Source organism: Pseudomonas sp. YNh, from assembly GCF_037993085.1.
Classification (GTDB): domain Bacteria; phylum Pseudomonadota; class Gammaproteobacteria; order Pseudomonadales; family Pseudomonadaceae; genus Aquipseudomonas; species Aquipseudomonas putida.
On record NZ_JBBMRJ010000002.1, the window covers coordinates 400,263 to 450,935 of the forward strand.

The window sequence follows — 50,673 nt, forward strand, 5'->3', positions numbered from 1 at the left end:
TGGCTGGCGATCAATACCGTGGTGCCCAGGCGGTTGATGTCCTCGAACACGCCCATGATCTCTGCTGCCAGGCGCGGGTCGAGGTTACCGGTGGGTTCGTCGGCCAGCAGCAGGGCCGGCTGGTGCACGATGGCGCGGGCGATACCCACCCGCTGCTGCTGCCCGGTGGACAGGTCGGCCGGGAACAGTTCGCCCTTGTCGGACAGCGACACACGCTCCAGCGCCGAATCCACGCGCTTGGCGATCTCGGCCTTGGACAAGCCGAGAATCTGCAGTGGCAAGGCGATGTTGTTGAACACCGTGCGGTCGAACAACAGCTGGTGGTTCTGGAACACCACGCCGATCTGCCGACGCAGGAACGGGATCTGCGCGTTGCTGATCTGGCCCAGGTCCTGACCGGCCAGCATGAGCTTGCCGCTGGTCGGGCGTTCCATGGCCAGCAACAAGCGCAGCAAGGTGCTCTTGCCGGCGCCCGAATGGCCGGTGACGAACAGGAATTCGCCCCGGCGCGCCCGGAAACTCAGCTCATGCAAACCCACATGACCATTGGGATAGCGCTTGGCAACCTGTTCGAATCGGATCATGGTCAGTCTCGCTCGGCGAACAGAGCCTTGACGAACGGCTCGGCTTCGAAGGTACGCAGGTCGTCGATGCCTTCACCAACACCGATAAAGCGGATCGGGATGTTGAACTGCTTGGCCAAGGCGAAGATCACCCCGCCTTTGGCGGTGCCGTCCAGCTTGGTCAGGGCCAGGCCGGTCAGTTCGACGCTCTGGTTGAAGTACTTGGCCTGGCTGATGGCGTTCTGGCCGGTGCCGGCGTCGAGTACCAGCAGCACCTCGTGTGGCGCATCGGCGTCGAGCTTGCCGATCACCCGACGGACCTTCTTCAGCTCTTCCATCAAGTTGTCTTTGGTGTGCAGGCGGCCGGCAGTGTCGGCGATCAGCACGTCGGCGCCACGGGCCTTGGCGGCCTGCACGGCGTCGAAGATCACCGACGCGGAGTCGGCGCCGGTGTGCTGGGCGATCACCGGAATCTGGTTACGCTCGCCCCACACCTGCAGCTGCTCGACCGCGGCGGCACGGAAGGTGTCACCGGCAGCCAGCATGACTTTCTTGCCTTCCAGCTGCAGCTTTTTCGCCAGCTTGCCGATGGTGGTGGTCTTGCCGGCGCCGTTCACGCCAACCACCAGGATCACATAGGGTTTGTTCTGCGCCTGCACTTTCAGCGGTTGCTCGACCGGGCGCAACAGCGCGGCCAGCTCTTCCTGCAGCGACTTGTAAAGCGCGTCGGCGTCGGCCAGCTGCTTGCGGGCAACCTTCTGGGTCAGGTTCTGGACGATGGCCGAGGTGGCTTCCACACCGACGTCGGCGGTCAGCAGGCGCGTCTCGATTTCGTCGAGCAGGTCGTCGTCGATGACCTTCTTGCCGAGGAACAGGCTGGCCATGCCCTCGCCGATGCTGGCGCTGGTCTTCGAGAGGCCCTGCTTGAGGCGAGCGAAGAAGCCGGGTTTGGCTTGTTCGGTAACGGTTGCGACGGCAGACACAGGCTCGGGCTCTGGTTGCACAGGCTCTGCTGCCGGACGCTCGGGGATCGCTGGCGGGACTTTTGGCTCCAGGTCAGGGACGAGAGCGACGGGCTCCTCGGCAACGGGCAGTACCAGGTTGCTGACCGGGGGTTCGACGGCTTGAATGGCCGGGGCTGCTACTGGCGCAGGGGTTTCGAGCTGCGGGGCGGCAGGCTCCGCATTCGCGGGCACGCCCGCTCCCACAGGGGTGGGGGCAGGCTCAGGCGCTGGGGTAACCACTACTGGCGCAGGCGCAGGCTCAGGGACCGGCGCAGCCACCGGAGCAGGTGCAGGCTCAAAGACTGGCGCGACCACCGGGGCAGGTACAGGCTCAGGGGCCACTGCTGGCTCAGCAGCCAGAGGGGCCTCAGCTGCAGGTGCAGGTGCTTCAGCAACCACCGGCTCGACCGGAGCAGCTTCAGCGTGCTCGACGGCGGATGGCGGCGCTACAGGCTCTGCAGCCTGGGGCTCGGGGGCTTGTGGCTGTTCGGCGACAGGTTGCTGCGGCTTCTTGCGAAACCAGCTGAACAGGCCTTTCTTCTCGCCAGCCTCGGCCGGCGCTTTCTTGTCGTCGTTGGAACCAAACATGGAGGACGGCTATCTCAGGGTAGCGATGAGCCAGCAATGGCCCATCGGGAATTCTCTCTACGCAGAACAGACTATCTTGAAGCCTGCTGGTTCATGCGCAACGTTTTGTCTTAGTGTCCTGCGGGCCAGAACGGCGACAGGCATGGTCGCCAGGCAACCGGATCAGTATCCTAGCACCTCCTGGCCCGCCGACGCTAAACCCAGCGGGCCGCCGAACAGGTTAAACACCTTATGAATGCTCTAGCCCGCCGCGCCGCTGGCCTGTTGCTCGGCACGCTCTGCCTGCCGCTCGCGGCCTTCGCCGCCGATGTGCAACCCACCCACGAATTCATCCTCGACAATGGCCTGAAGGTGGTCGTGCGCGAAGACCATCGCGCCCCGGTGGTGGTCTCGCAGATCTGGTACAAGGTCGGCTCCAGCTATGAAACCCCAGGCCAGACCGGTTTGTCCCATGCGCTGGAACACATGATGTTCAAGGGCAGCGCCAAGGTCGGCCCCGGCGAAGCTTCGCGCATCCTGCGTGACCTGGGCGCCGAAGAAAACGCCTTCACCAGCGACGACTACACCGCCTATTACCAGGTACTGGCCCGCGACCGCCTGCCGGTCGCCCTGGAGCTGGAGGCCGACCGCCTGGCCAGCCTGCGCCTGCCGGCCGACGAGTTCAGCCGCGAAATCGAGGTAATCAAGGAAGAACGCCGCCTGCGCACCGACGATCAGCCCAACTCCAAGGCGTTCGAGCTGTTCCGCGCCATGGCCTACCCGGCCAGCGGCTACCACACGCCGACCATCGGATGGATGGCGGACCTGGAGCGCATGAAGGTCGAAGAACTGCGCCACTGGTACGAGTCCTGGTACGCCCCCAACAATGCCACCCTGGTGGTGGTCGGCGATGTCACCGCCGACGAGGTCAAGGGCCTGGCGCAGAAGTACTTCGGCAGCATTCCAAAGCGCGCCGTACCGCCGGCCAAACTGCCACTGGAGCTGGCCGAGCCTGGCCAGCGCCAGCTGACCCTGCACGTACGCACCCAGCTGCCCAGCCTGATCTATGGCTTCAACGTGCCCGGCCTGCCCACCGCCAAGGACCCGCGCACCGTGCATGCCCTGCGCCTGATCTCGGCACTGCTCGACGGCGGCTACAGCGCCCGTATGCCGGCACGCCTGGAGCGTGGCCAGGAGTTGGTGGCTGGCGCCTCGTCCAGCTACAACGCCTTCACCCGCGGCGACAGCCTGTTCCTGATCTCGGCCACGCCGAACGTGCAAAAGCAGAAAACCCTCGACGATGTGGAGAAAGGCATCTGGCAGTTGCTTGAAGAACTCAAGACCACCCCGCCCAGCGCCGAAGAGCTCGAACGCGTACGCGCCCAGGTCATTGCCGGCCTGGTCTACGACCGCGACTCCATCAGCAGCCAGGCCACCACCATCGGCCAGCTGGAAACCGTCGGCCTGTCCTGGAAACTGATCGACAGCGAGCTGGACGAGCTCAAGCGCGTCACCCCGCAGGACATCCAGGACGCCGCGCGCACCTACTTCACCCGCGAACGCCTGAGCGTTGCCCATGTACTGCCCGAGGAGTCCGCTCATGAGTGATCGTCGCGCACCGCGCCCAACCCTGCTGGCCACGGGCATCCGCGCCCTGGCGCTGGCGGCAGTGCTGGCCGCCCCGGCCATGGCCGACAACGCCGCCAAGGCGGACACCAGCGCCGCCCGCCCGGCCAACACCTTGCAGTCGCTGGCCGAGCTGGATGGCAAGGCACCCAGCCGGCGGCAGCTGAACATCCAGCACTGGAACACCGCTGAGGGCGCCCGTGTGCTGTTCGTGGAAGCCCGCGAACTGCCGATGTTCGACCTGCGCGTCACCTTTGCCGCCGGCAGCAGCCAGGACGCCGGAACCCCCGGCGTAGCGGCGCTGACCAACGCCATGCTCAACGAGGGTGTGGCCGGCAAGGACGTCACCGCCATCGCCGAAGGTTTCGAAGGCCTGGGCGCAGACTTTGGCAACGGCTCCTACCGTGACATGGCCGTGGCATCGCTGCGCAGCCTCAGCATCAAGGACAAGCGCGAACCTGCGCTCAAGCTGTTCACCGAAGTGGCCGGCAAGCCGACCTTCCCCGAGGACGCCCTCAAGCGCATCAAGAACCAGATGCTGGCCGGCTTCGAGTACGAGAAGCAGAACCCCGGCAAGATCGCTGGCAAGGCGCTGTTCGGCAACCTCTATGGCGACCACCCCTACGCCCACCCAAGCGATGGCACCGCAGAAACCATCAACGGCATTACCCTGGCACAACTGCGCGCCTTCCACGCCAAGGCTTATACCGGCGGCAACGCAGTAATCGCCCTGGTCGGCGACCTCAGCCGTGCCGAAGCCGAAGCCATTGCCGCCCAGGTTTCGGCGGGCCTGCCCAAGGGCCCGGCGCTTGCCGCGCCAGCCCAGCCCAGCGAAGCCAAGGCCGGCCTGACCCACATCGACTTCCCGTCCAAACAGACCCACCTCATGCTGGCTGAGCTTGGTATCGACCGCCAGGACCCGGATTGGCCAGCCTTGTCGCTGGGTAACCAGATCCTCGGTGGTGGCGCCTTCGGTACCCGGCTGATGAGCGAAGTGCGTGAAAAGCGTGGCCTGACCTACGGCGTGTACTCGGTGTTCAGCCCCATGCAGGTGCGCGGCCCGTTCATGATCAACCTGCAGACCCGTGCCGAGCTCAGTGAAGGCACGCTCAAGCTGGTACAGGATATTCTTGCCGACTACCTCAAGACAGGCCCCACCCAGCAAGAGCTGGACGATGCCAAGCGCGAACTGGCCGGCAGCTTCCCGCTGTCCAATGCCAGCAACGCCAGCATCGTCGGCCAGTTGGGCGCAATCGGCTTCTACAATCTGCCGCTGACCTGGCTGGAGGACTTCATGCAGCAGTCCCAGGCCCTCACCGTCGAGCAGGTCAAGGCGGCCATGAACAAACACCTGTCAGCCGATAAACTGGTGATCGTCACCGTAGGCCCGAAAGTGCCACAAAAACCGCTGCCAGCCCCCACTGACAAGCCCTCCGAGCAAGCGCTCGGGGTACCGGAGCACTAATGCCAAGATCCACCCCTCCCGCCCGCCCGCAATCGGGCCAAAGCAAGGGCCAGGGCCACCTGCGCATCATCGCCGGCGAGTGGCGTAGCCGCCGCCTGGCGGTACCGGAAGGCGAAGGCCTGCGGCCAACGCCTGACCGCGTGCGCGAAACCCTGTTCAACTGGCTGGCGCCGCACATCGAGGGTGCCCGCGTTCTGGATGCCTTCACCGGCAGCGGTGCCCTGGTGCTCGAAGCCCTGTCTCGCGGCGCCAAGGATGCCGTGGCACTGGACAGCAACCCGGCGGCGATCGGCAACCTGAAGAACAACCTCGAAATCCTGCGTTGCCCCCGCGGGCAAATCCTGCAAACCGATGCCCTGCGCTACTTGCAAGGCCCGGCCAAGCAACAGTTCGACGTGGTGTTCCTCGACCCGCCGTTCCACCAGGACCTGCTGGCCAACACCTGCAACCTGCTGGAGCAGAACCAGTGGCTAGGCGAACAGGCGCTGATCTACACCGAAAGCGAAGCGGCGCCCTCAACACTGCCGATGCCCGGCAACTGGCGGCTGCACCGCGAGAAGAAAACCGGCCAGGTGCATTACGCGCTCTGGCAGCGAGGATGCGCGTCGCCAGGCTGACACCGACAGATGTCGGCGCCGTCCTGCAGCGTCAGCTCGGTTTGAGCCAGGCGGTACGCGTCAGTGTCGGCCCACCTACCGCGCAACAACCACTGCCGGCCACCGACCAATAGCGCAGGTACTGTGGCGCTTTTTCATGGCAATCTAGGCAAGCACATCATGAGTTGCCCAGCATGCCCAGCCCAAGCGCCACCTTCCGTCCGGCCATCGGCCTGTCCAATCCCCACCTGCAGACGCTGTGGGGCCCCTTGTGGCGCAAGCTGCCTGAGCTGCAGCGCAACCGCGAGCGCCTGTGGCTGGCCGACGGCGATTTCATCGATCTCGACTGGCACGGCCCACATCAGGCACAGGCGCCACTGGTGCTCGTGCTACATGGGCTGACGGGCTCGTCCCATTCACCCTACGTCAAAGGCTTGCAGCAAGCGCTGCAAAACCGCGGCTGGGCCAGCGTGGCGGTGAACTGGCGTGGTTGCTCAGGCGAACCCAACCTGCTGCCGCGCAGCTACCATTCCGGCGCCAGCGAAGACCTGGCCGAAATTGTCAGCCACCTGCGTGCCCAGCGCCCGTTGGCGCCGCTGTATGCGGTGGGTTACTCACTGGGTGGCAATGTGCTGTTGAAATACCTGGGCGAGAGCGGCGTTGCCAGCCAGCTGGAGGCGGCAGTTGCCGTGTCGGTGCCCTTTCGCCTGGACCACTGTGCCGACCGTATCGGCCAGGGCTTTTCCAAGGTGTACCAGGCGCATTTCATGCGCGAGATGCTGGCGTATGTTCAGCTCAAGCAGCGGCACTTCCACGAGCAGGGCGAGCATGAACGGCTGGCGGCGCTGGAGCGCCTGGGGCAGCTGAGCAACCTGCGCACGTTCTGGGACTTCGACGGCAAAGTCACGGCACCCCTCAATGGCTTTCGCGATGTGCACGACTACTATCGCCGCTCATCGAGCCACTTCTTCCTCGGCCAGAACCGCACGCCGACGCTGATCATCCATTCCAGCGATGACCCGTTCGTGGCCGGCCAGAGCCTGCCTACGGCCCGTGAACTGGCACCCCAGACCCGCTTCGAACTGCACCGCCGCGGTGGCCATGTGGGGTTTGTCGATGGCAGCCTGCGCAACCCGGGGTACTACCTGGAGCGGCGGATTCCGCAGTGGCTGGTCGAAGGCCAGTAAGAGCCGCAGTTTTCATCGCCGGCAAGCCAGCTCCCACAGGGATCGCGCAAGCTTTGGAATGTGAGCAAGGCAATAGCTCCCACAGGTAGGGCACAGCCCTGATGGGCAGTGATGTACCTGTGGGAGCTGGCTTGCCGGCGATGAGGCCGGACCTGCTTACTCGCCGGTAGCTACGGCATGCTGCGGGTTGTTGATCCACTCGCTCCACGACCCGGCGTACAGCTTGCCCAGCGGGTACCCCGCCAGTGCCATCGCAAACAGGTTATGGCAAGCCGTCACCCCAGACCCGCAGTAAGACACCAACTGCTCCGGTGCCCGCCCGGCCAGCTTTTCGGCAAAGCGCTGCTTGAGTTGATCCACAGGCAAGAAGCGCCCATCAGCCCCCAGGTTGTCGGTAAACGCCGCGCACTGGGCCCCGGGAATATGCCCCGCCACCGGGTCGATCGGCTCTACTTCACCGCGAAAACGCGGCAAGGCACGCGCATCGATCAAGGTCAGGTCAGTGCTGGCCAGGCGCTTGCCCAAATGCTCGGCATCGATCAGCAGCTTGGCATCCGGCTCACCACTGAAGGTGCCTTCGCGTTTGGACGGTGAGTCCAGGCTCAACGGCAGGTGCGCCGCATGCCAAGCCTTCAGGCCACCATCGAGGATCGCCACGCCGTTGCGCTTGCCAAGCCAGGCCAGCAGCCACCAGGCTCGGGCGGCAAAGGCGCCAGGGCCGTCGTCGTACAGCACCACCTCGCTGTCGTTGTCCAGGCCCCACTCGCGCAGGCGCTCCACCAGCCGGTGCGCATCGGGCAGTGGATGGCGCCCGGTGCGCCCCTTGCTCACCGGCCCGCTGAGGTCGCGGTCCAGGTCGGCAAAATGCGCCCCGGCAATATGCCCCTGGGCATAGCTGCGTTGGCCATAGTCCACATCCTCGAGGGCAAAGCGACAGTCGAGGATCACCAACTTGGGCGAGCCCAGACGCTCGGCCAACTGCTGCGGGGTGATCAATTGCGCAAGGGGCATGACAATCTCCTGATCGATGGCACTAGGGCCCTGGGTCAATGTTCCAGAGCCTGGTTGAACGGTACATGGAATTCCTGGCACAGGGCGTCCACAGCACTGCGCGCACGGTCGGTGACGTAGCCGAGTTCCAGCACCAGTACCTGGTAGACGCCCCGCTTGAAGGCTTCTTCACCCAGGTGCGCGGAATGTTCACGCGTAGTGCTGAGGAAACGGACCCAGGACGTCAGCACGATCCAGGCATTGATGGTCAGCGATTCGATCTGCGCCGGCGCCATGGTCAGGATGCCCGCCTCGACAAAGCCGCGGTAGATCGCCTGGCCCTGGCGCAGGCAGCGCTCGGAAAAACGCCGGTAACGGGCGGCCAGCTCCGCGTCGCTGTCCAGCAGGTGCTCCAGGTCACGGTGCAGGAAGCGGTAGTTCCACATCGCCGCCAGCAAGGCCTTGAGGTAGAAGCGCTTGTCCTCCACGGTTGCCTGGCGGCCTTGCGGCGGGCGCAGGAAGCTGTCTACCAGTTCTTCATACTGGCTGAACAACAGGGCAATGATCGCCTGCTTGTTGGGGAAGTGGTAATACAGGTTGCCGGGCGAGATTTCCATGTGCGCGGCAATGTGGTTGGTACTGACGCTGCGTTCGCCCTGCTGGTTGAACAGCTCCAGGCTGTTCTGCACGATGCGCTCTCGGGTCTTCATGCGCGGGGCCATGCTCAGCTCCCAGTCTGCGGGCTTTCATCAAAGGGTCATCTTACGGCGTATTACAGGTGGAATGCACCGTTCGGCGGCGCGGAAAAATTCGCACCATCGTCCCGATTAGAGTATAGGCTCTAGACATTTCCTGCCCGGATCAAACGCCGCCATGAACGCGCCCAGTGCCTTGACCCCTGTGCAATCCGACCTCGACCTTGCTGCGATGTTCGCTGCCCAGCGCCAGGCCTTCGCCGGCAACCCCCTGCCGCCCGCGGCCCAGCGACTGCAATGGCTGAGAACCCTGCGCGAAGCCTTGCTGGCCAACCAGGCTGGGCTGATCGAGGCCATCAGCGAGGATTTTTCCGGGCGCAGCGCCGACGAGACCCTGCTGGCCGAGCTGCTGCCCTCGGTACAGGGCCTGCGCCACGCCGAAAGGCACCTGCATCGCTGGATGCGCGCCAGCCGGCGACGGGTCGGTCTGGCCTTCCAGCCGGCCAGCGCGCAGGTGCGTTATCAGCCGCTGGGGGTGGTGGGCATCATCGTGCCGTGGAACTACCCGCTGTTTCTCGCCATCGGCCCGCTGACCTGCGCCCTGGCCGCCGGCAACCGGGTCATGCTCAAGCTCAGCGAAGCCACGCCCGCCAGCGCCCAGGCCTTGAAACAACTCTTGGAGCAGGTGTTTCCCTCCGATCTGGTCAGCGTGGTGCTGGGTGAGGTAGCGGTGGGCCAGGCCTTCGCCCGCTTGCCCTTCGACCACCTGCTGTTCACCGGTGCCACCAGCGTGGGCCGACAGGTCATGCTGGCGGCGGCGCAGAACCTGACCCCGGTTACCCTGGAGCTGGGCGGCAAGTCACCGGCCATCGTGTCGGCCGACGTGCCACTGGACAGCGCTGCCGAGCGCATCGCCTTCGGCAAGACCCTCAACGCCGGGCAAACCTGCGTCGCCCCCGACTATGTGCTGGTGCCGCGCGAACGGCTGGCGGCCTTCAGCGACGCCTACCAGCGCGCCGTGCGCCGCCTGTACCCGCGCATTGCCGACAACCCCGACTACACCGCCATCATTAATCCCCGCCAGCTGCAGCGCTTGCAGCACCTGCTGGACGATGCCCACAGCAAAGGTGCGCAGGTGCTTGACCTGTACCCAGGCGAAACCCGCCAGGGCCGGCGCCTGCCACCGCACCTGCTGCTGGACGTGAACGACAGCATGCAGGTGATGCAGGACGAAATCTTCGGCCCGCTGCTACCGCTGGTGCCCTACGACAGCCTCGACCAGGCGCTGGCCTACATCAACCAGCGCCCGCGCCCGCTGGCGCTGTACTACTTCGGTTATGACCGGGCCGGCCAGGAGCATGTGCTGCGCCACACCCACTCCGGCGGGGTATGCCTGAACGACACCCTGCTGCATGTGGCCCAGGACGACCTGCCCTTCGGCGGCATCGGCCCTTCGGGCATGGGCCACTACCATGGCCACGACGGTTTTCTGACCTTCAGCAAGGCCAAGGCCGTACTTGCCAAGCAACGTTTCAACGCCGCACGGCTGATCTACCCGCCTTATGGCAAAGCCTTGCAGCGCTTGGTCTACAAGCTGTTCATCCGCTGAGCGCCGGCCTGTGCACCGCCGCGACCTGCTGCGTTTCAGCCTTGGCGCCAGCGCCTTTCTGGCGGGCGCCAGCCTGGTTGGCTGCAGCGCACAAACAGCGGCGACGGGCTATCAGGTACTGCGCGACGACGACCTGCCGCTGCTGCGGGCGCTGATCCCGGTGGTACTCGCCGGTACGCAGGCCTCCGAGCACTTGGTGCTGCACAGCCTCGACCGCAAGCTGGCAGCGCTGTCGCCGGAAATGCTCAAGCTCACCCGGCAATTGTTCGACGTGCTCAGCCTGCCACTCACCCGCGGCCCCCTGACCGGTGTATGGGGCGCCTGGGCACAGGCCAGCCCTGCGCAAGTCACGGCCTTCCTGCAGCGTTGGCAGGACAGTTCGCTGAACCTGCTGCGCATGGGCCACGCCTCGTTGCTGCAGTTGCTGCAGATGGCCTGGTACGAACGCCCCGAGTCCTGGGCCGCCTGCGGCTACCCCGGGCCACCAACAATCTGAAAACAACAAGAGCATCGCCAATGCCTGTCCCCGACCCGTTTCGCCAAGGCCTCGAACGCGGCTGGATCACCCATGACGCTTCGCGTCTGGCGCAGGACCTTGCCCTGGAGGCCGACGTTGCCGTGATCGGCAGCGGCGCCGGCGGTGCCACCAGCGCGCAGATGCTCAGCGCCGCAGGCTTCAAGGTGCTGCTGATCGAAGAAGGCCCGCTCAAGACCAGCAACGATTTCCACCTGCTGGAGAGCGAAGCCTACGCCAGCCTGTATCAGGAAGGCTTGGGGCGCATGAGCAAGGATGGCGCCATCACCATCCTGCAGGGCCGCGCCGTGGGCGGCACTACGCTGGTGAACTGGACCTCGAGCTTTCGCACCCCTCCCCAGACCCTGGTCCACTGGGCTTCAGCCCACGGCGTGACTGGGCTGGGTGAAGATGAGCTGCGGCCCTGGTTCGAACGCATGGAGCAGGAACTGGGCATTACCCCCTGGGCCCTGCCGCCGAATGCCAACAACGACGTGCTACGCCGGGGCTGTGAGCAGCTGGGCTACCGCTGGGCGGTGATCCCGCGCAACGTGCGTGGCTGCTGGAACCTGGGCTACTGCGGCATGGGCTGCCCGGTGAATGCCAAACAATCGATGCTGGTGACGCGCATTCCCGCCACCCTCGAACAAGGCGGCGAACTGCTGTACCTGGCCCGGGCCGAGCGCTTCACGCACAACGGCGAGCGCATCCAGGGCCTGACCTGCCAGGCCCTGGATGCCCAAGGCGTACATCCCACCGGCAGGCAGGTCAGCGTACGCGCACGCCATTACCTCTTGGCTGGCGGCGGCATCAACAGCCCGGCCCTGCTGTTGCGCTCCGCCGCGCCCGACCCACATGGCCGCCTGGGCAAACGCACGTTCCTGCACTTGGTGAACTTCAGCGCAGCGCGTTTCACAGACCGTATCGACCCCTACTACGGCGCCCCGCAGTCCATCTACAGCGACCACTTCCAGTGGCAAGGCGGCACAGATGGCCCAGTCGGCTACAAACTGGAAGTGCCACCGCTGCACCCTGCGCTGGCCAGCACCCTGCTGGGTGGGCACGGCCACGAAAATGCACGGCGCATGGCCGAGCTGCCGCACACCCATGTGATGCTCGCGCTGCTGCGCGACGGTTTCCACCCCGAGAGCCAGGGTGGCGCCGTGGAGCTGCGTGGCGACGGTTCACCGGTGCTCGATTACACGGTCACCGACTACCTGCGCGACGGCTTGCGTCGCGCCTACCGCAGCATGGCGCAGATCCAGTTCGCGGCCGGGGCCATGCAGGTGACCCCCGTGCACAGCGACGCCAGCGCTGCTTCCAGCCTGGAACAGGCGCTGGGCATGATCGACGCCTTGCGCCTGGAGCCCTTCAGGGCGCGCCTGGGCAGCGCTCATGTGATGGGTGGCTGTGCGTTGGGCGAAGACCCGCGTCAGGCCGTGTGCGACAGCCTGGGCCGCCATCACCAGCTGGAAAACCTGTCGGTGCACGACGGCTCGCTGTTCCCCACCAGCATCGGCGCCAACCCGCAACTGTCGGTGTATGCCATCAGCGCCAAGCTCACCGAAGCCCTGATTGGCCGCCTGGCACACAGCGCATGACAACGAATACGGCGCCTGTCTATAGTGCCATCAGCTGGCCGCATGACTTGGCCGGGCGCAATCGCTGCGCTACCATCCGACTCCCCAACGCACTCCAGCCAGGATGACGCGATGAACCGAGTGTTGTACCCGGGTACTTTCGACCCCATTACCAAAGGCCATGGAGACCTGGTCGAGCGCGCCTCGCGCTTGTTCGACCACGTGATCATCGCGGTGGCGGCCAGCCCGAAGAAAAACCCCCTGTTCCCCCTGGAGCAGCGGGTGGCGCTAGCCCGTGAGGTCACCAAGCACCTGCCGAATGTCGAAGTCATCGGCTTCTCCTCCCTGTTGGCGCATTTCGCCAAGGAACAGGGCGCCAACGTCTTCCTGCGTGGCCTGCGTGCGGTGTCCGACTTCGAGTACGAGTTCCAGCTGGCGAACATGAACCGGCAACTGGCCCCCGATGTCGAGAGCCTGTTCCTGACGCCTTCGGAACGTTATTCGTTCATTTCCTCGACTTTGGTCCGGGAAATCGCCGCTCTGGGCGGTGATATCAGCAAATTCGTCCATCCGGTGGTGGCCGACGCGCTGACTGAACGCTTCAAGAAATAAGCCCGATCGCCTGATTATCGCGCCCGCGTGCACTGCGGGCGCGAATGCGGCACAATTGTGCCCACTGCGTTGAACATGCCCGGGCCATGAGCCCCGGCCGGAGTCCCCATGTCCCTGATCATCACCGACGATTGCATCAACTGCGACGTCTGCGAACCCGAGTGCCCGAACGAGGCCATCTCCCAAGGCGAAGAGATCTACGTGATCGACCCTAACCTGTGCACCCAGTGCGTGGGCCACTACGACGAGCCGCAGTGCCAACAGGTCTGCCCGGTCGACTGCATCCCGCTGGATGAGGCACACCCGGAGTCCGAAGAACAGCTGATGGCCAAGTACCGCCGCATTACCGGCAAGGACTGATCACTGGTCACTGTGGGAGCGGGCATGCCCGCGAACACCGGCGCAGCCGGTGCCATCCATTGCGTCGCCTGCTTCGCGGGCTTGCCCGCTCCCACAGTGATCGCGCCAGCTTCAGGTCAGCGCTGGCAGCGCGGGCAATACACGCTCGCCCTTTGCCCCAGCTTCACCTCGCGTAACTCCGTGCCACACGCCTTGCACGGCTGCCCGCCTCGCCCGTAGACGAACAATTCCTGCTGGAAGTACCCCGGCTGCCCATCGCCACCGATGAAGTCGCGCAGGGTGGTACCACCGCGCTCGATCGCCGCCGCCAGCACCCGCTTGATCTCGATTGCCAGCTTCAGGTAGCGCGCCCGTGAAATCCCGCCCGCCTCGCGCCGTGGGTCGATGCCTGCGGCAAACAGCGCTTCGGTGGCGTAGATGTTGCCCACCCCCACCACCACCGCGTTGTCCATGATGAACGGCTTGACCGCCATCGACCGCCCACGGGACAGCTGGAACAGCCGCTCACCGTCAAACAGGTCCGTCAGCGGCTCAGGCCCGAGGCGCAGCAGCAGCTCGTGGTTCAGCGGGTCCAGGCTCCACAACATGGCACCAAAGCGGCGCGGGTCGGTGTAGCGCAGCATCAGCCCCGACTCCAGCTCGATGTCGACATGTTCATGCCTGGCCGCAGGCAAACCCAGCTCGACCAGCCGCAAGTTGCCCGACATGCCCAGGTGGCTGATCAGCGTACCGACCTCGGCATTGATCAACAGGTACTTGGCGCGCCGCTCGACACTGACAATGCGCTGCCCCGACAGGCGCACATCCAGGTCCTCCGGGATCGGCCAGCGCAAGCGCCGGTCGCGCACCACCACGCGGCTGACGCGCTGGCCTTCGAGGTGGGGCGCAATACCGCGCCGGGTGGTTTCTACTTCTGGCAATTCCGGCATGTGTCAGTGCCCGCTCAGCTCGCGAATGTTCTGCTTGAGGTTTTCGAAATCGTATTCCGACAAGCCTATGTAATCGAGCACCAGCGGGCCGACCACGTTCCATTCGTGGTCCACCGCCTGGTTGCCCAGCACCCGGTAGGACGCGCAGATGTGCTCGGCCATCTTCAGCACCGCCAGCAGGTTTTTCAGCTGGCTCTGGGTATTGCGCGCGCTCTCGTCACGGAACACGGCCAGGGCGTTGTGGTGGTTGGCGATGGCTGCCGTGAGGTGCTCGGGCAGGCGCCAGGACTTGGCGGTGAAATAGCCGACCACCGAATGGTTGGTGTTGAACACGCGGTTTTCGGTGTCGACCACGCGCGTTTCTTCGTCGGCCTGGGCATAGGCCTGCACCAGCACATCCATGTAGTCCGGGAAGCGCTTGAGCATCAGCGGCACCCCACAGTCATGGAACAGGCCCAGGGTGTAAGCCTCGTCTGCGGCCTGGACACCGGTGCGTTTGGCCAGGGTCAGGCAGGTCATCGCCACATCCTGGGCGGTATCCCAGAAGCGGTTGAGGGTAACGATGGTCTCGTCGCTCATCTCGCCCTTGATCGACTGGGCGTTGATCAGGTTGATGATCGAACGGCTGCCCAGCAAATTTACTGCGCGCTGGATCGAGCCGATCTTGTTGGACAGGCCGAAGTGCGGGGAGTTGACCAGCTTGAGCAAGGCGCCCGAGAGGCCCGGGTCCTGGGAAATCAGCTTGGCGATGGTTTCCAGGTCCGGGTCAGGCATGTACTGCTCGAACTGCAGGTCGACCATGATCTGCGGTTGCGGCGGAATGGTGATGCCTTGCAAGGCTTGCTGGATCTGTTCGGCGCTGAGTTCTTGGGACATACGTGCACACTCGTTTAGGACCGGCGATTTTAACCCTCTCTGCGCTCGCCGTGACAGGTGCAGCGCCTGGGAAATCGAGCGCCGCCCACGCGGCGCTCGATCTCCCAGGCGCTGCACCTCTAAAGGCGAAAGCACCGCAGACACGTTATACTCCCGCTCTTTTTTCCGGAGCGACGTCATGTCCCTGCCCAGCCTTCGCCTCAAAGCCAATGCCGACCGCCGCCTGCGCGCCGGCCACCTGTGGGTCTACAGCAACGAAGTCGACGTCACCGCGACCCCGCTGCAAGGCTTCCAGGCCGGCCAGCAGGCCGTTCTCGAGGCAGCCAACGGCAAGCCGCTGGGCATCGTCGCACTCAGCCCGAACAACCTGATCTGCGCCCGCCTGCTGTCGCGCGACATCAAGCTGCCGCTGGACAAGTCGCTGCTGGTACACCGCCTGAACGTCGCCCTGTCGCTGCGCGAGCGCCTGTTCGACAAGCCGTGCTATCGCCTGGTCTACGGCGATTCCGACCTGCTGCCGGGCCTGGTGGTCGACCGCTTCTTCGACATCCTCGTGGTGCAGCTGGCCTCGGCCACCATGGAAGCGCACAAGGACGATGTGATCGCTGCCCTGGTGCAGGTGCTCAAGCCTGGCGGCATCCTGTTCAAGAACGACTCCGCCGCGCGTGACGCCGAAGGCCTGCAGCGCTATGTCGAGACCGTCTACGGCGAAGTGCCCGACTGGGTGGCGCTGGAAGAGAACGGCGTCAAGTTCGAAGCCCCGGTGCGTGAAGGCCAGAAGACCGGCTGGTTCTACGACCACCGCATGAACCGCGCGCGCCTGGCGCCGTACGTGAAAGGCAAGCGTGTACTCGACCTGTTCAGCTACATCGGTGGCTGGGGCGTGCAGGCCGGCGCGTTCGGCGCCAGCGAAGTATTCTGCGTCGATGCCTCGGGCTTTGCCCTGGATGGCGTGGAGCGTAACGCTGCCCTGAACGGCATCAGCGAGAAGCTGACCTGCATCGAAGGCGACGTGTTCGAAGCCCTGCGCGAGCTCAAGGCTGCAGAAGAACGCTTCGACGTGATCATTGCCGACCCACCCGCCTTCATCAAGCGCAAGAAAGACCTGAAAAACGGCGAAGCGGCCTACCGCCGCCTGAACGAACAGGCCATGCGCATGCTGAACAAGGATGGCATCCTGGTCAGCGCCTCGTGCTCGATGCACCTGCCCGAGGACGATCTGAACAACATCCTGCTGACCAGCGCCCGCCACCTGGACCGCAACATGCAGCTGCTCGAGCGCGGCGGCCAGGGCCCGGACCACCCGGTACACCCGGCCATCGCCGAGACCCGCTACATCAAGAGCATCACCTGCCGCTTGCTGCCAAACAGCTGAAATCTGCTGCAAAGGGCCGCCTGGCGGCCCTTTCCTGCTGCAATCTCCCCGCCAACCATCCACATCTGCATTCCCTCACCGCGCCAGCGGTGTAGAATCGGCCTATTCATCGCCAGTCATCCCCGGCGGGTTTATGAGCTCTGGCCAAGCACGCGGCGATCCCGTGGTGTCTTCGGCCCCATCCGTGCCAGTGGCAACAGGCCTGCGGCACAAAGGACAAGAGAAGCTCACTCCCCTTTATGTGACCTGATTAAGCCGCCAGGAGTGTTTCATGCCTGATTATCGTTCCAAGACTTCCACCCATGGCCGCAACATGGCCGGCGCCCGTGCCCTGTGGCGCGCAACCGGGATGAAGGACGAAGATTTCAAGAAACCGATCATCGCCATCGCCAACTCGTTCACCCAGTTCGTCCCGGGCCATGTGCACCTGAAGGACCTGGGCCAGCTGGTTGCCCGCGAGATCGAGCGCGCCGGTGGCGTGGCCAAGGAATTCAACACCATCGCGGTCGATGACGGCATCGCCATGGGCCACGACGGCATGCTGTACTCGCTGCCAAGCCGCGAGATCATCGCCGACGCCGTGGAATACATGGTCAACGCCCACTGCGCCGACGCCATCGTGTGCATCTCCAACTGCGACAAGATCACCCCCGGCATGCTGATGGCCGCCCTGCGCCTGAACATCCCGGTGATCTTCGTTTCCGGCGGCCCGATGGAAGCCGGCAAGACCAAGCTGGCCAGCCACGGCCTGGACCTGGTCGACGCCATGGTCATCGCCGCCGATTCCACGGCTTCCGACGAAAAAGTCGCCGAATACGAGCGCAGCGCCTGCCCGACCTGCGGTTCGTGCTCCGGCATGTTCACCGCCAACTCGATGAACTGCCTGACCGAGGCCCTGGGCCTGGCCCTGCCGGGCAACGGCTCGACCCTGGCCACCCACGCCGACCGCGAGCAGCTGTTCCTCACCGCCGGCCGCACCATCGTCGAGCTGTGCAAGCGCTACTACGGCGACAACGATCAGTCGGTACTGCCGCGCAACATTGCCAACTTCAAGGCGTTCGAAAACGCCATGATGCTCGACATCGCCATGGGCGGCTCGACCAACACCATCCTGCACCTGCTGGCCGCAGCCCAGGAAGGCGAAGTCGCGTTCGACCTGCGTGACATCGACCGCCTGTCGCGCAAAGTGCCGCAGCTGTGCAAAGTGGCGCCGAACATCCAGAAGTACCACATGGAAGACGTGCACCGCGCCGGCGGCATCTTCAGCATCCTCGGTTCGCTGGCCCGTGGCGGCCTGCTGCACACCGACCTGCCGACCGTGCACAGCGCCAGCATGGAAGAAGCCATCGCCAAATGGGACATCACCCAGACCGATGACGAAGCCGTGCACACCTTCTTCAAAGCCGGCCCTGCCGGTATCCCGACCCAGACTGCGTTCAGCCAGTCGACCCGTTGGGAAACCCTCGACGACGACCGCGAAAACGGCTGCATCCGCAGCTTCGAGCACGCCTACTCGCAAGAAGGCGGCCTGGCCGTGCTGTACGGCAACATCGCCCTCGACGGTTGCGTGGTGAAAACCGCCGGTGTTGACGAATCGATCCACGTGTTCGAAGGCAATGCCAAGATCTTCGAGAGCCAGGACAGCGCCGTGCGCGGCATCCTCGCCGACGAAGTGAAGGCCGGCGACATCGTGATCATCCGCTACGAAGGCCCGAAAGGCGGCCCGGGCATGCAGGAAATGCTGTACCCGACCTCGTACCTGAAGTCCAAAGGCCTGGGCAAGGCTTGCGCCCTGCTCACCGACGGCCGCTTCTCGGGCGGTACCTCGGGCCTGTCGATCGGCCACGCCTCGCCGGAAGCGGCTGCCGGCGGCGCCATCGGCCTGGTGCGCGACGGCGACAAGGTATTGATCGACATCCCTAACCGTTCGATCAACCTGCTGGTCAGCGACGAAGAGCTGGCCGAGCGCCGCATCGAGCAGGACAAGAAGGGCTGGAAACCCGCTGAAGTACGCCCACGCAAAGTGACCACCGCGCTGAAGGCCTACGCCCTGCTGGCGACCAGTGCCGACAAAGGTGCGGTGCGCAACAAGGCGATGCTCGAAGGGCTCTGAGGCTTTTCTAGCGTGAAAGAAGAACCGGCGCCCTGGGTGCCGGTTTTTTTATGCCTGTTCCGGCCTCTTCGCGGGCACGCCCGCTCCCACAGGTACTCCACAGATTTTAGATTCTGTGGAGTACCTGTGGGAGCGGGCGTGCCCGCGAAGAGGCCGGAGCAGACAACGCAACAACTACTGGATTTGCTCCGGCGTCACGATCACCCAGTTCTTGTCCGCCGTCACCGGCAACCCTTCCTTGGCCTGCGCCGCCGCATTCCTGGTAATCATGCCGTTGAGCTGGTCCATGTACTTGGCCTTGCGGTTTATCCACAGGTGGATGCCACCTTTGCCCACATCCACCCCGTGGAACTGCATGTAGCCATCGCTGGTCGGCGTGTCGCCGCCCACCAGCACCGGTTTCTTCCATTCATCGATGTAGGTCAGGATGGCCGCCTGCTTGCCCGCCATCCAGGTAGCGGGGGTCCACAGGTACGGGGTCAGCTCCAGCCCTTCGTTGGCCTTGGCATCATAGTGGCCAGCACTGATCTGCTTGCGTGCCGTGGTCAGTTGCCCATTGCTGCGGTCCTTTAGCAGCAGGCTCACGCCGATCACGTTCTGCGGTTTCACGTTGTAGCCGTACCTGGGGTCCGAGGCGACCATGCGCACCAGCTCTTCGGAGGCCGCCGAAATCACGTACACCTCGATGCCATTCTCCATCAACTTGTTGTAGAGCTCGGCCTGGCCCTTGAAGACCTTGGGCGGCTGTACCTCGATGGCCTTGACCTGGTCGCCTTCGTAATAAGTACTGGGGATCGGCTTGGTAGAAGCCATCAGCTCGTCCACCTGCACCTTCAACTCCTTCAGGGTAAAACCCGAGAACACCTGGGCCACCCACGGGTAGCAGACCATGTCGTCGACTTCGCACAACCGGTAGTAGTAGCTGAAAAGGCTTTCCTTGTGCTCGGCAGTGTCCTTGAACGGCATCAGCTTCAGCGACGGGTCAAGCTTGTCGCGGCTCAGCAGGCCCTTGTTTTCCATGAACGGCAGCAGGGCTTCTTCCAGGTCATGGCGGTAGCTGGTGTTGTCCATGTCGAACACCGCGTAGTTACCCTTGTTGGCATTGGCAGCGATCATGCTGTCGAGCTGCCTGGCCGCCTCGGCGGGCCAATGCTTGAGCTCGGTGGCGAAGGTTTCGATACTGAACAGCAGGGACAGGCCGATGGCGGCGGCTTTCACAGCGACTTTCATGTACGAATCTCCTGAAATGACCCAGAAACGCTAGTGCAACAATCCCCACTGCCAACCTTCGATAACGACCTCCATGCAGCCGCAAACGCCGCGTTCATTGCAATCCGCGACACTTCGTTATTCCATAAACGACTATGCAAATTCCATTTGGGTATAAATTCGTTTGTTTTCAGGCTGTTAGCATTTCCGTTCGCAATCGCTCACAGAGGCGATGCCACTTCTGCTTTTTTCTGCTGGAGCTTCAATGAACCTGCCGCTGTCACTTAACCTGCTGGCGTTCCTGGCCCTGTTGCTGGGCCTGGCACAAACCCGCCGCACCGACTGGAGCCTGGCCAAGAAGGTACTGCTGGGCCTGGTGCTGGGCGTAGTCTTCGGCCTGGCCCTGCACACGATCTACGGCGCTGGCCACCCCGTGCTCAAGTCCACCATCGCCTGGCTCGACCTGGTCGGCAACGGCTATGTCGGCTTGTTGCAGATGATTGTCATGCCGCTGATCTTCGCCTCGATCCTCAGTGCCGTGGCGCGCCTGCACAATGCCTCGTCGCTGGGCCGCATCAGCGTGCTGAGCATCGGCACCCTGCTGCTGACCACCGCCATTGCCGCGCTGATCGGCATCGTGCTGACCAACCTGTTCGGCCTGAGTGCAGAAGGCCTGGTGGCCGGTGTGCAGGAAAGCGCCCGCATGCAGGTTATCCACAGCGACTACGCCGGCAAGGTCGCCGACCTCAACATCCCGCAGCTGCTGCTGTCGTTCATCCCCAGCAACCCGGTGGGTGACCTGGCGCGGGCCAAGCCGACGTCGATCATCAGCGTGGTGATCTTCGCCGTATTCGTCGGCCTGGCCGCGCTGCAGCTGATCAAGGACGATGCCGAGAAAGGCGAGCGCGCCCTGTCGGCCATCGACACCCTGCAAGCCTGGGTGATGCGCCTGGTGCGGGTGGTAATGAAACTGACCCCGTATGGCGTGCTGGCGTTGATGACCAAGGTGGTTGCCAGCTCGAACATGGAAGACATCCTCAAGCTGGGCAGCTTCGTGGTGGTCTCGTACCTGGGCCTGGGGCTGATGTTCGTGGTGCATGCCCTCATCCTGGCGGCGACCGGTGTGAGCCCGCTGCGCTTCTTCCGCAAGGTGTGGCCGGTGCTCACGTTCGCCTTCACCAGCCGCTCCAGCGCCGCCAGCATTCCGCTGAACATCGAAGCGCAAACGCGCCGCCTGGGTGTGCCGCAGTCGATTGCCAGCTTCAGCGCATCATTCGGCACCACCATTGGCCAGAACGGCTGCGCTGGCCTCTATCCCGCCATGCTGGCGGTGATGGTGGCGCCGGCGGTGGGCATCGATACCTTCGACCCGCTGTGGATCGCGACCCTGGTGGCCATCGTCACGCTGAGTTCTGCAGGGGTTGCCGGTGTGGGTGGCGGGGCCACCTTTGCCGCACTGATCGTGCTACCAGCAATGGGCTTGCCGGTGGAGCTGGTGGCGTTGCTGATTTCGGTGGAGCCGCTGATCGACATGGGGCGTACGGCGCTGAACGTGAACGGTTCGATGACTGCGGGCGTGGTGACCAGCCAGCTGTTGAAAGAGACCGACAAGGACGTGCTGGCGGGCGATGAGCATGCAGAATTGAGCCACTCCTGACCGATCGCAGGGGGCGCTTCGCGCCCCCGACAATCTCAAACCTTGTCCCAAACCTCGAAGTGATAAGCAGGCTTGCCTTCCTCAGCCTGTGCCTCACTCGACTCCAGCTTCCAATGCGCCTCATCAAACGCAGGGAACCAGGCATCGCCTTCCGGCGCCATTTCTACCCGCGTCAGGTACATCCGGCTGACCAGCCCTTGCTCCAGCGCCTGCCGATACAACTGCGCCCCGCCAATCAGCATCAGCTCTTCAACGCCTTGCTCGCGCGCCCACTGCTCGGCCCGCACCAGGGCTTCTTCAAGCGATGCAAATACCTCCGCACCTGTCAGTTCAAGGCCCCGCTGGCGGCTGACGACGATATTCAACCGCCCAGGCAGCGGCCGCCCCAGCGAGTCCCAGGTCTTGCGCCCCATGATGATCGGCTTGCCCAGGGTGGTGGCCTTGAAGTACTTGAAGTCCCCCGGCAAATGCCAGGGCATGGAATTGTCGATGCCGATCACGCGGTTCTCGGCGTACGCCGCGATCAGGCTGAGGGGGAGTGATGTATTCATGTCAGCGAGGATAGCACCGGGCGCGTGGGTTATGCTTCTGCCCTGACCTGTGCAATGGAAGACCATGTGACTGAACCGACTCCACTGGACAAGCGCTGGCTCACCGAAGCGGTACGCCTGCGCGAGGAACACGCCGGCCCCCTGGAAGACCAGGAAGCCAACCGTCGCGCCCGCCAATTGGGCGGCGACCTGGCGGCCCGCATCGAAACCCGTGCACTGTTCCTGGCCGAACGCGATGGCATGAGCACCGCCCTGCGCCACTGGAAGCAAGGCGCGCGCCTGGCGCTGCTGGCCTTGCTGCTGATGGCCGTGCTCAGCGGCGCGGGCTTGGCCCTGGCCGCCCTGGGCGACGGGCAGCGGCCGGTGAACGTGTTCTGGGCCCTGGGCAGCCTGCTCGGGCTGAACCTGCTGATGCTGCTGGGCTGGGCCATCGGTTTTGCCGTAAGCGGCGAGCATGGCGCAGGGCTGGGCCGGTTGTGGCTATGGCTGAGTGAACGCTTTGCCCGCGATGCCAAGGCCGCACACCTGGCACCTGCGCTGCTGGTGCTGCTGCAACGCCAACGCCTGAACCGCTGGCTGCTCGGCCTGCTGGTGCATGGCCTGTGGCTGCTGGCCATGCTCACCGCCCTGGGCATGCTGCTAGCCTTGCTGGCGACCCGGCGCTATGGCTTTGTCTGGGAAACCACGCTGCTTGCCGCCGACCCGTTCATCCACCTGACCCAAGCCCTGGGCGCCCTGCCTTCGCTGCTGGGCTTTGCCGTGCCTGACGAAGCCATGATCCGCGCCAGCGGCGACACCTTGCCGGCCCTGGAGCAAGCCCGACAGGCCTGGGCCAGCTGGTTGCTGGGGGTGGTGCTGGTGTATGGCCTGTTACCACGCCTGGTACTGGCTGGATTGTGCCTGTGGCGCTGGCGCCAGGGCCGCGAGCGCCTGGTACTGGACTTGAGCCTGCCCGGCTACGCGCAACTGCGTGATGCACTGATGCCGCGCAGCGAACGCATCGGCGTACAGGATGCCGCACCCGAGGCCCTGCCACAGTTTGCCGCCGGCCAGCTGGAAAGCGGCAGCAGCGGTGCCCTGCTGGTGGGCCTGGAACTGGACGACCAGCGCCCCTGGCCGCCCGCCCTGCCGAAAAGCGTGATCAATGCTGGCGTGCTCGACAGCCGCGAATCGCGCAACCGGCTGCTCGAACAACTCAGCCGCTTCCCCCCGGCACGCCTGGCCATCGCCTGCGACCCCCGGCGCTCGCCCGACCGCGGCAGCCTGGCGTTGCTCGCCGAACTGGCGCGCAATGCCGGCGCAACCCGTATCTGGCTACTGCAGTCGGCACCCGGCCAGGCTGTTGATGCCCAGCGCCTGGGCGATTGGCACGAAGCCCTTGACCGCCTTGGCCTGCAGCACGCCGACACCTCACCACTGACCTGGCTGGAGCATGGCCATGACTGAGCCACTGAAACTGGCCGTGGTCGGCCATACCAACGTCGGCAAGACCTCGCTGCTGCGCACGCTGACCCGCGACGTAGGCTTTGGCGAAGTGTCCCACCGCCCCAGCACCACCCGCCATGTAGAAGGTGCGCGCTTGTCGGTGGACGGCGAACCCTTGCTGGAGCTGTACGACACCCCGGGCCTGGAGGATGCCATCGCGTTGCTCGACTACCTCGAACGCCTGGAACGCCCGGGCGAGCGCCTGGACGGCCCGTCCCGCCTGGAGCGCTTTCTGCAGGGCAGCGAAGCGCGCCAGCGTTTCGAGCAGGAGGCCAAGGTGCTGCGCCAGTTGCTGGCCAGCAATGCCGGCCTGTACGTGATCGACGCGCGCGAGCCGGTGCTGGCCAAGTATCGCGATGAACTGGAAGTGCTGGCCAGCTGCGGCAAGCCGTTACTGCCGGTGCTCAACTTCGTCGCCAGCCACCAGCACCGCGAGCCGCAATGGCGTGAAGCCCTTGCCCGGCTTGGGCTTCACGCGTTGGTGCGGTTCGACAGCGTGGCCCCGCCCGAGGATGGCGAGCGCCGTTTGTACGAAAGCCTGGCCCTGCTGCTGGAGGACGCCCGCCCGGCCCTGCAGCGGCTGATCGACGACCAGCAGGCACAGCGCCTGGCCCGCCAGCAAAGTGGCAAGCGGCTGATTGCCGAGTTGCTGCTGGACTGCGCCGCCTGCCGGCGTAGCGTCGAGGCGGAGCCAGCGGCCGAAGCCAAGGCCATAGAGGCGCTGCGCCGGGACATACGCCAACGTGAACAGCGTTGCGTCGAAGCCTTGCTCAAGCTGTATGCCTTCCGCCGCGAGGATGCCCATGCCAGCGACCTGCCGTTGCTCGATGGCCGCTGGGGCGATGACCTGTTCAATCCTGAAACCCTGAAGCTGCTGGGTGTGCGCCTGGGCAGCGGCGTGGCGGCCGGCGCTGCAGCCGGGGCCGGGGTCGATCTGCTGGTCGGCGGGCTTACCCTCGGCGCGGCAGCGCTGGCCGGCGCGATTGCCGGCGGTGCGCTGCAGACGGCGCGTAACTATGGCTCACGGTTGATGGGCAAGCTCAAGGGCAAACGCGAGCTGACCGTGGACGACACGGTATTGCGCCTGCTGGCGTTGCGTCAGCAGCAGTTGATGGTGGCGCTGGATAACCGCGGGCATGCGGCGCAAGACAGCATCAGGCTGGGTGAGCTGGATGAGAAGGCCTGGCGCGAGGGCAAGTTGCCAGAGGCACTGGTGAAGGCGCGGGCGCATCCGCAATGGTCGACGCTCAACCCAGGGGCGAAGCTGAATCAGGCTGAGCGGCAGGAACAGCTGGAGGCACTGGTTTCACAATTTTGAGTCAGCAGGCCTGGCCTCTTCGCAGCACAAGGCTGCTCCTACAGGTATCGCGTCCGCCTGTAGGAGCAGCCTTGTGCTGCGAATAGGCCAGGCCCGACAACCCATGTTTCAAAGCAATGCCAGTGCCCTCTGCTTCAACCCATCCAGATCAACCACCGCTACCCCCACCTCCTTGGCCCGCTCATCCCACTCCCGCATCCGCAAGCTCACCTCGAACAGCGGATCCCGCTCGAATGCATCCGCCTCAGCCTCGCTCATTACACCCCCCTGATACTCCAGGGTCCGCCGGCTCGCCTCGCTCAGGCGCTGGTAATACCCCGCCTGGCGCAACGTCAGGTAACGCTTCGCCTCCACGTGATACTCCACCAACCGCGACATGCGCTCGCCAAAGCCGCAACGGCGCAAATACTCGGCGCCGATGCGTTCATGGCTGACCACGCCGTAGCCGCCCATGCTGGCGTCACCGCCACACAGGTGACCGATGTCGTGGAAGAACGCCGCCAGCACCACCTCATCGTCGAAGCCTTCGGCCATGGCCAGTTGCGCGGCCTGTGACATGTGTTCGAGCTGGGTGATGGCTTCGCCGATGTAGTCGTCGCTGCCATGGCGTGCGTACAGGGCGAAGGTGCTGTCGACGATCTGTGCTGGATCAGGCATCGGTATCTATTCCTGGCTTGGTAGCGGCGGTGGCTTCTTCGCGGGCTCGCCCGCTCCCACAAGGGGCTGCGCAAATTTCAGGACCTGCGCAGTACCTGTGGGAGCGGGCATGCCCGCGAAGAGGCCGGTACAGGTTACTGCTGGGCCACCTTCTCCGACTTGCCGTCGTAGCGCTTGCGCCACTCGGCCAGAATCTGGTCACGGTTCTTCGATGCCCACGCAAAGTCGTTCTTGATCAGGCGCTGTTCATAGTCCGCTGGCAGCTCGGTCTGTGGCTTGGCAATACCCGGCGCGGCCAGCACGGCGAAGTTTTCCTTGTACAGCTCCATCGCCGCCGGGCTGGCCGAGAAATCAGCCAGGCGCTTGGCCGCATCCGCCTTGGGCGACCCTTTGATCACAGCAGTCGCCTCGATCTCCCAGCCCAGGCCTTCCTTCGGCAACACGATGTCCAGCGGCGCGCCCTGGCGCTTCAGTTGCACAGCCGGGTATTCGAACGAGATACCGATCGGGAACTCGCCCGCAGCCGCCAGCTTGCATGGCTTGGAGCCGGAGTGAACATACTGGCCGATGTTCTGGTGCAGTGCGTCCATGTAGGCCCAGCCTTGCGGCTCACCAAAGGTCTGCAACCAGGCACTCACGTCAAGGAAGCCGGTACCCGACGAGGCCGGGTTCGGCATGACGATCTTGCCTTTGTATTCCGGCTTGGTCAGGTCCTGCCAGCTCACCGGCTTGCTCAGGCCCTGCTTCTCGGCCTCGATGGTATTGAAGCAGATGGTTGCGGCCCACACGTCCATGCCCACCCACGCCGGCGGGTTGGCAGCGTCCCGGTAGTTGCCGGAGATCTTGCCCAGGTCCTTCGGTGCATAGGCTTCCAGCATGCCGTTCTGGTCGAGAATGGCCAGGCTGGACGCTGCCAGGCCCCATACCGCGTCGGCTTGCGGGCGGTCTTTCTCGGCCAGCAGCTTGGCAGTGATGATGCCGGTGGAATCGCGTACCCACTTGATCTCGATGTCCGGGTTGGCCTTCTCGAAGGCCTGCTTGTAGCTCTTCAGCTGCTCGGCTTCCAGCGCGGTGTAGACCGTCAGCTGGGTATCCGCGGCCGAAGCCTGCAGGCTGAATACGGCAGAAACGGCAGCGGCAAGTGCAAGGTGCTTGTACATGGGTAGGTTCCTTACAGGTCAGACGGTCGCGGCGCGTTGGCGCCAGGCTTGGGAGCGGCGCAGCAGGCCGCGTGAGGCTGCGGCCAGCAGCAGTGAAGCGCCGGCACTGGTCAGCAGGATCAGGGTGGACATGGCAGCAGCACCGCCAACGTTGCCGGCATCGTCCATGTTCAGCACGGCAACGGCAGCCAGGATGGTGTCGGGGCTGTACAGGAAGATCGCCGCCGACACCGTGGTCATGGCCGAAACGAACAGGTAGCGGATGATGTCCAGCAGCGCCGGCAGGCAGATCGGCACGGTCACCCGCAGGAAGTGCTTGTACAGCGGCGCCTTCAACGACAGCGCAGCGGCCTCGAACTCGCCATCAAGCTGGCGAAGCGCGGTGGTTGCGGTCATCTGCGCGGTGGTCAGGTAATGGGCGATGGTGCACACCACCAACAGCCCCATGCTGCCGTACAGCACATGCAGCGGGTTGCCGTTCAGGTTGAAGAAGAAGACGTAGCCCAGGCCCAGCACCAGGCCCGGCACGGCCATGGGGATGAAGCTGAGCAGGCGCAGCGCCTGGTTGAGCAGGCGTTGGCCCTGGGTTTTCTCCATCAGGTAGGCACCGGTGAAAATCACGATGCTGCCGATCAGCGCGGTGCCGATGGCCATGGTCACGCTGTTGCGGTAGGCCAGCCAGCCGCCACCGGCGGTGTCTTCGAACATGTAGTGACGCAGCGACAACGACAGGTTGTATGGCCAGAAAGTGACCAGCGACGAATACACCGCCATGCCGATCACCAGCAGCAATGCCGCGCACACCAGCAGCACGAGGGCCAGGAAGCAGGCATCGCGGCCACGCGATGGCTTGGGTTCGAACACCTGGGCGCGGCCGCTCATGGCCTCGCCCTGGCGCCGGCGCAGCCAGGCGTCAACGCTGAAGCTGAACAGGGCCGGCAACAGCAGCACCATACCGATCAGCGCACCACGGCCGAACTGTTGCTGGCCGACCACCGCCTTGTAGGCCTCCAGCGCCAGCACCTGATAGTCGCCACCGACCACCACCGGCACACCGAAGTCGGTGATGGTCAGGGTGAACACCAGGCAGAACGCCGCAAACACCGCCTGGCGCGTGGCCGGCCAGGTGATGCTGGTGAACGCCCGACCTGGGCCAGCGCCCATGCTGGAGGCAGCATCGAACAGCCGAGCATCGGCCAGCGACAGCGCCGATAGCAGGATCATCAGCGCATGCGGGAAGGTGTAGATGGCCTCCCCCAGCACGATGCCCCAGAAGCCGTAGATATTGTCGCTGAGCAACCCGCGCAGCAGCCCCTGGTTACCGAACAGGTAGACCAGGGCGATGGCCGGCAGCATTGACGGCGCCAGCAGCGGCAGCAGCGAAATCCCCCGCCACAGGCCCTTGGCCGGGATCAGCGTACGTTGCAGGGCATAGGCAAACAGGTAGGCCAGCGGCACCACGATGGCTGCGACGGTGAAAGCCACCGACAGGCTGTTGCCCAGCAACCAGTGGAAGTTGTCGCTGGCGAATAGCTCCCGGGCTGCCAGCAAGCCGCCACCCTGGCCCGCGTCCGCGCTGAAGCCACGCCAGAAGATCGCCAGCAGCGGCATCAGCACGGCCAGCACCAACAGGATCAGCAGCAGGCTCTTGCCGCCGACGACGAACAACCGATCACCCAGGGCAACGCCAGCACGCGGCGCGGCTTTGGCCTGGCTCAGCGGCAGGGACATTGGCGCGGCCATCTCAGGCAAACACCTGCAGGCTCTGCGGCGGCAGCGCCACCCAGATGTCCTGCGAACCCAGGCGGGGCATGGCCTCGGGGGCCACCTCGGCCAGCAGGGCATGGCCTGGCAGGGCCTTGAGTTCAAAACTCATGCGGCAGCGGTTACCGAGAAAGGTGATTTCGCGGACCATGGCCGGGAACAGGTTTTCTTCGTGTACCACCGGGTTGACCGTGATCGCCTCCGGGCGACAGAACAGCCGGCCGCTGCTGGCCTGGGCCGACCCCGGCGCCAGGCGCATGTTCATGCCGCCAACCTGGGCATGGCTGTCGCCGCTTCGCTGGAATGGCAGCCAGTTACCCTGGCCGACGAACTCGGCAACGAACGGCGTGGCCGGTTGGTCGTAGATTTCCTGCGGGGTGGCGTACTGCTCGACCTGGCCGTTGTTCATCACGGCAATGCGGTCGGCCATCAGCATGGCTTCGTCCTGGTTGTGGGTCACCATCAGGGTGGTGATGCCCAGCTGGCGTTGCAGCTGGCGCAGCTCGGTGCACAGGTGCTCGCGGACCCGGGCGTCCAGCGCCGACATCGGCTCGTCGAGCAGTAGCAGGGATGGCGACGGCGCCAGCGCACGGGCCAGGGCCACACGTTGCTGCTGGCCACCGGAAAGCTGGCCTGGGTATTTCTTCTCGCTGCCAGAAAGGCCCACCAGTTCGAGCATTTCAGCCACCCGCTGGCGGGCCTGCTCGCGGCCACTGCCGGTCAGGCCGTAGGCGATGTTGGCTTCGACGGTAAGGTTGGGGAACAGCGCGTAGGACTGAAACAGGATGCCGTAGTCACGGGCCTGGGGCGGCAGCTCGGAGATATCGCGCTCGCCGATGTACAGCGTGCCGCGGTCCTGGCGCTCCAGGCCGGCGATGCAGCGCAGCAGCGTGGTCTTGCCACAGCCGGACGGGCCGAGCAGGCACACCAGTTCGCCGGCGGCGATGTCCAGCGAGACATCGTTGAGTGCCGTGAAGGCACCGAAGCGCTTGTGGATGTTGCGCACTTTCATCTGTGCGCCGGGGGTGGTGTGGTTCATGGCAGGGCCTCATCGAAGAGATGGGGCCATGCTAGGCAGGCTGTGCGAAGGTTCTGTGGCTTTGAGGCAAAAGCCGGTGATAGTGGTATAGGCAGATTTTGTATTGGCCTGTCGGGGCCTCTTCGCGGGCTTGCCCGCTCCCACAGGATATCTACAAAATTCAGACCCTACGCAGTACCTGTGGGAGCGGGCAAGCCCGCGAAGAAGCCAACACAGGTCTAGAAATGCGAACCGGCCACTTCTTGCGCTACACCCATGAACGCGGCCGGCAACCTGGCCTGGCGCCGTTCCTTCAGGCAATACAGGTACTCATGCATCACCGGCGCATTCTCCAGCACGAGCACCCGCAGTTCGGGGTTGTGCGGCACCTCATGGCGGGCAATCACGCTGATGCCGATGTTGCGCAGCACCGCCTCGCGGATCGACTCGCGGCTGCCGATTTCCAGCAAGGCCCCGGCCGTCACCCCGGCCTCCTGCATCATCTGCTCGGTCAGCTTGCGCGTGGTCGAGCCCTTCTCCCGCATCAACAGGCAATGCCCGGCCACCACATCGATGGACACCGTCTGGCGGTGGGCCAATGGGTGGTTGCGGTGCACCGCCACCACCAGCGGATCGGTGCCCAGCACCCGTCGCACCAGCCGGGCGTCCTCCAGCAGCTGCGACGAAGCGGCGATATCCACCCGGTAGTCTTCGAGCATTTCCAGCACCTGCTGCGAGTTGCCGATCTCCACCGCTACATCCACCTGCGGCAAGCGCTCGCGGTAGATCTTCACCAGGTCGAGAATGTAGTAAGGCGCCGTGGCGGCGATGCGCAAACTGCCTTGGGCCTGGCCGCTGTTGCGCAGCTCGAACTCGATGTCGGCCTCCTGTTGCAACAGCGCCTTGACCATCGGCAGCAGTCGCACGCCCTCTTCGCTCAACACCAGGCGCCGCCCGCCACGGTAGAACAGCTCGACCGTGTAGTGGCTTTCCAGGTTGCGGATCTGCGTGGTCACCGTGGGCTGGCTGAGTCCGAGCTTCTTTGCCGCCAGGGTGATGCTGCCCAGGCGGGCCACCATGTAAAAGGCTTTAAGCTCCGAACTCAGCATGCACGTCCTCTATTTGCGCAAAAGGCGCAAGCCGTTGAACACCACCAGCAGGCTCACGCCCATGTCGGCGAACACTGCCATCCACAGGGTGGCCATGCCGGCAAAGGTAATCGCCAGGAATATCGCCTTGACGCCCAACGCCAGAACGATGTTCTGCATGAGGATCGCCCCACTTTGGCGCGACAGCCTGACGAAGGCCGGGATTTTGCGCAAGTCGTCGTCCATCAGTGCCACATCGGCGGTTTCAATGGCGGTGTCGGTGCCGGCAGCGGCCATGGCAAAACCGACCTCGGCACGGGCCAGGGCCGGGGCGTCGTTGATGCCGTCACCGACCATGCCCACCCGATGGCCCTGTGCGTACAAGGCTTCGATGGTTTTCAGTTTGTCGGCAGGCAGCAGGTTGCCCTCCGCGCGGTCGATACCCACCACGGCGGCGATGGCCTGCGCGGTATGCGGATTATCACCGGTCAGCATGACAGTCTTGATGCCCAGCTCATGCAGCTCGGCAATGGCCTGGCGGCTGCTGTCCTTGACCGTATCGGCCACTGCGAAAAGGGCCAGCGGGCCACTGCGGTCAAGCAGCAGGACCACGGTCTTGCCTTGGCGCTCCAGCGCATCCAGCTGGGCTTCCAGCTCGGGTGAGCACAGCCCCAGTTCTTCCACCAGACGGTGGTTGCCCAGGTGGTAGACCTCGCCAGCGATGGTGCCACGCACGCCGCGCCCGGCCAGGGCAGCGAAGTCATCGACCTCGCTCAAGGCCAGGCCTTGCTCCCTGCCGAACTGGGCAATGGCGCGGGAAACCGGGTGGTCCGAACGTTCGCCCAAGCTGGCAGCCAGGGCTTGCGCACGGCCTTCAAACAGCGGCTCCAGTACTTTGGCGTCGGTCTGTACCGGCTTGCCGTGGGTGATGGTGCCGGTCTTGTCCAGGGCCAGGTAATCCAGGTGGCGGCCGCCTTCCAGGTACACACCGCCCTTGATCAGGATGCCTTTGCGCGCAGCAGCGGCCAGCCCGCTGACGATGGTCACCGGGGTCGAGATGACCAGGGCGCACGGGCACGCGACCACCAGCAGCACCAGGGCGCGGTACACCCAGTCGAACCAGCTTGCGGCCATGAACAGCGGCGGGATCACCGCCACGGCCAGGGCGATGGCAAACACCACCGGGGTATAGATACGCGAAAACTGGTCGACGAAGCGCTGGGTAGGCGCCCGCGCGCCTTGTGCTTGCTCCACGGCCTTGATGATCCGCGCCAGGGTCGATTGGCCCGCGCCAGCGGTAACGCGAAACTCCAGCGCACCCGCCTGGTTGATGGTGCCGGCGAACAGTTTGTCGCCTACGGCCTTCTCCACAGGCAAGCTTTCGCCGGTGATTGGCGCCTGATCGACGCTGGATTGCCCACTGCTCACTTCGCCATCCAGGCCGATGCGCTCGCCGGGGCGCACCCGCACCAACGCGCCGATGGCCACTTCGCGCACATCCACTTCGCGCCATTGGCCATCTGCCTGCTGCACCGTGGCCATGTCCGGGGTCAGCTGCATCAGCCCGCTGATGGCATTGCGTGCGCGGTCCAGCGAGCGGGCTTCGATCAGCTCGGCAACAGTAAACAGCACCATCACCATGGCCGCTTCCGGCCACTGGCCGATCAGCACAGCACCGGTCACGGCGATGCTCATCAGCGCATTGATGTTGAGGTTGCGGTTTTTCAGGGCAATCCAGCCCTTCTTGTAGGTGCCCAGGCCGCAACCAAGAATGGCTGCCAGCGCCAATGCCGCCACCAGCCATTCCGGCGCCAGCGCGGCAAAGTGCACGATTTCGGCGGCGATGGCGGCAACACCCGACAATGCCAGCGGCCACCAGCGGGTCTTGGCCGGTTGGGGCGCGGCGGCGATACCGTCGCCTTCGGCACCAAGCGGCTCGGCCTTCATGCCCAGGCTGTCGATGGCACGCTCGATGTCGCTAGTACCGTCCAGGGTGTGGCGTACTCCAAGTACGCGGTTGATCAGGTTGAATTCCAGCTGCTCGATACCGGCCAGCTTGCCCAGCTTGTCCTGGATCAGGGTCTGCTCGGTCGGGCAGTCCATGGCGTCGATGCGGAAGCGGCTGAGCTGTGCCTGGGCACTGGCCGTTTCAGTCAGCTGCACCAGCGCCGGCGCGGCTTTGGCCCCGCAGCAGCTGTGGCCGTGGGCGGCGTGCCCATGGTCGTCATCGCCATGGGCGTGATCGTGCGGATGCTTGTGTTCGTGGCTGACAGGCTGGTTCATGGGGTCGTCCTTAAAGTGAGCCTGTTGCCAAGTGAACACCCTGTAGCCACTATAGGGTCAAGCCACTTGCTGGAGATTTCGTGATGAAGATCGGAGAACTGGCCAAAGCCACCGACTGCGCGGTGGAAACCATCCGCTACTACGAGCGTGAACACCTGCTGCCCGAGCCTGCCCGTACAGAAGGCAACTACCGGCTGTATACCCAGGCCCACGTGGAACGGCTGACCTTCATCCGCAACTGCCGCACCCTGGACATGACCCTGGAAGAAATCCGCAGCCTGCTACGCCTGCGCGACAGCCCCGACGACTCGTGCGGCAGCGTCAATGCGCTGATCGACGAACATATCGAGCATGTGCAGGCGCGGATCGATGGCTTGGTGGCATTGCAAGAGCAGCTGGTGGAACTGCGGCGGCGCTGCAGCGCGCAGGGGAGCGAATGCGCGATCTTGCAGCAACTGGAGACGAACGGGGCGGTATCGGTGCCGGACACCGAGCATTCGCATGTGGGGCGCAGTCACGGGCATTGAGCCAAAAGCTTCGCGGGCACGCCCGCTCCCACAGGGACCGCACAGGGCCTGGCATTCAGTAGTACTTGTGGGAGCTGGCTTGCCGGCGAAAGGGGCGCAAAGCGCCCCCGGAAATCTAGAAAATCACACCGCCATCGGCGCTGTCATCGGCGCATGGTGCTCATAGCCTTCCAGCCAGAAATCACTCGGCTCGATCTTCTCCAGCCACTCCGGCTCATACTTGCCCGTCTCGGCAAACGCCGGCACGCGGTCGCTGATCACCAGCTTCGGCGCTTCCAGCGGCTCGCGCTTGAGCTGCTCGTTCAGCATGTCCAGGTGGTTTTCATACACATGGGCATCGCCGATGAAGTAGGTGAACCAGCGCGGGGTGTAACCGGTCAGGCGACCGAACAGCGACAGCAGCGCCGCGCCTTCGGTGAGGTTGAACGGTGTGCCCAGGCCCAGGTCGTTGGAGCGGATGTAAAGGGTCAGGGAAATTTCCTTGGTCTCTACATTCGGGTGGAACTGGTACAGCAGGTGACACGGCGGCAGGGCCATCTCGTCCAGCTGCGCGCAGTTCCAGCCGTGGAACAGGATGCGGCGGCTGCCCGGGTCGTTGGCGATGGTGTCCAGGCACTGGCGCACCTGGTCGATGGCCTTGTACAGGACCACGAACGCCTGGCCGTCTTCTTCGTCCTGGGCAATACGGCGGAAGCCGGCCTTCTCGGCCATTTCGACAGCGGCCGGGTTGCTAAGCGGTATGCGCTTGTAGCCCGGCCACTGGCGCCATTGCACGCCATAGATCTCGCCCAGGTCGTCATGGCCCTGGCGGAACGGGTTGGCCAGCCACTGGGCGTTTTCGTTGGCGTTCTGGTCCCAGACCTTGCAGCCCAGCTCACGGAATTCACCGGCGTTTTTCACGCCCCGCAGGAAGCCGACCATCTCGCCGATCGCCGACTTGAACGCCAGCTTGCGCGTGGTGATGGCCGGGAAGCCCTTCTGCAGGTCGAAGCGCAGCATGGCGCCCGGCATGCTGATGGTACGGATGCCGGTGCGGTTGCCTTGCAACGTACCGTTCTCGATGACTTCACGGACCAGATCTAGATACTGTTTCATGACTTTCCTGTAACAAGAACGGCAGGGGGATCGCCCCTGCCGTGAAAATCATACGGCTGGTTTTGCCGTAGGTTTGCGGTTGTAGGCCAACCAGATCAAGAAGATGCCGCCGACGATCATCGGCAAGCAAAGCAACTGACCCATGGTCAACCAGCCGAAGGCAATGTAGCCAAGCTGGGCATCAGGCACACGCACAAACTCCACGATAAAGCGGAAAATGCCGTAGAACAGCGCGAACATGCCGGAAACGGCCATGGTCGGGCGAGGTTTGCGCGAGTACAACCAGAGAATCACGAATAATGCCACACCTTCCAGGGCAAACTGGTACAGCTGCGACGGATGACGGGGCAACTGGGCAGGGTCGCTGAACGGCGGGAACACCATCGCCCACGGCACGTCGGTCGCCTTGCCCCACAGCTCGGCGTTTATAAAGTTGCCGATACGCCCGGCACCCAGGCCGATCGGCACCAGCGGGGCAACGAAGTCCATCAGCTCGAAGAACGACTTGTTGTTGCGCTTGCCGAACCACAAGGCCGCCAGCATCACGCCGATGAAGCCGCCGTGGAACGACATGCCGCCCTTCCACACCTCGAAGATCAGCGTCGGGTTGGCCAGGTAGGCATGCAGGTCGTAGAACAGCACGTAACCCAGGCGGCCACCGACGATCACCCCCATCGACAGCCAGAACACCAGGTCGGAAAGCTTCTCGCGGCTCCAGGTGGGGTCAAAGCGGTTCAACCGGCGCGAAGCCAGCAGCCAGGCGCCGCCGATGCCGATCAGGTACATCAGCCCGTACCAATGGATTTTCAGCGGCCCGATGGCCAGGGCCACGGGGTCTATCTGCGGGTAAGGCAGCATGGAACTTCCTCTCGATTCAAATCAAAAAGCTGAGGCCGACACAGAACAGCAGCGCTGCGAACAGGCGTTTCAACAAACGGGGCGACAGCTTGTGCGCCAGACGCGCGCCAAAGCGGGCGAAAAACATGCTGGTCACGGCAATGCCGACCATCGCCGGCAGGTACACGTAACCCAGGCTGTGGGCCGGCAGGTGCTCCTCGTGCCAACCCAGCAGCATGAAGCTCAGGGCACTGGCCACGGCAATCGGCAGGCCACAGGCCGAGGACGTGGCCACCGCCTGCTGCATGGGCAGGCTGCGCCAGGTCAGGAACGGCACAGTCAGCGAACCACCGCCGATGCCGAAAATGGCCGAGGCCCAGCCAATTATTCCACCGGCCCCGATCAAGGCGGGTTTGCCCGGGATGCCGCGACTTGCCTTGGGTTTGAGGTCCAGGGCCATCTGCGCGGCGATAACCAGGGCGAACACGCCGATGATCTTCTGCAGCAGCGGCCCCTGGATCAGCGAGGCGGTCTTGGCACCGACACCGGCCCCCAGCAGGATGCCGAGGGTCATCCAGGCGAAGATCGGCCATTGCACCGCGCCCTTGCGGTGGTGCTCAAGCACGGCGTTGATCGACGTGAACACGATGGTTGCCAGCGATGTGCCGACCGCCAGGTGGGTCAGCACCGAGGCGTCGAAGCCCTGCAAGGTGAAGCTGAACACCAGCACCGGCACGATGATGATGCCACCGCCCACGCCGAACAGCCCGGCCAGCACACCGGCACAGGCGCCCAACAGCAGATAGAGCACGAATTCCATTCGGCTTCCCCGAAAAATCAATCCGGCATGGTAACGGAAGCCGGCCTCGGGGCTCTAGTGAACTCTGTGTCAGGATGGATCGGCCACGCCGCTGTGGGTACAGTGGCAGAAAACACAGAGGCCAAACCGATGTGCCTGATCGTATTTGCCTGGCGGCCGGGGCATGCCCTGCCGCTGATCGTCGCGGCCAACCGCGACGAGTTCTATGCCCGCCCCACTCAACCCTTGGCGGCCTGGGAAGATGCGCCCGGGGTGCATGCCGGGCGCGACCTGGAGGCCGGCGGCACATGGCTGGGCGTGGGGCCGCAGGGGCGGTTTGCGGCGCTGACCAATATCCGCGACCCGGGCCAGGCACTGGGGCCGCGCTCGCGGGGTGAACTGGTGGCGGCGTACCTGCAGGGTGAGCTTGGGGTCGAGGCTTACCTGGACCAGGTGGCCAGCCGCAGCGGGCAGTATTCGGGCTTCAACCTGCTGGTGGGTGATGCGCGGCAGCTGGGTTATCTGCATGCCCGTGACGCTACGCCCTGCCTGCTGGACGCCGGGGTATACGGGTTATCCAACGCCGGGCTGGACACCCCGTGGCCGAAGCTGGTGAAGGCACGTAGCGGGCTGGAGGGCCTGCTGGAAACGCCAGACCCGCGCCGGTTGCTGGATTTGCTGGCCGATAACGAGCCGGCAGCTGATGGTGACCTGCCCGAGACAGGCGTGGGGCTGGCGACCGAGAAACTGCTGTCGAGCGTATTCATCGCCAGCCAGAACTACGGGACCCGGGCGAGTACGGTGCTGATCGTGGATGATCAGGGACAAAGGCGGCTGATCGAGCGCAGTTTCGGGCCCTTTGGTGGGCATTTGGGTGAGGTTGAAGTGCTGGTCTGATCATTTGATGCTGCCTGTGCCGGCCTCTTCGCGGGCTTGCCCGCTCCCACAGAAACCCCGCAGGTCACAAGCCTTGTGCGATCCCTGTGGGAGCGGGCAAGCCCGCGAAGAGGCCGGAACCGGCAACCTTGATTTCAGAGGGTTTTGTTGGCCCCTGGGCCGATCATCCGCGCCAACCCGAGGTTTTTAAGGGCCAGCTGCAATGAGCTGTGGATAACTTGCGGGTTGTCATGGCTCAGGGCCTCGGCCAGCAGTTCCTTGGCCTTGCTCATGTTCACCTGACGCAGCATCCACTTCACCTTCGGCAGGTTGGTGGCGTTCATCGACAAGCTGTCGAAGCCCATGGCCATCAGCAGGATCGCCGCCGCCGGGTCACCGGCCATCTCACCGCAGATGCTCACTGGCTTGCCTTCACCATGGGCATCGCGCACCACCGTGCTCAAGGCTTGCAGCACCGCCGGGTGCAGGTAGTCGTACAGGTCGGCAACCCGCGGGTTGTTGCGGTCCACCGCCAGCAGGTACTGGGTCAGGTCGTTGGAGCCGACCGACAGGAAATCCACCTGCCGCGCCAGTTCCTTGGTCTGGTAAACCGCCGCAGGTATTTCCACCATCACGCCCACCGGCGGCATCGGCACATCGGTGCCTTCGTCACGCACCTCGCCCCAGGCGCGGTGGATCAGGTGCAGCGCTTCTTCCAGCTCGTGAATGCCGGAAATCATCGGCAGCAGGATGCGCAGGTTGTTCAGGCCCTCGCTGGCCTTGAGCATGGCGCGGGTCTGCACCAGGAAGATTTCCGGGTGGTCGAGGGTGACGCGGATGCCGCGCCAGCCCAGGAAGGGGTTTTCTTCCTTGATCGGGAAGTACGAAAGCGCCTTGTCACCGCCGATGTCGAGGGTACGCATGGTTACCGGCAGCGGGTGGAAGGCCGCCAACTGCTCACGGTAGATGGCCAGTTGCTCTTTCTCGCTGGGGAAGCGCTGGTTGATCATGAATGGCACTTCGGTGCGGTACAGGCCTACCCCTTCGGCGCCGCGCTGCTGGGCACGGGCCACGTCGGCCAGCAAGCCGGTGTTGACCCACAGCGGCATGCGGTGGCCGTCGGGGGTGACGCATGGCAGTTCGCGCAGGGCGTCCAGGCCCTGGGCCAGCTGGCGCTCTTCCTCGACCACTTCGCTGTACTGCTTGCGCAGCACTTCGCTGGGGTTGGTGAACACCTCGCCCTTGTAGCCGTCGACAATCAGTTCGATACCGTCGACCTTGGAGTACGGCAGGTCGACCAGACCCATCACCGTGGGGATGCCCATGGCGCGAGCAAGGATGGCGACGTGGGAGTTGCCCGAACCCAGTACCGAGACCAGGCCCACCAGCTTGCCTTCTGGCACTTCGCCGAGCATGGCCGGTGTCAGCTCTTCACTGACCAGAATGGTGTTGTCGGCATACACCAGCGACTGCGAGCGGGCTTCCTGCAGGTAGGCCAGCAGGCGCCGGCCAAGGTCCTTGACGTCGGAGGCGCGCTCGCGCAGGTAGTCATCGTCCATCAGCTCGAAGCGGCTGACGTGCTCGCCAACCACCTGGCGCAGGGCGCCCTGTGCCCACTGGCCGGTCTTGATGACTTCGGTCACCTCGCCGCCCAGGGCTGCATCTTCGAGCATCATCAGGTACACATCGAACAACGCGCGCTCTTCAGGGCGCAGCTGGGTGGCCAGCTTGGCCGACAGCTTGCGCATGTCGTCGCGCACGCCTTCAAGGGCGTTCTGGAACAGCTTGAGTTCGGCGTCGATGTCATCGACGGCCTTGTCCGGCACCACTTCCAGGTCGGCCGGCGGCAGCATCACCACCGCACGCCCCACGGCAGCGCCAGGCGAGCCTGGTACACCGACGAAGCGGGCCTCCTGGATACCCTTGCCCTGGCGGCCAAGGCCACGGATCGAGCCAGTGGCTTCGGCGTGGGCAATTACCCCGGCAAGCTGGGCACTCATGGTGACCAGGAAGGCTTCTTCGCCCTCGTCGAACTGGCGGCGCTCCTTTTGCTGAATGACCAACACCCCGACCACGCGGCGGTGGTGAATGATCGGTGCACCCAGGAAGGAGGCGAATTTTTCTTCACCGGTTTCGGCAAAGTAGCGGTAACGCGGGTGGTCGGCGGCGTTTTCCAGGTTCAGCGGCTCTTCCCGGGTACCGACCAGGCCAACCAGGCCTTCGTTGGGGGCCATGCTGACCTTGCCGATGGAGCGCTTGTTCAGGCCTTCGGAAGCCATCAGCACGAAGCGGTTGGTTTCCGGGTCGAGCAGGTAGACCGAGCAGACCTGGCTGCCCATGGCCTCCTTGACGCGCAAGACAATGATCCCCAACGCCGACTTGAGATCTTTGGCGGAGTTTACTTCCTGGACGATCTTGCGCAGCGTATTGAGCATGGCTCGGGGTCGAACTCCGTCGTCAGTCGCGCGTCAGCAGACGCGGTGCTAGCTCTTTCAGGGCGCGTCGGTACACCTCGCGCTTGAATGTCACAACCTGGCCCAGCGGATACCAATAGCTCACCCAGCGCCAGCCGTCGAATTCCGGCTTGCCGGTCAGGTCCATCCGCACCCGCTGTTCATTGCTGACCAGCCGTAGCAGGAACCACTTCTGCTTCTGGCCGATGCACAGCGGCTGGCTGTGGGTACGTACCAGTCGCTGGGGTAAACGATAACGCAACCAACCGCGGGTGCAGGCAAGAATTTCCACATCATCGCGTTCAAGGCCAACTTCTTCGTTCAGCTCGCGGTACAGGGCATCTTCCGGCGTCTCGTCAGGGTTGATACCCCCCTGGGGAAACTGCCAGGCATCCTGGTTGATCCGGCGAGCCCATAGCACCTGCCCGGCATCATTCGTGAGAATGATCCCGACATTGGGGCGAAAACCATCCGGGTCGATCACGGCAGCAACCTCGCAAACGCATGTCACCGCATTGTTCCACAAAGCTTGCGAGCGCAGCAACGCGCCCGCCAAGCTTATGTGCAGCCGGGTGAAAACTCCGTATTCTGCGGGCCTACCTGTAGCTGATGCGAGTGACCGCAATGCGCCTGGCTTTATTCGACCTGGACAATACCCTCCTCGGTGGCGACAGCGACCATGCCTGGGGTGATTACCTTTGCGAGCGCGGCATTCTCGACCCGGTCGCCTACAAGCAACGCAACGATGGCTTCTACCAGGACTACCTCAACGGCACCCTGGACCTGCAGGCCTACCTGGCCTTTTCCATGGAGATCCTGGCGGCAACGCCTGTGGCCCAGCTCGACGAATGGCACCGCGACTTCATGCGCGACTGCATCGAGCCGATCATCCTGCCCAAGGCCCTGGCCTTGCTGCAGCAGCACCGCGAGGCGGGCGACCAGTTGGTGATCATCACCGCTACCAACCGTTTCGTGACCGCCCCGATTGCCCGGCGCCTCGGGGTTCGGGTACTGCTGGCAACCGAATGCGAGATGCACGACGGCCGCTATACCGGCCGCAGTACCGATATACCGTGTTTCCGTGAAGGCAAGGTGACACGGCTGGAACGCTGGATGCTGGAAAACGGCTTCGACCTGGAAGACAGCTACTTCTATAGCGACTCGATGAACGACCTGCCGCTGCTGCAACGGGTGACGCATGCGGTGGCGGTGGACCCGGACCCGAACCTGCGGGCCGAGGCCGAGAAGCGCGGGTGGCCGGTGGTTTCGCTGCGAGATTGAGGTTTTCCTGGGCCGGCCCTTTCGCGGGTGAACCCGCTCCCACAGGTACTGCGCTGCCCTCAGGCCTTGTGCAGTCCCTGTGGGAGCGGGTTTACCCGCGAAGAGGCCGGTACGGGCAACCCAGGACTGTCAGACTGGCTTGGCGCCCATCAGCCCGGCAATGGACAGGAAGCAGACCCCGCTGAACACCGCCAACGCCAGGGTAAACCGCAGCCCCACCGCTTCAGCCTTGCGCAGCCGGTTCAGCCGCACCAGCAGCCACCACACGGCAAAGGCGCCGACGGTATAGATGACGCTGGACGCCAGCACCCAGGTCTGCCCCAGCGGCCAGCCCACCAGGTGCACCAGCCACCAGCCGGTGAACGGCATGCTCACCAGGCACAGGCCCATCACCAGCCAGACAAACACCAACGGCCGGCGCAACAGCTTGGCGTAGGCCTCGGCATCGCCTTGGCGGCGAGCGCGCACCGTCCACACCGCCAGGCCCAGGGCGCCCAGTAGCAGCAGGGCGGTGGCGATGATGTGCAGGGTCTTGAGGGTGGTCAGGTGTTCCATGTCTTCACATCCTTGAGCGATAAGCCAAGCTTAGCCGCTCAGCCCAGGAACAGCTTGTACGCCGGGTTCTCGGTCTCGTCCCAGTAGGGGTAGCCGATCTTGGCCAACGCGGCTGGCACCAGGTGGCGCTCGTCCTCCGGCACCTGCAAGCCCGCCACCACGCGCCCGTCAGCCGCGCCATGGTTGCGGTAATGGAACATCGAGATGTTCCAGCGCCCGCCCAGCTTATTGAGGAAGTTGAACAACGCCCCTGGCCGCTCGGGGAATTCGAAGCGCAACACCATTTCATCGCTGGCACCGGCCGAATGGCCCCCAACCATGTGACGAATGTGCAGCTTGGCCAGCTCGTTGTCGGTCAGGTCGGTAACCGGGAAGCCCTGCTCGGTCAGATGCTGCACCAGCGCCGCACGTGGGTCGTTTTCCGGGTGGGTCTGCACGCCAACGAAGATGTGCGCCTCGTCGGAGGTGTGCTTGCGGTAGTTGAATTCGGTGATCTGCCGCTTGCCGATAGCCTCGCAGAAGGCCTTGAAGCTGCCTGGGCGTTCCGGGATGGTCACGGCGATGATCGCTTCGCGCTTCTCACCCAGCTCGGCACGCTCGGCTACATGGCGCAGGCGGTCGAAGTTGACGTTGGCGCCGGAGTCGATCGCCACCAGGGTTTGCCCGGTCACGCCGTACAGCTCGACGTACTTCTTGATGCCCGCAACGCCCAAGGCGCCGGCAGGTTCGGTGATCGAGCGGGTATCGTCATAGATATCCTTGATAGCTGCACAGATCTCGTCGGTACTGACCGTCACCACTTCATCCACATGGTGGCGGCAGATATCGAAGGTGTGCTGGCCGATCTGCGCCACCGCCACGCCGTCGGCAAACAACCCGACCTGTGGCAGCACCACGCGCTCACCGGCTGCCATGGCCGCCTGCAGGCAGTTGGAGTCGTCGGGCTCGACACCAATCACCTTGATTTCCGGGCGCAGGTACTTCACATAGGCGGCAATGCCGGCGATCAGGCCACCACCGCCCACGGGCACGAAGATCGCGTCGAGCTGGCCAGGGTGCTGGCGCAGGATTTCCATGGCCACGGTACCCTGCCCGGCAATGGTGTGCGGGTCGTCATAAGGGTGGACATAGACAAAGCCCTTCTCGTCGACCAGTTTCAGCGAATAAGCCAGCGCTTCTGGGAACGAGTCGCCATGCAGCACTACCTTGCCACCGCGCGAGCGCACGCCTTCGATCTTGATCTCCGGGGTGGTCTTGGGCATCACGATAGTGGCCTTGATGCCCATCTCGCGCGCAGCCAGGGCCAGGCCCTGGGCGTGGTTGCCAGCCGAGGCGGTGACCACGCCACGGGCCAGCTCTTCCGGGGTCAGCTGGGCCAGTTTGTTGTACGCCCCTCGAATCTTGAACGAGAACACCGGTTGCAGGTCTTCACGCTTGAGCAAAATCTGGTTGCCCAGGCGCTTGCTCAGCTGCCCGGCGCTCTGCAGCGGGGTTTCGACGGCAACGTCATAGACGCGCGAGGTGAGGATCTTCTTGACGTACTGTTCGAGCATCGGGAAAGCATCACTGGGCCGCGGGACGAGGGCTGCGAGTCTACCCCAGCGCTACGTCGGGCGACCACAGCAAAGCCGCCCAAGCCGTTATACTAGGCAACTTTGAAAACCGCCCTGCCCCTTTTCGGAGCCCGCATGACCCAGGACCAACTCAAACAGGCCGTCGCCCAGGCCGCTGTCGACTTCATTCTGCCCAAGCTGGATGAAAAGAGCGTCGTCGGCGTCGGTACCGGTTCGACTGCCAACTTCTTCATCGACGCCCTGGCTCAGCACAAGACTGCCTTCGACGGCGCAGTCGCCAGCTCCGAAGCCACCGCCCAGCGTCTGAAGGGCCATGGCATCCCGGTCTACGAGCTGAACAGTGTCAGCGAGCTGGAATTCTACGTGGACGGCGCCGACGAGAGCGACGCGCACCTGAACCTGATCAAGGGCGGCGGTGCGGCCCTGACCCGCGAGAAGATCGTCGCTGCTGTGGCCAAGACCTTCATCTGCATCGCCGACGGCAGCAAACTGGTGCCGGTACTGGGCGCTTTCCCGCTGCCGGTCGAAGTGATCCCGATGGCGCGCAGCCATGTGGCCCGTCAGCTGGTCAAGCTGGGCGGCGATCCGGTGTATCGCGAAGGCGTGGTCACCGACAACGGCAATGTAATCCTCGATGTGCACAACCTGCAGATCACCAACCCGGTGGAACTGGAAGCGCAGATCAACGCCATCGTCGGCGTGGTGACCAACGGCCTGTTCGCGGCGCGGCCGGCGGACTTGCTGCTGCTGGGTACCGCTGAGGGCGTCAAAAGCCTGAAGGCGGAGTAATCTTCGGCGAGGGCTTTGCCCTCGATTCGCAGCACAAGGCTGCTCCTACAGGGGTACGCGATTTCCTGTAGGAGCAGCCTTGTGCTGCGAATGGGCTGCAAAGCAGCCCCACCTGCTCACTCCGCCGCCTGCTTGAACACATAGAACAGGTTAGGCTCACTGACCAGATAGATGGTCCCCGCCTCGTCCATCGCAATCCCCTCCGCCTGCGGCACCGTCGCCTGCAACCCCTGAAAGCCTTTGCGCAACGACAAAGTACTCAGCGGCCTGCCTTCCACATCCAGCTCCAGCATCAGGCGCGACTCGTCCGACAGCGCCAGCAAGTGCCCACTGCGCTCATCGAACTGCAAGCTCGACAGGTCCCGCACAAACAGCCGTGAATCACGCTTGCGGTCCTGCACCACATGCACGGCGTAGGGCTTTTCCGGGTTGTCATGCGGGAAGCCATGCACCTCGTAGATCAGCATCGGGTCGCGTTCCTTTGCCACAAACAGGCGCTTGCCCGCCGAATCGTAGGCAAGGCCCTCGAAGCCCTTGTTGCCATTCAGGCCAATGCCCAGGCTGAGCTGTTCAGCATCACCGGCATCGAGGAACATCGTGTCGTCTTCCAGCCGTACACGAATCAGCCGTTGTTGACGCTCGTCGGTGATCACGTAGCTGTTGGGCCCGACGTATTCCACGGCCTCCGGGTCGCCGAAGCCCGTCAGCGGCACCCGCCGCAGGATGCGGCCGTCCAGCGACAACTCGATCAGTTCCGAGCGGGCGTTGGTGACGGTGAACAGGGTCTTGCGGTCAGGGTCGTAGGTCAGCGCGGAGATATCGTCATCCAGCCCCTCGACCGGCTGCGCCTCCACCACCACCCGGTAGCGGTCCAGGCCGATGCTCTGCCCGGCGGGCTGCCACCAGGTCTTCAGGTTGAACCAGCCACGCTCGAACAGGCGAAACTCCTGCCCGGCCCAGCCGAGCAGGAGCAGACCGATAACGGCCAGGGCAAGAAACAGGCGAACAAGAAGACGCATGGGGCAGACTCGACGTGGGGGTGGCGAATCTAACCATGTACAACTGAAATAAAGCTTAATGCCAGCATCAGAAACGTCGGATGTTGGGGTCAGTTCTTTCTGAAGCGATAAAACAGGGCCGGCTCGCTGACCATGTACAGGTTGCCCTTGTCGTCCATGGCTACACCTTCAGCGCGCGGAATGGTGTCTTCAAGCCCGTTGAAGCCGCCCAGCAAGGTCATGAAGCTGACTTGCTGGCCTTGCTCGTCCAGCTCCAGCAACATGTTGGAGTCGGCCGAGAGCACCAGCAGGTGGCCGGTACGCGGGTCGACACCCAGTGCAGACAGGTTGCGCAGGTCGAGCTCTTCGCTAGGCAACGGCTGCTTCTGGCCCTTGAGAGGGCTGCGGCCATCGGTGTTCCAGGTGTAGAGCTTGGGCGGGCGCTCCTCGCCGATGACCAGGCGCTGACGCAGCGGGTCCCAGGCGATGGCCTCGAAGCCCTTGTTGCTCTTCACTGACGGGCCCAGGTCGTGGCTCTGGAAATCGGCGTGGTTCAACGCCGTGGTCTGCGCATCCACCTTGACCACGGTCAGGTCATGCAGGCGCTCGTCGGTGATGGCCAGGTAGCCATCCTCCAGCACGGCGACGCCTTCCGGGTTGTTCCAGCCGTTGAGCGGGATCTTGCGCAGTACATCGCCCTCCAGGCTCAGCTCGACCAGTATCGGGTTCTTGCCCATGACCGCGAACAGAGTGCGGGTATGCGGGTTGAAGGCCAGGTCCGAGGCTTCGTCATCGTCCATACCCGGTAGCGGCTTGGCATCGATATCGACCTGATAGTCCGGCAGCCACACGCTTTCGCTGCGCTCGGCGGTGCTTTCAAAGCTTTCCTTCAGCCACAGCGCGCCGCGGTCATCCCAGTGCATGGCAACTGCGACGCCATAACCGATCACCGCCGCCACGGCCAGGCCGAAGGGCCAGCGCAGGTAGAAGCGACGCTTGGGAGTTGCAGGGGCGCTGGAGGGTGATGGCATGCGGGTGTCCTGGGGAATGGGCGTAGGTCCGCGCATTATCCGGATAGGGTGTGAAAAAAGGGTAAACAGCGCCGGCCTCTTCGCGGGTAAACCCGCTCCCACAGGTTCAGCACAGTATTCAAGGCCTGTGCAGTACCTGTGGGAGCGGGCGAGCCTGCGAAGAGGGCGACGCGGTTTCGAGTTAAAGCACCCGGCTTTCGAAGCGGCTCACGCCCGGCAGCTCCAGCACCAGTTCGTCACCGACATTGAACGGCCCCACACCTGCCGGGGTGCCGGTGAGGATCACATCCCCCGCCTGCAGCGAGAACTGCGCCGCCATGTACTGGATCATCGGCACGATCGGGTTCAGCATCATCGCGCTGTTGCCGTCCTGGCGCACTTCGCCGTTGACGGTGAGGCGCACCGGGATGTCGGTCACGTCCTCGAAGCTGGCAGCGGAGACGAACGGCGGCAGCACGCAAGCGCCATCAAAACACTTGGCCAGTTCCCACGGCAGGCCCTTCTCTTTCAGCTTGGCCTGCACGTCGCGTAGGGTCAGGTCCAGCGCCGGGGCATAACCGGAAATGGCGTCCAGCACCTCTTCCTCGCTCGGATGGGTCGACAGCGGCTTGCCCAGCAGCACGGCAATTTCGGCCTCGTAGTGCACCGCACCACGCTCGGCCGGGATCTTGAAGCCGCCCTCGGCAGGCACCACGCAGCTGCCCGGCTTGATGAACAGAAGCGGCTCGGTGGGGATCGGGTTGTCCAGTTCCTTGGCATGCTCGGCATAGTTACGGCCAATACACACCACCTTGCCCAGCGGGAAGTGAATGCGCGTGCCGTCTACGTACTGGTGCTGGTAACTCATGGCCGACTCCTCTGGATACTGCTTTTTATTCAGGTGAAAAGATCTTACCCGGATTCATGATGCCGTTAGGGTCGAAGACGGCCTTTATTGCCTTCATGCAGGCGATTTCTTCCGGCGAGCGGCTGTAGCCTAAATAGTCGCGCTTGGTCATGCCCACACCGTGCTCGGCCGAGATCGAGCCGTTGTAGTGCTTGACGATATCGAACACCCACTTGTTGACCTTGGTGCACGAGGCAAAGAAGTCGTCCTTGCTCATGTGTTCGGGCTTGAGGATGTTCAGGTGCAGGTTGCCATCACCGATGTGGCCATACCACACGACTTCGTAATCCGGGTAGTGCTCCGCGACGATGGCGTCGATATCACGCAGGAACGCGGGCACTTTCGACACGGTGACGGAAATGTCGTTCTTGTAGGGCGTCCAGTGCGAGATGGTTTCCGACAGGTACTCGCGCAGCTTCCACAGGTTTTTAAGCTGGGTGTCGCTCTGGCTCATCACCCCGTCCAGCACCCAGCCCTGCTCCACGCAATGCTCGAAGGTGGCCAACGCTTCGTTGGCGACTTCATCAGTGCTGGCTTCGAACTCCAGCAGTGCATAGAACGGGCAGTCGGTCGCGAACGGGGCGGGTACATCGCCGCGCGCGAGGATCTTGGCCAGGCCCTTGTCGGAGAAGAACTCGAAGGCTGTAAGGTCCAGCTTGCCCTGAAAGGCGTGCAGCACCGGCATGATCGAGTCGAAGTCCGGTGTGCCAAGCACCATGGCAGTGAGGTTGCGCGGGGCGCGGTCCAGGCGCATGGTGGCCTCGACCACGAAGCCCAGCGTGCCTTCGGCGCCAATGAACAGCTGGCGCAGGTCATAGCCGGTGGCGTTCTTGATCAGGTCTTTGTTCAGTTCCAGCAACTCGCCCTTGCCGGTGACCACTTTCAGCCCGGCCACCCAGTTGCGGGTCATGCCGTAGCGAATCACCTTGATGCCGCCCGCGTTGGTGCCGATGTTGCCGCCAATCTGGCTGGAGCCGCTGGAAGCGAAGTCCACCGGGTAATACAGGCCCTGCTCTTCGGCGTAGTTTTGCAGCTGCCGGGTGATTACCCCGGGCTGGCAGACCACGGTGCGGTCGAAGGCATTGAAGCCGAGAATCTGGTTCATGTAGCCGAAGGAAACGACAACCTCGCCATTGGCCGCCACGGCGCCGGCAGAAAGCCCGGTGCGCCCACCCGATGGCACCAGGGCCACCTTGTGCGCATTGGCCCAGCGCACAATGGCCTGCACCTGTTCTACTGTCTTGGGGAAGACGATGGCGCTGGGCGCCGGGGGGTAATGCTTGGTCCAGTCCTTGCCATACGCTTCGAGGGAAGCCGCGTCGGTCAGGACCTTGCCAGGGTCGACAAGGGTCATCAGTTCTTCAATAACAGCGGGGTGGGTCATCGCTGGAACTCTCGACTTATTCATAGTCACCCTGAGCACTCTTCACCTGTCGGGATAAGCTCAGATTGTGTCGCGTATGCTAGCATAGCCCTCCCGCTGTTCATGCTAAGGCTGCCCTCGCGCCTGGCATCACCCCTCGCCATTTTTTCTCCGGGATACAGGTTTACGCAGATGAGCAAGACTTCTCTCGACAAGAGCAAGATCCGGTTCCTTCTTCTTGAAGGTGTGCACCAGAACGCGGTCGATACCCTCAAGTCCGCCGGCTACACCAACATCGAATACCTCACTGGTTCGTTGCCGGAAGCCGAGCTGAAGGAAAAGATCGCCGATGCCCACTTCATCGGCATCCGTTCGCGCACCCAGCTCACCGAAGAGATCTTCGACTGCGCCAAGAAACTGGTAGCCGTTGGCTGCTTCTGCATCGGCACCAACCAGGTCGACCTGGAAGCTGCCCGCGAGCGCGGTATCGCCGTGTTCAACGCGCCTTACTCCAACACCCGTTCGGTAGCCGAGCTGGTGCTGGCCGAGGCCATCCTGCTGCTGCGCGGCATCCCTGAGAAGAACGCCTCCTGCCACCGTGGCGGCTGGATCAAGAGCGCGGCCAACTCGTTCGAAATCCGCGGTAAGAAACTGGGCATCGTCGGCTATGGCTCGATCGGCACCCAGCTGTCGGTCCTGGCCGAGAACCTGGGCATGCAGGTGTACTTCTACGACCCGCTGACCAAGCTGCCACTGGGCAACGCCGTGCAGGTCACCAGCCTGAACGAGCTGCTGGGCCTGGCCGACATCGTCTCGCTGCACGTGCCTGAGCTGCCATCCACCCAGTGGATGATCGGCGAGAAGGAAATCCGCGCGATGAAGAAGGGCGCGATCCTGATCAACGCCGCCCGTGGCACCGTGGTCGAGCTGGACCACCTGGCCGCCGCCATCAAGGACAAGCACCTGATCGGCGCCGCCATCGACGTGTTCCCGGTCGAGCCACGCTCCAACGACGAAGAGTTCGAGAGCCCGCTGCGCGGCCTGGACAACGTGATCCTGACCCCGCACATCGGTGGTTCTACTGCCGAAGCCCAGGCCAACATCGGCCTGGAAGTGGCCGAGAAGCTGGTCAAGTACAGCGACAACGGTACCTCGGTGTCCTCGGTCAACTTCCCGGAAGTAGCCCTGCCGGCCCACCCAGGCAAGCACCGCCTGCTGCACATCCACGAAAACATCCCAGGCGTGCTCAGCGAGATCAACAAAGTCTTCGCCGAGAACGGCATCAACATCTCCGGTCAGTTCCTGCAGACCAACGAGAAGGTCGGTTACGTGGTGATCGACGTCGACGCCGAGTACTCGGACCTGGCGCAAGAGAAGCTGCAACAGGTCAAGGGCACCATCCGTTCCCGCGTCCTGTTCTAAGTTTGCTTGCTGCATGAAAAAGGGAGGCCCTGGTGGCCTCCCTTTTTTTATTTCACTTCGACAGTGATCTGCTTCGACTCTACGCTTGGCTTGAACGGCACGTGATACTGGTCACCCAGGATCAGTTGCAGGGTGTGCTTGCCCGGCGTCAGGGTGATGCTGGTTTCGGTCTGCGCCTTGCCGAAGTGCAGCACCTGCGGGCCCGCCGGCAGTGCGGTGCCAGCTTCTGGCATCAGGCTGGTCGGCAGCGGCATGTCGGCCACGGGTTCTTTGTCCACATCCACCAGCAGGTGGTGGTGGCCGGTGTGCGGGGTCTGGTCACCCGCTGGCTTGAGTGCCATACCCTCGATGCCGAACTTGACGGTGAAGGTCTTGTCGACCGTTGCGCCATCGGCGGGGGAAACGATGAAGACCTTGGCATCCTTGGGCGGCTCCTGGCTCTTCAGGGCGTCCGCAGCAACGGCGAAAACCGACGCTCCCATCAGCAGACCGGCAACGGCAGCGCGCGAAAATAGGCTGTTCATTCACTTCTCCTGTGATTCACTTATTGACCGCCGCCCTTCATCCGGCGGCGACGGTAGTTCACCTTAGTTGAAATAATCGCCAAGGTGTTCACATTGTCTGACAGAAATATTTCGGTCAGGGTTAAACAATGCCGAGGCTTCAAGGTCATAGGCTGCGCTCGATCACGGCGAGGAAGAAAGCCGTGGCGAAAGTTATTCATCTGCTAAAAGAAAAGGGGCAATCATGCGTTCGACCATAGGGGTACTGCTGGCAGTACTGATCAGTCCATTGGCCCAGGCGGAGCTGATCGACGAAATCGCCGACCGGGGCGAACTGCGCATTGCCGTACAGGCCGACAATTCGCCGTACGCGTTCAAACAAGACGACCACCTGACGGGTTTCGACATCGAATTTGGCCAGGACCTGGCCAGGGAACTGGACTTGCGCGCCGAGTTCGTCGAAGCCCCGGCTGCCGAAGTATTGAGCGGCGTCGAGAGTGGCAAGTACGACGTCGCACTCACCCCATCGAGTGAGGCGCCCAAGGGCGACGGCCCGCTCGATGTGAGCCTGCCGTTTGGCGAGAAGAAGCTGGTGATCCCGTTCCAGAAGGACAACCCGGCGTTCGAAAGTGCGGTGAACAATGCGCTGCAACGCTTGAAAGACAGTGGCCGCACGGCCGAGCTTGAGCAGAAGTGGTTCAAGGGTGTGCAGGAGACTGCAGCCGGGCAATAAGATTTTTAATACCTGTGCTGGCCTCTTCGCGGGCACGCCCGCTTGTATGGTTAGACTTGAAGGGGTGGTGGGACTAAATGCCCGATTCTGACTGTTCACA

General features: G+C 63.9%; 46 protein-coding genes (1 of these 46 cut by a window edge). 20 read left to right on the top strand and 26 right to left on the bottom strand.

What is annotated here, in order from left to right:
* Both ftsE and ftsY read right to left on the bottom strand, forming a co-directional pair.
* Positions 1-584, bottom strand: partial view of a cell division ATP-binding protein FtsE gene (ftsE, locus tag WF331_RS03800; RefSeq protein ID WP_012274659.1) — the 5' portion only. It extends 88 nt beyond the left edge of the window; the window shows 584 of its 672 coding nt (coding positions 1-584); it begins with the start codon at positions 582-584; its stop codon lies off the left edge, out of view.
* A gap of 2 nt (positions 585-586) precedes the next feature.
* Positions 587-2,155 (bottom strand): signal recognition particle-docking protein FtsY, encoded by a 1,569-nt coding sequence (gene ftsY / locus WF331_RS03805; protein ID WP_340622660.1) that lies wholly within the window; start codon positions 2,153-2,155, stop codon positions 587-589.
* Positions 2,156-2,386: 231 nt separating this feature from the next.
* On the opposite strand from ftsY, the gene WF331_RS03810 reads away from it, so the two are divergent.
* The 4 genes from WF331_RS03810 (at position 2,387) to WF331_RS03825 (ending at position 7,008) form a co-directional block, all read left to right on the top strand.
* Positions 2,387-3,742: a M16 family metallopeptidase gene (locus WF331_RS03810; RefSeq protein WP_049276522.1), complete on the top strand. Its 1,356-nt coding sequence runs from the start codon at positions 2,387-2,389 to the stop codon at positions 3,740-3,742.
* Entirely contained in the window at positions 3,735-5,225 is a 1,491-nt protein-coding gene (locus WF331_RS03815; RefSeq protein WP_241799562.1) for a M16 family metallopeptidase, read from the top strand. The genes WF331_RS03810 and WF331_RS03815 overlap by 8 nt, the downstream gene beginning before the upstream one ends.
* Positions 5,225-5,842, top strand: coding sequence for a 16S rRNA (guanine(966)-N(2))-methyltransferase RsmD (rsmD, locus tag WF331_RS03820; protein WP_016502076.1), 618 nt, complete (start codon positions 5,225-5,227; stop codon positions 5,840-5,842). The genes WF331_RS03815 and rsmD overlap by 1 nt, the downstream gene beginning before the upstream one ends.
* A gap of 173 nt (positions 5,843-6,015) precedes the next feature.
* The gene (locus WF331_RS03825; RefSeq protein ID WP_063423289.1) at positions 6,016-7,008 is read left to right on the top strand and encodes a hydrolase; all 993 of its coding nucleotides are present in this window, start codon (positions 6,016-6,018) and stop codon (positions 7,006-7,008) included.
* A 156-nt stretch (positions 7,009-7,164) separates the two neighbouring features.
* Here WF331_RS03825 and WF331_RS03830 read toward each other — a convergent pair whose 3' ends face one another.
* Positions 7,165-8,019: a sulfurtransferase gene (locus WF331_RS03830; RefSeq protein WP_340622661.1), complete on the bottom strand. Its 855-nt coding sequence runs from the start codon at positions 8,017-8,019 to the stop codon at positions 7,165-7,167.
* Between the two features lie 35 nt (positions 8,020-8,054).
* Positions 8,055-8,720, bottom strand: coding sequence for a TetR/AcrR family transcriptional regulator (locus tag WF331_RS03835; RefSeq protein ID WP_016502079.1), 666 nt, complete (start codon positions 8,718-8,720; stop codon positions 8,055-8,057).
* A 151-nt stretch (positions 8,721-8,871) separates the two neighbouring features.
* On the opposite strand from WF331_RS03835, the gene WF331_RS03840 reads away from it, so the two are divergent.
* The 5 genes from WF331_RS03840 (at position 8,872) to WF331_RS03860 (ending at position 13,368) form a co-directional block, all read left to right on the top strand.
* Complete coding sequence (locus WF331_RS03840; protein ID WP_016502080.1) at positions 8,872-10,302, top strand: coniferyl aldehyde dehydrogenase; 1,431 nt, start codon at positions 8,872-8,874, stop codon at positions 10,300-10,302.
* A gap of 10 nt (positions 10,303-10,312) precedes the next feature.
* The gene (locus WF331_RS03845; RefSeq protein ID WP_016502081.1) at positions 10,313-10,798 is read left to right on the top strand and encodes a hypothetical protein; all 486 of its coding nucleotides are present in this window, start codon (positions 10,313-10,315) and stop codon (positions 10,796-10,798) included.
* 20 nt (positions 10,799-10,818) lie between these two features.
* Positions 10,819-12,417: a GMC family oxidoreductase gene (locus WF331_RS03850; protein ID WP_016502082.1), complete on the top strand. Its 1,599-nt coding sequence runs from the start codon at positions 10,819-10,821 to the stop codon at positions 12,415-12,417.
* Positions 12,418-12,528: 111 nt separating this feature from the next.
* Entirely contained in the window at positions 12,529-13,008 is a 480-nt protein-coding gene (gene coaD / locus WF331_RS03855) for a pantetheine-phosphate adenylyltransferase (RefSeq protein WP_016502083.1), read from the top strand.
* A gap of 108 nt (positions 13,009-13,116) precedes the next feature.
* On the top strand, positions 13,117-13,368 hold the full coding sequence (locus WF331_RS03860) for a YfhL family 4Fe-4S dicluster ferredoxin (RefSeq protein ID WP_016502084.1): 252 nt from the start codon (positions 13,117-13,119) through the stop codon (positions 13,366-13,368).
* Between the two features lie 116 nt (positions 13,369-13,484).
* On the opposite strand, the gene mutM is transcribed toward WF331_RS03860, so the two are convergent.
* Both mutM and WF331_RS03870 read right to left on the bottom strand, forming a co-directional pair.
* On the bottom strand, positions 13,485-14,297 hold the full coding sequence (mutM, locus tag WF331_RS03865) for a bifunctional DNA-formamidopyrimidine glycosylase/DNA-(apurinic or apyrimidinic site) lyase (protein ID WP_016502085.1): 813 nt from the start codon (positions 14,295-14,297) through the stop codon (positions 13,485-13,487).
* A gap of 3 nt (positions 14,298-14,300) precedes the next feature.
* Positions 14,301-15,119, bottom strand: coding sequence for an HDOD domain-containing protein (locus tag WF331_RS03870; protein ID WP_169725196.1), 819 nt, complete (start codon positions 15,117-15,119; stop codon positions 14,301-14,303).
* A gap of 232 nt (positions 15,120-15,351) precedes the next feature.
* On the opposite strand from WF331_RS03870, the gene WF331_RS03875 reads away from it, so the two are divergent.
* Together WF331_RS03875 and ilvD are read left to right on the top strand one after the other, a co-directional pair.
* On the top strand, positions 15,352-16,548 hold the full coding sequence (locus WF331_RS03875; RefSeq protein ID WP_016502087.1) for a class I SAM-dependent rRNA methyltransferase: 1,197 nt from the start codon (positions 15,352-15,354) through the stop codon (positions 16,546-16,548).
* Between the two features lie 271 nt (positions 16,549-16,819).
* Positions 16,820-18,661, top strand: a complete 1,842-nt coding sequence (gene ilvD, locus WF331_RS03880; RefSeq protein ID WP_016502088.1) for a dihydroxy-acid dehydratase — start codon at positions 16,820-16,822, stop codon at positions 18,659-18,661.
* Between the two features lie 174 nt (positions 18,662-18,835).
* On the opposite strand, the gene WF331_RS03885 is transcribed toward ilvD, so the two are convergent.
* Positions 18,836-19,891 (bottom strand): haloacid dehalogenase-like hydrolase, encoded by a 1,056-nt coding sequence (locus tag WF331_RS03885; RefSeq protein ID WP_174371074.1) that lies wholly within the window; start codon positions 19,889-19,891, stop codon positions 18,836-18,838.
* Between the two features lie 244 nt (positions 19,892-20,135).
* On the opposite strand from WF331_RS03885, the gene WF331_RS03890 reads away from it, so the two are divergent.
* Positions 20,136-21,527 (top strand): L-cystine transporter, encoded by a 1,392-nt coding sequence (locus WF331_RS03890; RefSeq protein WP_016502090.1) that lies wholly within the window; start codon positions 20,136-20,138, stop codon positions 21,525-21,527.
* A 35-nt stretch (positions 21,528-21,562) separates the two neighbouring features.
* Here WF331_RS03890 and WF331_RS03895 read toward each other — a convergent pair whose 3' ends face one another.
* Entirely contained in the window at positions 21,563-22,078 is a 516-nt protein-coding gene (locus WF331_RS03895) for a dihydrofolate reductase (protein WP_049276507.1), read from the bottom strand.
* Between the two features lie 54 nt (positions 22,079-22,132).
* On the opposite strand from WF331_RS03895, the gene WF331_RS03900 reads away from it, so the two are divergent.
* Positions 22,133-23,524: a DUF2868 domain-containing protein gene (locus tag WF331_RS03900; RefSeq protein ID WP_340622668.1), complete on the top strand. Its 1,392-nt coding sequence runs from the start codon at positions 22,133-22,135 to the stop codon at positions 23,522-23,524.
* Positions 23,517-24,881, top strand: coding sequence for a GTPase/DUF3482 domain-containing protein (locus WF331_RS03905; protein WP_197897828.1), 1,365 nt, complete (start codon positions 23,517-23,519; stop codon positions 24,879-24,881). Before WF331_RS03900 ends, WF331_RS03905 begins: the two co-directional genes overlap by 8 nt.
* 108 nt (positions 24,882-24,989) lie before the next feature.
* On the opposite strand, the gene WF331_RS03910 is transcribed toward WF331_RS03905, so the two are convergent.
* The 6 genes from WF331_RS03910 to WF331_RS03935 all read right to left on the bottom strand — a co-directional run bounded on the left by WF331_RS03910 (position 24,990) and on the right by WF331_RS03935 (position 32,851).
* Positions 24,990-25,538 (bottom strand): phosphonate degradation HD-domain oxygenase, encoded by a 549-nt coding sequence (locus WF331_RS03910; RefSeq protein ID WP_340622662.1) that lies wholly within the window; start codon positions 25,536-25,538, stop codon positions 24,990-24,992.
* Positions 25,539-25,672: 134 nt separating this feature from the next.
* Positions 25,673-26,698 (bottom strand): putative 2-aminoethylphosphonate ABC transporter substrate-binding protein, encoded by a 1,026-nt coding sequence (locus WF331_RS03915; RefSeq protein WP_016502095.1) that lies wholly within the window; start codon positions 26,696-26,698, stop codon positions 25,673-25,675.
* A gap of 18 nt (positions 26,699-26,716) precedes the next feature.
* A complete protein-coding gene (locus WF331_RS03920; protein WP_174371339.1) occupies positions 26,717-28,441 on the bottom strand; it encodes a putative 2-aminoethylphosphonate ABC transporter permease subunit in 1,725 nt (574 codons plus the stop codon).
* A 1-nt stretch (position 28,442) separates the two neighbouring features.
* On the bottom strand, positions 28,443-29,501 hold the full coding sequence (locus WF331_RS03925; RefSeq protein ID WP_061204017.1) for a putative 2-aminoethylphosphonate ABC transporter ATP-binding protein: 1,059 nt from the start codon (positions 29,499-29,501) through the stop codon (positions 28,443-28,445).
* 218 nt (positions 29,502-29,719) lie between these two features.
* On the bottom strand, positions 29,720-30,589 hold the full coding sequence (locus WF331_RS03930; RefSeq protein WP_016502099.1) for a LysR family transcriptional regulator: 870 nt from the start codon (positions 30,587-30,589) through the stop codon (positions 29,720-29,722).
* A gap of 9 nt (positions 30,590-30,598) precedes the next feature.
* Positions 30,599-32,851, bottom strand: coding sequence for a heavy metal translocating P-type ATPase (locus WF331_RS03935; protein ID WP_340622663.1), 2,253 nt, complete (start codon positions 32,849-32,851; stop codon positions 30,599-30,601).
* An 83-nt stretch (positions 32,852-32,934) separates the two neighbouring features.
* Between WF331_RS03935 and cadR the strand changes: the two genes are divergently transcribed.
* Positions 32,935-33,378 (top strand): cadmium resistance transcriptional regulator CadR, encoded by a 444-nt coding sequence (gene cadR, locus WF331_RS03940; RefSeq protein ID WP_016502101.1) that lies wholly within the window; start codon positions 32,935-32,937, stop codon positions 33,376-33,378.
* 123 nt (positions 33,379-33,501) lie between these two features.
* Here cadR and WF331_RS03945 read toward each other — a convergent pair whose 3' ends face one another.
* Genes WF331_RS03945 through WF331_RS03955 form a run of 3 tightly spaced genes read right to left on the bottom strand, consistent with a single transcriptional unit; the run spans position 33,502 to position 36,130 of the window.
* Complete coding sequence (locus WF331_RS03945; RefSeq protein WP_016502102.1) at positions 33,502-34,473, bottom strand: thymidylate synthase; 972 nt, start codon at positions 34,471-34,473, stop codon at positions 33,502-33,504.
* A gap of 48 nt (positions 34,474-34,521) precedes the next feature.
* Positions 34,522-35,331, bottom strand: a complete 810-nt coding sequence (gene lgt / locus WF331_RS03950; protein WP_016502103.1) for a prolipoprotein diacylglyceryl transferase — start codon at positions 35,329-35,331, stop codon at positions 34,522-34,524.
* Positions 35,332-35,347: 16 nt separating this feature from the next.
* Entirely contained in the window at positions 35,348-36,130 is a 783-nt protein-coding gene (locus tag WF331_RS03955) for a sulfite exporter TauE/SafE family protein (RefSeq protein ID WP_197898206.1), read from the bottom strand.
* Positions 36,131-36,259: 129 nt separating this feature from the next.
* On the opposite strand from WF331_RS03955, the gene WF331_RS03960 reads away from it, so the two are divergent.
* On the top strand, positions 36,260-37,006 hold the full coding sequence (locus WF331_RS03960) for an NRDE family protein (RefSeq protein WP_197898205.1): 747 nt from the start codon (positions 36,260-36,262) through the stop codon (positions 37,004-37,006).
* A 134-nt stretch (positions 37,007-37,140) separates the two neighbouring features.
* Here the strand turns inward: WF331_RS03960 and ptsP are convergent, their stop codons facing one another.
* Together ptsP and WF331_RS03970 are read right to left on the bottom strand one after the other, a co-directional pair.
* Positions 37,141-39,420, bottom strand: coding sequence for a phosphoenolpyruvate--protein phosphotransferase (gene ptsP / locus WF331_RS03965; RefSeq protein ID WP_016502106.1), 2,280 nt, complete (start codon positions 39,418-39,420; stop codon positions 37,141-37,143).
* 22 nt (positions 39,421-39,442) lie between these two features.
* Positions 39,443-39,922 carry an RNA pyrophosphohydrolase gene (locus WF331_RS03970; RefSeq protein WP_003249017.1) on the bottom strand — a complete coding sequence of 160 codons (480 nt, stop codon included), beginning with the start codon at positions 39,920-39,922 and terminating at the stop codon, positions 39,443-39,445.
* 140 nt (positions 39,923-40,062) lie between these two features.
* On the opposite strand from WF331_RS03970, the gene WF331_RS03975 reads away from it, so the two are divergent.
* Complete coding sequence (locus WF331_RS03975) at positions 40,063-40,719, top strand: histidinol-phosphatase (protein WP_016502107.1); 657 nt, start codon at positions 40,063-40,065, stop codon at positions 40,717-40,719.
* A gap of 129 nt (positions 40,720-40,848) precedes the next feature.
* On the opposite strand, the gene WF331_RS03980 is transcribed toward WF331_RS03975, so the two are convergent.
* Positions 40,849-41,274 carry a DUF2269 domain-containing protein gene (locus WF331_RS03980; RefSeq protein WP_241799576.1) on the bottom strand — a complete coding sequence of 142 codons (426 nt, stop codon included), beginning with the start codon at positions 41,272-41,274 and terminating at the stop codon, positions 40,849-40,851.
* Between the two features lie 38 nt (positions 41,275-41,312).
* A complete protein-coding gene (gene ilvA, locus WF331_RS03985) occupies positions 41,313-42,827 on the bottom strand; it encodes a threonine ammonia-lyase, biosynthetic (RefSeq protein ID WP_016502109.1) in 1,515 nt (504 codons plus the stop codon).
* A 135-nt stretch (positions 42,828-42,962) separates the two neighbouring features.
* On the opposite strand from ilvA, the gene rpiA reads away from it, so the two are divergent.
* Entirely contained in the window at positions 42,963-43,637 is a 675-nt protein-coding gene (gene rpiA, locus WF331_RS03990; RefSeq protein WP_016502110.1) for a ribose-5-phosphate isomerase RpiA, read from the top strand.
* Positions 43,638-43,753: 116 nt separating this feature from the next.
* Here the strand turns inward: rpiA and WF331_RS03995 are convergent, their stop codons facing one another.
* The 4 genes from WF331_RS03995 to WF331_RS04010 form a co-directional block, all read right to left on the bottom strand.
* On the bottom strand, positions 43,754-44,656 hold the full coding sequence (locus WF331_RS03995; RefSeq protein ID WP_340622664.1) for an SdiA-regulated domain-containing protein: 903 nt from the start codon (positions 44,654-44,656) through the stop codon (positions 43,754-43,756).
* 89 nt (positions 44,657-44,745) lie between these two features.
* A complete protein-coding gene (locus WF331_RS04000) occupies positions 44,746-45,666 on the bottom strand; it encodes an SdiA-regulated domain-containing protein (protein ID WP_063423265.1) in 921 nt (306 codons plus the stop codon).
* A gap of 181 nt (positions 45,667-45,847) precedes the next feature.
* Entirely contained in the window at positions 45,848-46,513 is a 666-nt protein-coding gene (locus tag WF331_RS04005; protein WP_016502113.1) for a fumarylacetoacetate hydrolase family protein, read from the bottom strand.
* 25 nt (positions 46,514-46,538) lie between these two features.
* Positions 46,539-47,936: an FAD-binding oxidoreductase gene (locus WF331_RS04010; RefSeq protein ID WP_340622665.1), complete on the bottom strand. Its 1,398-nt coding sequence runs from the start codon at positions 47,934-47,936 to the stop codon at positions 46,539-46,541.
* Between the two features lie 171 nt (positions 47,937-48,107).
* Here WF331_RS04010 and serA point away from each other — a divergent pair, with 171 nt between their 5' ends.
* Entirely contained in the window at positions 48,108-49,337 is a 1,230-nt protein-coding gene (serA, locus tag WF331_RS04015; RefSeq protein ID WP_016502115.1) for a phosphoglycerate dehydrogenase, read from the top strand.
* A 47-nt stretch (positions 49,338-49,384) separates the two neighbouring features.
* On the opposite strand, the gene WF331_RS04020 is transcribed toward serA, so the two are convergent.
* The gene (locus WF331_RS04020) at positions 49,385-49,861 is read right to left on the bottom strand and encodes a DUF4399 domain-containing protein (protein ID WP_016502116.1); all 477 of its coding nucleotides are present in this window, start codon (positions 49,859-49,861) and stop codon (positions 49,385-49,387) included.
* Between the two features lie 223 nt (positions 49,862-50,084).
* Between WF331_RS04020 and WF331_RS04025 the strand changes: the two genes are divergently transcribed.
* A complete protein-coding gene (locus tag WF331_RS04025; protein ID WP_016502117.1) occupies positions 50,085-50,573 on the top strand; it encodes a transporter substrate-binding domain-containing protein in 489 nt (162 codons plus the stop codon).
* Positions 50,574-50,673 lie beyond the last annotated feature (100 nt).

Bases quoted from the DNA above. Each gene is read 5' to 3' on its own strand.
- ftsY (WP_340622660.1), bottom strand. From the start codon at position 2,155: ATGTTTGGTTCCAACGACGACAAGAAAGCGCCGGCCGAGGCTGGCGAG.
- WF331_RS03810 (WP_049276522.1), top strand. From the start codon at position 2,387: ATGAATGCTCTAGCCCGCCGCGCCGCTGGCCTGTTGCTCGGCACGCTC.
- WF331_RS03815 (WP_241799562.1), top strand. From the start codon at position 3,735: ATGAGTGATCGTCGCGCACCGCGCCCAACCCTGCTGGCCACGGGCATC.
- rsmD (WP_016502076.1), top strand. From the start codon at position 5,225: ATGCCAAGATCCACCCCTCCCGCCCGCCCGCAATCGGGCCAAAGCAAG.
- WF331_RS03825 (WP_063423289.1), top strand. From the start codon at position 6,016: ATGCCCAGCCCAAGCGCCACCTTCCGTCCGGCCATCGGCCTGTCCAAT.
- WF331_RS03830 (WP_340622661.1), bottom strand. From the start codon at position 8,019: ATGCCCCTTGCGCAATTGATCACCCCGCAGCAGTTGGCCGAGCGTCTG.
- WF331_RS03835 (WP_016502079.1), bottom strand. From the start codon at position 8,720: ATGGCCCCGCGCATGAAGACCCGAGAGCGCATCGTGCAGAACAGCCTG.
- WF331_RS03840 (WP_016502080.1), top strand. From the start codon at position 8,872: ATGAACGCGCCCAGTGCCTTGACCCCTGTGCAATCCGACCTCGACCTT.
- WF331_RS03850 (WP_016502082.1), top strand. From the start codon at position 10,819: ATGCCTGTCCCCGACCCGTTTCGCCAAGGCCTCGAACGCGGCTGGATC.
- coaD (WP_016502083.1), top strand. From the start codon at position 12,529: ATGAACCGAGTGTTGTACCCGGGTACTTTCGACCCCATTACCAAAGGC.
- WF331_RS03860 (WP_016502084.1), top strand. From the start codon at position 13,117: ATGTCCCTGATCATCACCGACGATTGCATCAACTGCGACGTCTGCGAA.
- mutM (WP_016502085.1), bottom strand. From the start codon at position 14,297: ATGCCGGAATTGCCAGAAGTAGAAACCACCCGGCGCGGTATTGCGCCC.
- WF331_RS03875 (WP_016502087.1), top strand. From the start codon at position 15,352: ATGTCCCTGCCCAGCCTTCGCCTCAAAGCCAATGCCGACCGCCGCCTG.
- ilvD (WP_016502088.1), top strand. From the start codon at position 16,820: ATGCCTGATTATCGTTCCAAGACTTCCACCCATGGCCGCAACATGGCC.
- WF331_RS03885 (WP_174371074.1), bottom strand. From the start codon at position 19,891: ATGAAAGTCGCTGTGAAAGCCGCCGCCATCGGCCTGTCCCTGCTGTTC.
- WF331_RS03890 (WP_016502090.1), top strand. From the start codon at position 20,136: ATGAACCTGCCGCTGTCACTTAACCTGCTGGCGTTCCTGGCCCTGTTG.
- WF331_RS03895 (WP_049276507.1), bottom strand. From the start codon at position 22,078: ATGAATACATCACTCCCCCTCAGCCTGATCGCGGCGTACGCCGAGAAC.
- WF331_RS03900 (WP_340622668.1), top strand. From the start codon at position 22,133: ATGGAAGACCATGTGACTGAACCGACTCCACTGGACAAGCGCTGGCTC.
- WF331_RS03905 (WP_197897828.1), top strand. From the start codon at position 23,517: ATGACTGAGCCACTGAAACTGGCCGTGGTCGGCCATACCAACGTCGGC.
- WF331_RS03910 (WP_340622662.1), bottom strand. From the start codon at position 25,538: ATGCCTGATCCAGCACAGATCGTCGACAGCACCTTCGCCCTGTACGCA.
- WF331_RS03915 (WP_016502095.1), bottom strand. From the start codon at position 26,698: ATGTACAAGCACCTTGCACTTGCCGCTGCCGTTTCTGCCGTATTCAGC.
- WF331_RS03920 (WP_174371339.1), bottom strand. From the start codon at position 28,441: ATGGCCGCGCCAATGTCCCTGCCGCTGAGCCAGGCCAAAGCCGCGCCG.
- WF331_RS03925 (WP_061204017.1), bottom strand. From the start codon at position 29,501: ATGAACCACACCACCCCCGGCGCACAGATGAAAGTGCGCAACATCCAC.
- WF331_RS03930 (WP_016502099.1), bottom strand. From the start codon at position 30,589: ATGCTGAGTTCGGAGCTTAAAGCCTTTTACATGGTGGCCCGCCTGGGC.
- WF331_RS03935 (WP_340622663.1), bottom strand. From the start codon at position 32,851: ATGAACCAGCCTGTCAGCCACGAACACAAGCATCCGCACGATCACGCC.
- cadR (WP_016502101.1), top strand. From the start codon at position 32,935: ATGAAGATCGGAGAACTGGCCAAAGCCACCGACTGCGCGGTGGAAACC.
- WF331_RS03945 (WP_016502102.1), bottom strand. From the start codon at position 34,473: ATGAAACAGTATCTAGATCTGGTCCGTGAAGTCATCGAGAACGGTACG.
- lgt (WP_016502103.1), bottom strand. From the start codon at position 35,331: ATGCTGCCTTACCCGCAGATAGACCCCGTGGCCCTGGCCATCGGGCCG.
- WF331_RS03955 (WP_197898206.1), bottom strand. From the start codon at position 36,130: ATGGAATTCGTGCTCTATCTGCTGTTGGGCGCCTGTGCCGGTGTGCTG.
- WF331_RS03960 (WP_197898205.1), top strand. From the start codon at position 36,260: ATGTGCCTGATCGTATTTGCCTGGCGGCCGGGGCATGCCCTGCCGCTG.
- ptsP (WP_016502106.1), bottom strand. From the start codon at position 39,420: ATGCTCAATACGCTGCGCAAGATCGTCCAGGAAGTAAACTCCGCCAAA.
- WF331_RS03975 (WP_016502107.1), top strand. From the start codon at position 40,063: ATGCGCCTGGCTTTATTCGACCTGGACAATACCCTCCTCGGTGGCGAC.
- WF331_RS03980 (WP_241799576.1), bottom strand. From the start codon at position 41,274: ATGGAACACCTGACCACCCTCAAGACCCTGCACATCATCGCCACCGCC.
- ilvA (WP_016502109.1), bottom strand. From the start codon at position 42,827: ATGCTCGAACAGTACGTCAAGAAGATCCTCACCTCGCGCGTCTATGAC.
- rpiA (WP_016502110.1), top strand. From the start codon at position 42,963: ATGACCCAGGACCAACTCAAACAGGCCGTCGCCCAGGCCGCTGTCGAC.
- WF331_RS03995 (WP_340622664.1), bottom strand. From the start codon at position 44,656: ATGCGTCTTCTTGTTCGCCTGTTTCTTGCCCTGGCCGTTATCGGTCTG.
- WF331_RS04000 (WP_063423265.1), bottom strand. From the start codon at position 45,666: ATGCCATCACCCTCCAGCGCCCCTGCAACTCCCAAGCGTCGCTTCTAC.
- WF331_RS04005 (WP_016502113.1), bottom strand. From the start codon at position 46,513: ATGAGTTACCAGCACCAGTACGTAGACGGCACGCGCATTCACTTCCCG.
- WF331_RS04010 (WP_340622665.1), bottom strand. From the start codon at position 47,936: ATGACCCACCCCGCTGTTATTGAAGAACTGATGACCCTTGTCGACCCT.
- serA (WP_016502115.1), top strand. From the start codon at position 48,108: ATGAGCAAGACTTCTCTCGACAAGAGCAAGATCCGGTTCCTTCTTCTT.
- WF331_RS04020 (WP_016502116.1), bottom strand. From the start codon at position 49,861: ATGAACAGCCTATTTTCGCGCGCTGCCGTTGCCGGTCTGCTGATGGGA.
- WF331_RS04025 (WP_016502117.1), top strand. From the start codon at position 50,085: ATGCGTTCGACCATAGGGGTACTGCTGGCAGTACTGATCAGTCCATTG.